At 70.2% G+C, this 57,381-nt stretch carries 52 protein-coding genes and 1 pseudogene (1 of these 53 only partly in view); 22 read left to right on the top strand and 31 right to left on the bottom strand.

The genetic code is table 11. The features are described 5' to 3' along the window. Positions 1 to 925: 925 nt before the first annotated feature. The 4 genes and pseudogenes from IPN03_20165 to IPN03_20180 form a co-directional block, all read right to left on the bottom strand. On the bottom strand, positions 926 to 2,182 hold the full coding sequence (locus IPN03_20165; GenBank protein ID MBK9375964.1) for a hypothetical protein: 1,257 nt from the start codon (positions 2,180 to 2,182) through the stop codon (positions 926 to 928). Between the two features lie 225 nt (positions 2,183 to 2,407). Beyond that, a pseudogene (locus IPN03_20170) lies at positions 2,408 to 3,476 on the bottom strand (class I fructose-bisphosphate aldolase). 88 nt (positions 3,477 to 3,564) lie between these two features. Beyond that, entirely contained in the window at positions 3,565 to 4,329 is a 765-nt protein-coding gene (locus tag IPN03_20175; GenBank protein MBK9375965.1) for a hypothetical protein, read from the bottom strand. Next, the gene (locus IPN03_20180) at positions 4,326 to 5,006 is read right to left on the bottom strand and encodes a hypothetical protein (GenBank protein ID MBK9375966.1); all 681 of its coding nucleotides are present in this window, start codon (positions 5,004 to 5,006) and stop codon (positions 4,326 to 4,328) included. The genes IPN03_20175 and IPN03_20180 overlap by 4 nt, the downstream gene beginning before the upstream one ends. Positions 5,007 to 5,223: 217 nt before the next feature. Between IPN03_20180 and IPN03_20185 the strand changes: the two genes are divergently transcribed. From IPN03_20185 to IPN03_20220, 8 genes are all read left to right on the top strand, one after another. Then, on the top strand, positions 5,224 to 6,819 hold the full coding sequence (locus tag IPN03_20185; protein ID MBK9375967.1) for a protein kinase: 1,596 nt from the start codon (positions 5,224 to 5,226) through the stop codon (positions 6,817 to 6,819). A gap of 58 nt (positions 6,820 to 6,877) precedes the next feature. Next, positions 6,878 to 7,858: a hypothetical protein gene (locus IPN03_20190; protein ID MBK9375968.1), complete on the top strand. Its 981-nt coding sequence runs from the start codon at positions 6,878 to 6,880 to the stop codon at positions 7,856 to 7,858. Positions 7,859 to 8,133: 275 nt separating this feature from the next. Then, positions 8,134 to 9,498 (top strand): HAMP domain-containing histidine kinase, encoded by a 1,365-nt coding sequence (locus IPN03_20195; protein MBK9375969.1) that lies wholly within the window; start codon positions 8,134 to 8,136, stop codon positions 9,496 to 9,498. A gap of 49 nt (positions 9,499 to 9,547) precedes the next feature. After that, the gene (locus tag IPN03_20200) at positions 9,548 to 11,536 is read left to right on the top strand and encodes a DUF4178 domain-containing protein (protein ID MBK9375970.1); all 1,989 of its coding nucleotides are present in this window, start codon (positions 9,548 to 9,550) and stop codon (positions 11,534 to 11,536) included. Positions 11,537 to 11,543: 7 nt separating this feature from the next. Next, positions 11,544 to 11,714 carry a hypothetical protein gene (locus IPN03_20205; protein ID MBK9375971.1) on the top strand — a complete coding sequence of 57 codons (171 nt, stop codon included), beginning with the start codon at positions 11,544 to 11,546 and terminating at the stop codon, positions 11,712 to 11,714. Then, entirely contained in the window at positions 11,714 to 11,935 is a 222-nt protein-coding gene (locus IPN03_20210; GenBank protein MBK9375972.1) for a DUF350 domain-containing protein, read from the top strand. Before IPN03_20205 ends, IPN03_20210 begins: the two co-directional genes overlap by 1 nt. A gap of 4 nt (positions 11,936 to 11,939) precedes the next feature. Continuing rightward, positions 11,940 to 13,451 (top strand): polyamine aminopropyltransferase, encoded by a 1,512-nt coding sequence (locus IPN03_20215; GenBank protein MBK9375973.1) that lies wholly within the window; start codon positions 11,940 to 11,942, stop codon positions 13,449 to 13,451. A gap of 1 nt (position 13,452) precedes the next feature. After that, the gene (locus IPN03_20220) at positions 13,453 to 15,108 is read left to right on the top strand and encodes an FAD-dependent oxidoreductase (protein MBK9375974.1); all 1,656 of its coding nucleotides are present in this window, start codon (positions 13,453 to 13,455) and stop codon (positions 15,106 to 15,108) included. 7 nt (positions 15,109 to 15,115) lie between these two features. Here IPN03_20220 and IPN03_20225 read toward each other — a convergent pair whose 3' ends face one another. Together IPN03_20225 and IPN03_20230 are read right to left on the bottom strand one after the other, a co-directional pair. Then, positions 15,116 to 16,402, bottom strand: a complete 1,287-nt coding sequence (locus tag IPN03_20225; protein ID MBK9375975.1) for a cation:proton antiporter — start codon at positions 16,400 to 16,402, stop codon at positions 15,116 to 15,118. A 77-nt stretch (positions 16,403 to 16,479) separates the two neighbouring features. After that, positions 16,480 to 18,972, bottom strand: a complete 2,493-nt coding sequence (locus tag IPN03_20230) for a PQQ-dependent sugar dehydrogenase (GenBank protein ID MBK9375976.1) — start codon at positions 18,970 to 18,972, stop codon at positions 16,480 to 16,482. 134 nt (positions 18,973 to 19,106) lie between these two features. Here IPN03_20230 and IPN03_20235 point away from each other — a divergent pair, with 134 nt between their 5' ends. Then, the gene (locus tag IPN03_20235; GenBank protein ID MBK9375977.1) at positions 19,107 to 20,240 is read left to right on the top strand and encodes a hypothetical protein; all 1,134 of its coding nucleotides are present in this window, start codon (positions 19,107 to 19,109) and stop codon (positions 20,238 to 20,240) included. Positions 20,241 to 20,244: 4 nt separating this feature from the next. Continuing rightward, entirely contained in the window at positions 20,245 to 20,595 is a 351-nt protein-coding gene (gene speD / locus IPN03_20240) for an adenosylmethionine decarboxylase (protein MBK9375978.1), read from the top strand. 18 nt (positions 20,596 to 20,613) lie between these two features. On the opposite strand, the gene IPN03_20245 is transcribed toward speD, so the two are convergent. The 3 genes from IPN03_20245 to IPN03_20255 form a co-directional block, all read right to left on the bottom strand. Beyond that, positions 20,614 to 20,787: a hypothetical protein gene (locus IPN03_20245; GenBank protein ID MBK9375979.1), complete on the bottom strand. Its 174-nt coding sequence runs from the start codon at positions 20,785 to 20,787 to the stop codon at positions 20,614 to 20,616. Positions 20,788 to 21,266: 479 nt separating this feature from the next. Continuing rightward, complete coding sequence (locus IPN03_20250) at positions 21,267 to 21,971, bottom strand: TrkA family potassium uptake protein (protein ID MBK9375980.1); 705 nt, start codon at positions 21,969 to 21,971, stop codon at positions 21,267 to 21,269. Between the two features lie 4 nt (positions 21,972 to 21,975). Beyond that, entirely contained in the window at positions 21,976 to 23,751 is a 1,776-nt protein-coding gene (locus IPN03_20255; protein ID MBK9375981.1) for an ATPase, read from the bottom strand. A 75-nt stretch (positions 23,752 to 23,826) separates the two neighbouring features. On the opposite strand from IPN03_20255, the gene IPN03_20260 reads away from it, so the two are divergent. The 8 genes from IPN03_20260 to IPN03_20295 all read left to right on the top strand — a co-directional run bounded on the left by IPN03_20260 (position 23,827) and on the right by IPN03_20295 (position 33,217). Further along, a complete protein-coding gene (locus IPN03_20260; protein ID MBK9375982.1) occupies positions 23,827 to 24,900 on the top strand; it encodes a hypothetical protein in 1,074 nt (357 codons plus the stop codon). 64 nt (positions 24,901 to 24,964) lie between these two features. Beyond that, on the top strand, positions 24,965 to 26,122 hold the full coding sequence (locus IPN03_20265) for a hypothetical protein (protein MBK9375983.1): 1,158 nt from the start codon (positions 24,965 to 24,967) through the stop codon (positions 26,120 to 26,122). Positions 26,123 to 26,155: 33 nt separating this feature from the next. After that, positions 26,156 to 27,595: an amino acid decarboxylase gene (locus tag IPN03_20270; GenBank protein ID MBK9375984.1), complete on the top strand. Its 1,440-nt coding sequence runs from the start codon at positions 26,156 to 26,158 to the stop codon at positions 27,593 to 27,595. Between the two features lie 100 nt (positions 27,596 to 27,695). After that, positions 27,696 to 28,919, top strand: coding sequence for an efflux RND transporter periplasmic adaptor subunit (locus tag IPN03_20275; GenBank protein MBK9375985.1), 1,224 nt, complete (start codon positions 27,696 to 27,698; stop codon positions 28,917 to 28,919). 10 nt (positions 28,920 to 28,929) lie between these two features. After that, complete coding sequence (locus IPN03_20280; protein ID MBK9375986.1) at positions 28,930 to 29,676, top strand: ABC transporter ATP-binding protein; 747 nt, start codon at positions 28,930 to 28,932, stop codon at positions 29,674 to 29,676. Between the two features lie 3 nt (positions 29,677 to 29,679). Next, complete coding sequence (locus IPN03_20285) at positions 29,680 to 30,840, top strand: FtsX-like permease family protein (GenBank protein MBK9375987.1); 1,161 nt, start codon at positions 29,680 to 29,682, stop codon at positions 30,838 to 30,840. 25 nt (positions 30,841 to 30,865) lie between these two features. Beyond that, positions 30,866 to 32,023, top strand: coding sequence for an ABC transporter permease (locus IPN03_20290; GenBank protein MBK9375988.1), 1,158 nt, complete (start codon positions 30,866 to 30,868; stop codon positions 32,021 to 32,023). A gap of 15 nt (positions 32,024 to 32,038) precedes the next feature. Further along, on the top strand, positions 32,039 to 33,217 hold the full coding sequence (locus tag IPN03_20295; protein ID MBK9375989.1) for an ABC transporter permease: 1,179 nt from the start codon (positions 32,039 to 32,041) through the stop codon (positions 33,215 to 33,217). A 72-nt stretch (positions 33,218 to 33,289) separates the two neighbouring features. On the opposite strand, the gene IPN03_20300 is transcribed toward IPN03_20295, so the two are convergent. From IPN03_20300 to IPN03_20345, 10 genes are all read right to left on the bottom strand, one after another. Then, positions 33,290 to 33,748: a hypothetical protein gene (locus IPN03_20300; GenBank protein MBK9375990.1), complete on the bottom strand. Its 459-nt coding sequence runs from the start codon at positions 33,746 to 33,748 to the stop codon at positions 33,290 to 33,292. 4 nt (positions 33,749 to 33,752) lie between these two features. After that, complete coding sequence (locus IPN03_20305) at positions 33,753 to 34,271, bottom strand: hypothetical protein (protein MBK9375991.1); 519 nt, start codon at positions 34,269 to 34,271, stop codon at positions 33,753 to 33,755. A 93-nt stretch (positions 34,272 to 34,364) separates the two neighbouring features. Next, positions 34,365 to 34,754, bottom strand: a complete 390-nt coding sequence (locus tag IPN03_20310) for a hypothetical protein (protein MBK9375992.1) — start codon at positions 34,752 to 34,754, stop codon at positions 34,365 to 34,367. 29 nt (positions 34,755 to 34,783) lie between these two features. After that, entirely contained in the window at positions 34,784 to 35,266 is a 483-nt protein-coding gene (locus IPN03_20315; protein ID MBK9375993.1) for a CoA-binding protein, read from the bottom strand. 59 nt (positions 35,267 to 35,325) lie between these two features. Then, on the bottom strand, positions 35,326 to 35,673 hold the full coding sequence (locus tag IPN03_20320) for a hypothetical protein (GenBank protein MBK9375994.1): 348 nt from the start codon (positions 35,671 to 35,673) through the stop codon (positions 35,326 to 35,328). A 46-nt stretch (positions 35,674 to 35,719) separates the two neighbouring features. Next, the gene (locus IPN03_20325; protein ID MBK9375995.1) at positions 35,720 to 36,040 is read right to left on the bottom strand and encodes an antibiotic biosynthesis monooxygenase; all 321 of its coding nucleotides are present in this window, start codon (positions 36,038 to 36,040) and stop codon (positions 35,720 to 35,722) included. Positions 36,041 to 36,106: 66 nt separating this feature from the next. Then, positions 36,107 to 36,427 (bottom strand): hypothetical protein, encoded by a 321-nt coding sequence (locus tag IPN03_20330; GenBank protein ID MBK9375996.1) that lies wholly within the window; start codon positions 36,425 to 36,427, stop codon positions 36,107 to 36,109. Between the two features lie 174 nt (positions 36,428 to 36,601). After that, positions 36,602 to 37,147 carry a hypothetical protein gene (locus IPN03_20335; protein MBK9375997.1) on the bottom strand — a complete coding sequence of 182 codons (546 nt, stop codon included), beginning with the start codon at positions 37,145 to 37,147 and terminating at the stop codon, positions 36,602 to 36,604. A 335-nt stretch (positions 37,148 to 37,482) separates the two neighbouring features. Next, positions 37,483 to 37,740 carry a GlsB/YeaQ/YmgE family stress response membrane protein gene (locus IPN03_20340; protein ID MBK9375998.1) on the bottom strand — a complete coding sequence of 86 codons (258 nt, stop codon included), beginning with the start codon at positions 37,738 to 37,740 and terminating at the stop codon, positions 37,483 to 37,485. 48 nt (positions 37,741 to 37,788) lie between these two features. Then, positions 37,789 to 38,445 carry a hemolysin III family protein gene (locus IPN03_20345; protein ID MBK9375999.1) on the bottom strand — a complete coding sequence of 219 codons (657 nt, stop codon included), beginning with the start codon at positions 38,443 to 38,445 and terminating at the stop codon, positions 37,789 to 37,791. Between the two features lie 134 nt (positions 38,446 to 38,579). Between IPN03_20345 and IPN03_20350 the strand changes: the two genes are divergently transcribed. Further along, positions 38,580 to 40,985 (top strand): sodium-translocating pyrophosphatase, encoded by a 2,406-nt coding sequence (locus tag IPN03_20350; GenBank protein MBK9376000.1) that lies wholly within the window; start codon positions 38,580 to 38,582, stop codon positions 40,983 to 40,985. 119 nt (positions 40,986 to 41,104) lie between these two features. Here IPN03_20350 and IPN03_20355 read toward each other — a convergent pair whose 3' ends face one another. The 3 genes from IPN03_20355 to IPN03_20365 are packed head-to-tail and all read right to left on the bottom strand — an operon-like array spanning position 41,105 to position 46,278. Further along, on the bottom strand, positions 41,105 to 42,763 hold the full coding sequence (locus IPN03_20355) for a nucleoside kinase (protein MBK9376001.1): 1,659 nt from the start codon (positions 42,761 to 42,763) through the stop codon (positions 41,105 to 41,107). 16 nt (positions 42,764 to 42,779) lie between these two features. Further along, positions 42,780 to 44,552, bottom strand: a complete 1,773-nt coding sequence (locus IPN03_20360; protein ID MBK9376002.1) for a hypothetical protein — start codon at positions 44,550 to 44,552, stop codon at positions 42,780 to 42,782. Between the two features lie 31 nt (positions 44,553 to 44,583). Then, the gene (locus IPN03_20365) at positions 44,584 to 46,278 is read right to left on the bottom strand and encodes an HAD-IIB family hydrolase (protein ID MBK9376003.1); all 1,695 of its coding nucleotides are present in this window, start codon (positions 46,276 to 46,278) and stop codon (positions 44,584 to 44,586) included. Between the two features lie 110 nt (positions 46,279 to 46,388). Between IPN03_20365 and IPN03_20370 the strand changes: the two genes are divergently transcribed. Beyond that, on the top strand, positions 46,389 to 47,567 hold the full coding sequence (locus tag IPN03_20370) for a S8 family serine peptidase (protein ID MBK9376004.1): 1,179 nt from the start codon (positions 46,389 to 46,391) through the stop codon (positions 47,565 to 47,567). On the opposite strand, the gene IPN03_20375 is transcribed toward IPN03_20370, so the two are convergent. The 7 genes from IPN03_20375 to IPN03_20405 form a co-directional block, all read right to left on the bottom strand. Then, entirely contained in the window at positions 47,489 to 48,178 is a 690-nt protein-coding gene (locus tag IPN03_20375) for a PepSY-associated TM helix domain-containing protein (GenBank protein MBK9376005.1), read from the bottom strand. The genes IPN03_20370 and IPN03_20375 overlap by 79 nt on opposite strands. Before the next feature lie 13 nt (positions 48,179 to 48,191). Continuing rightward, the gene (locus IPN03_20380; GenBank protein MBK9376006.1) at positions 48,192 to 48,662 is read right to left on the bottom strand and encodes a DUF4920 domain-containing protein; all 471 of its coding nucleotides are present in this window, start codon (positions 48,660 to 48,662) and stop codon (positions 48,192 to 48,194) included. Positions 48,663 to 48,730: 68 nt separating this feature from the next. Continuing rightward, positions 48,731 to 49,234 carry a methylated-DNA--[protein]-cysteine S-methyltransferase gene (locus tag IPN03_20385; protein ID MBK9376007.1) on the bottom strand — a complete coding sequence of 168 codons (504 nt, stop codon included), beginning with the start codon at positions 49,232 to 49,234 and terminating at the stop codon, positions 48,731 to 48,733. Between the two features lie 54 nt (positions 49,235 to 49,288). Next, the gene (locus IPN03_20390; GenBank protein ID MBK9376008.1) at positions 49,289 to 51,889 is read right to left on the bottom strand and encodes a serine/threonine-protein kinase; all 2,601 of its coding nucleotides are present in this window, start codon (positions 51,887 to 51,889) and stop codon (positions 49,289 to 49,291) included. A gap of 85 nt (positions 51,890 to 51,974) precedes the next feature. Then, entirely contained in the window at positions 51,975 to 52,343 is a 369-nt protein-coding gene (locus IPN03_20395; GenBank protein ID MBK9376009.1) for a hypothetical protein, read from the bottom strand. Between the two features lie 8 nt (positions 52,344 to 52,351). Beyond that, the gene (locus tag IPN03_20400) at positions 52,352 to 53,392 is read right to left on the bottom strand and encodes an MFS transporter (GenBank protein MBK9376010.1); all 1,041 of its coding nucleotides are present in this window, start codon (positions 53,390 to 53,392) and stop codon (positions 52,352 to 52,354) included. A 131-nt stretch (positions 53,393 to 53,523) separates the two neighbouring features. Continuing rightward, positions 53,524 to 53,919 (bottom strand): DUF2721 domain-containing protein, encoded by a 396-nt coding sequence (locus IPN03_20405; protein MBK9376011.1) that lies wholly within the window; start codon positions 53,917 to 53,919, stop codon positions 53,524 to 53,526. Between the two features lie 82 nt (positions 53,920 to 54,001). On the opposite strand from IPN03_20405, the gene IPN03_20410 reads away from it, so the two are divergent. Then, complete coding sequence (locus IPN03_20410) at positions 54,002 to 54,751, top strand: energy transducer TonB (GenBank protein ID MBK9376012.1); 750 nt, start codon at positions 54,002 to 54,004, stop codon at positions 54,749 to 54,751. A gap of 114 nt (positions 54,752 to 54,865) precedes the next feature. Here the strand turns inward: IPN03_20410 and IPN03_20415 are convergent, their stop codons facing one another. Further along, entirely contained in the window at positions 54,866 to 56,167 is a 1,302-nt protein-coding gene (locus tag IPN03_20415) for an ABC transporter permease (protein MBK9376013.1), read from the bottom strand. Beyond that, a complete protein-coding gene (locus tag IPN03_20420; GenBank protein MBK9376014.1) occupies positions 56,164 to 56,982 on the bottom strand; it encodes an ABC transporter ATP-binding protein in 819 nt (272 codons plus the stop codon). The genes IPN03_20415 and IPN03_20420 overlap by 4 nt, the downstream gene beginning before the upstream one ends. A gap of 194 nt (positions 56,983 to 57,176) precedes the next feature. On the opposite strand from IPN03_20420, the gene IPN03_20425 reads away from it, so the two are divergent. Then, a protein-coding gene (locus IPN03_20425; protein MBK9376015.1) for a BlaI/MecI/CopY family transcriptional regulator crosses the window boundary here: on the top strand, positions 57,177 to 57,381 show its 5' portion. It continues 167 nt past the right edge of the window; only the first 205 of its 372 coding nucleotides appear in the window; its start codon is at positions 57,177 to 57,179; the stop codon falls past the right edge of the window.

The following is a 57,381-nucleotide window of genomic DNA, read 5'->3' on the forward strand; positions in this document are numbered from 1 at the left end:
GAGATTGCCGGCAGGCCCTCGGCGGTCGAACGCCAGGAAGGACTCCGTCACGTAGTCGAAGACGCCCGATTCGACGACCCGACGTTCACGTGGGCCGTCCTTCAGGCGGCTTGGGAGTGTCGACTCTGGCGGAGCCGGGAACGACTGCCGTACGCGACGGCAGGGTTCCGACCGCGTCGAACGCGAGGGAGCTGACGAAGTCCGACGTCGCTGCCGGGTCGACGCTGTCGATGGACCGAGACGAGCCCTTCTTCGACGCGAACCCTGGTCCCGGGAACCTCCCTGGGCCGCATGTGGCTGATGGATGGGCTTCCGTCCGGTCCATAGGCGAAGAAGGGCTGTGGGCCCGAAAGCTCCGACCTCTCGTCGATGGCCTCGTCGACCCACGACGTACCGTTCCAATGAGCGAACGTGATCGTGTCAAACCCGCCAGACGACGGACGGACTCCGTCGCCCGGATCCGTCGCCACGGCGGGCGCATGCCGGGCGTTATCTCCGGCCTCCGGCTGGAGGAGAGGCGATACATCCCACGAGGACGTCGCGCGATCCCAGCGGGCGACCTTCGTCTGGCTGCCGAGCTTCTCGGCGATTCTCACATAAGCGATCGTCGGACTACCCTCGGGGTCGAACGTCAGCGCCGGGCTGTACGCCGCGCCCGCCGGCTCTCTAGGACGGTAACTCCCCGAGCCGACGGCGGAGAGCTTACCACCATCGGCACGTAGGCGCCGTCACCCGTCCGCTCGCCGGGGCTCCCGCCGTCGTTCACGACGCCGTACGCGATCAAGGCGCCGTCCCCGAAGGCGGTCACCCGGACCCAGCCGTTCATCACCCCCTGGTGCCGAGGAAACCCGTTTCCTGCGTCCACGCGCCCGGCTCGAGGACGACGACGCGCGGATCGCCCTTCGCCACTCCTCCGGCATCGCCGTCATGAGCGCGCAGTTCGAGAGTGACGGCACCCGACCCGTCCGCCGGCGTTCACGACGGCGACGTTCGTCCTGTTGTTCGCGTCGGGCGCAAACCGTAGAGGAAGGCTTCGGTGGTTGCTTCCTGCCCCTCGTAGATCCCGGGGGTGAAGAGACCGAACTGTCCCCCGGCCGGACTGAGCGACGCGGTACGGGCCCCCTGCGTAAACGTCGGACAGCTCAGCGCCCGTCACCCGGACCCGCAGGGCTCCCGCATAGCTGGCGGCCCCCTTCGCCCCGATGCGCAGGCCCTTGCCGCGAAGGACCTCGAGCGCGTCAGGAAGGCGAGCTGCTCGCCGGCACGCAGCTTCAACGTGACGTTTCCGCCAGTCCCCAGCGAAGGAGCCAGGCTCTCGCGGTAGCTGAGGCTCGAAGGTCGCCTCCGAGCGGCCCCGGTTGGCGAAGATCATCTCGCTCAGGAACCCCGACGTCGTCTCGACGAGAACCGGGACCGTGATGCGATCCCCGGCGATGTCTCCGCCGTGAACGGGAGGAACGAGCCGTCGTTCGTGCCATTGCTGTTCACGACACCGTAGGTCCAGACGCACCCTGGCCACCCGTTCTCTCGACGGTGACCCAGCCGCTCGTGAAGCCGGTCCGTCGAGAATCCCGTTGAACTGCGTCCACCCGAGGGCAGGAATCGTCAGGCCTTCCGCCTTCGTCAGCGAGGCCCCCGAACCGTCACCCGCGAACGCCGTCACGCGAATCGTGACGTCGCTGGCCGTCGGGTTGTAGACCGCGACGTTCGAGCGATCCCCGCTCGTTGCGCGAATGCCGAAGAGCGTGGCACTCGTCTTCACGACGCTTCCCTCGGCCGTGCCCGGGTAGGCCAGCCCTGCGGCGCCCACGGGATGCGGTGCCCGCGTGGGCGTCGTCGTCCTCGCCGTGACCGCCGCAGCGTCCGCCGACGACATGCCGTAGAAGCCGACCTGGAGCGTCCCCCCCCGATCTCCCGATGCCGGAATCGGGATCCCCCTCCCGATCAGGTAGGCGATCGCGTCCGGAATGACCTTCTGCTCGCCGGGCGCGAGCGCCTCGACGCCCGTGCCGCTTCCTCCGCCGAAGGCCGCCGTGTACGTCAGCGCGACCGTCGCCGTGGTGGTCCCCCGGTTCGTCAGGATCAGCTCGGTCGAGAAGCTGATCCGCCCCCGCTCCGCTGCTCGAAAAAGGACGATCGGAACGACGAAACTCGACTGCGAGACCGCGCCGAGAGCGGGCATCGCCGCCCCGGCAGACGCAGCAGAGAGAACCAAAGCAGCCGCAGCGACCAGCGAACTCGGAAGCCGGCGGGGGGACGAGCTGTTCATCGCGATCACCTTCCTGGCCGCACCCCGATCCAATGACGTAGAGATGTCGCCAGTCTGGGGGCCGTGGGGCGGCGCGGTCAAGCCGATTCCGGCGCTTCCGCCGTCACCCGGCTTCGAGCCGCGGTTCGGAACGCGGGCCTACGCGATCGTGACGTCCTTGCAGAGGTAGACGTCCTGGATCGTGTTCAGGAGCTTCGCGCCCTCTGCCATCGGGCGCTGGAAGGCCTTGCGGCCCGAGATGAGGCCCATCCCTCCGGGCGCTTGTTGATGACGGCGGTCTTGATCGCCTCGGCGAAGTCGTTCTCGCCCGAGGCGCCGCCCGAGTTGATGAGGCCCGCGCGCCCCATGTAGCAATTGGCCACCTGGTAGCGGGTCAGGTCGATCGGGTGGTCCGTCGTGAGCACCTCGTAGACCCTCTTGTCGGTCTTGCCGTAGGGGTTCTCCTTCGAGGCGAGGACGTTGTAGCCACCGTTGCTCTCTGGGAGCTTCTGCTTGATGATGTCCGCCTCGATCGTCACGCCGAGGTGGTTCGCCTGGCCGGTCAGGTCGGCCGAGACGTGGTAGTCCTTGTCCTTCTTGAAGGCGTTGTTGCGCAGGTAGCACCAGAGGACGGTCGCCATCCCCATCTCGTGCGCCGCGTGGAACGCCTGGCTGACCTCGATGATCTGCCGGCCCGAGGCGTCGGAACCGAAGTAGATCGTCGCGCCGACCGCGACGCAGCCCATGTCGCGCGCCTGCTTCACCTGCGCGAACATGATCTGGTCGAACTTGTTCGGGTAGGTCAGGAACTCGTTGTGGTTGATCTTGACGACGAAGGGGATCTTGTGGGCGTACTTGCGCGCGACGGAACCGAGGACGCCGAGCGTCGAGGCGACGGCGTTGCACCCCCCTCGACGGCGAGCTTCACGATGCCCTCGGGGTCGAAGCAGATCGGGTTCTTCGCGAAGCTGGCGCCCGCCGAGTGCTCGATCCCCTGGTCGACGGGAAGGATCGAGAGGTAACCGGTTCCGGCGAGACGGCCATGGTCGACGAGCTGCTGCAGGCTCCTGAGGACGGGGATCGGCCGGTCCGACTGAGCCCAGATCCGGTCGATCATGTCGGGGCCCGGAAGGTGCAGCGATTCCTTCGGAATCCCGGTGCAGGTGTGCTCGAGAAGGGACTTCGCGTCGGCGCCGAGCGCCGCGGTGATGGTTTCGATCGTGCTCATGTGCAGGTCTCCTCGCTTGGTGTCGCGATGCTCCGCGCATCGTATCTCTGCGGCGCCTCGGCCGCGACCGCCCGGACGGCAGAGAACCTCAGCCCTCCCGCCGCCCCTGGAAGAGAAGGGACGCTCCGAGGACGGCCCACGAGGCGAGGAGACCCCAGGTGGCCAGGACGGCCGGGTTGTTGGAGAGCGTCCCGAGCTTCAGGGTCCCGGCGACGACGTAGACGGCCACGGCGACCGCCGCGGAAAGGATCACCGCGCCGCGGCGCGCCCGGGGAAGGAACATCCCGGCGACCAGCGGGACCGACGAGGCGGTGAAGAGGAGGTAGATACCGTACTGGGCGAAGATGGCGACCGAGCCGCCGGTCGGGTGGGCCAGCTGCCACCTCGCCAGGAAGAGGCAGACGAGAGCGACCCCCACGAGGCCGAAACGGCCGAAACGCAGGGCCTTCTCCGGCTTCGCCCCGGGGAGGAGCGGGTGAACGTCGACGGAGAGGATGCTCGCCAGGGCGAGGAAGATCCCCTCGAGCGTCGAGAGCCCCGCGCAGACGAGCCCGATGGCCACGACGACGCTCAGGCCCGGCCCGAACGTCACGGCGAGCCAGGCCGGCACGACCAGGTCGATGCGCGGGAGCTCGGGAAGCGTCAGGCGCGCCGCGATCCCCACCCAGAGGACCGCCATGAACACCAGCCCCGCGCCGATGGCGACGCCCAGGTACCGGCGCACCTGCCGACCGTCGGCGAGATAGAGCGCCTTCGAGAGGATGTGCGGCTGGCCGACGATGGCGAGGCCGACGAGGAGGTTGCAGAAGAAGACCTCGAAGACGTTTCGGAAGAATGGAGAGCCGGGGTTCACGGCGGTGGCGAGGACGGGTTCACGGCCGCCAGGCGCGCCAGGACGCCGCCGAAGGGCGCGGCCTGGCCGACGGCCGTCCCGACGAGCAGGACCGCCACGACGAGCATCACGATGGCCTGGACCGCGTTGATCCAGGCGTGCGCGGTGGCGCCGCCCATGGCCATGGCGAGGAGGACGTAGAGGAGGATTCCCGCTGCGACCATCTCCGCGGGAACCCCGAGGGAGGCGCGAGAGGACGAGGGCGAGCGCGACGACGATGAGCGTGGCGAACGCGAGGAGGCCGAGCGAGAGGCCCGAGAAGGCGACGCGGAGGCCCTTCGACTCCACCGCGTGCCGATCCACTGGGGAATCGTCAGGGCCATGACCCGCGCGCCCGTCTCCCGGAACGGCCCGGAGAGAACCATGAGGCCGACCGTGATTCCGAAGCCCGCGGCCACGCCGTAGCCGAGGAGAGCGGCGAGCCCGTAGTGCGCGACGAGGCCGGGGTTGACGACGAAGGTCGCGACGCTCGTCAGCTGGGCCGAGAGGGAAAGGCCGACGACCCAGGGCGGCAGGTCGCGCCCCCCGACGGCGTAGGAAGCGACGGTGGCGGTCCTTTTCGCGCCCCGGATCGCGAGCGCCGCGGCCACCACCGCGTAGAGCCCAAGGCCGATCCAGGTGAGGGTTGCCGTCGTCATGTCGCTCTCCTCCGCGCCGTCCGGCCCGAAGGCCGCGCTGCGCCGGATCATCGCAGAGGCCGACGGCACCGGGTGGACCACGGATGCACGGACGAGGTCCGGACCAGATGGCCTTCCGATAGGGAGGGGGGGCCTCCGGCGACACGCCGGCCGGCACCGGGCGATAATCGGCGACCGGCATGGAGCGACGCGCTCGCTCGAGGGCCGGTGACCAGACATGAATCTCGACACCTTCCGGATCCAGTTCTTCGCCGGCGCCCCGCGCTACGAGTGGCTCGAGCTCCTCGGCCGCGGGGGGATGGGCGTCGTCTTCAAGGCGAGGGACCTGGTCCTGGACGAGGTCGTCGCCATCAAGATCCTCTACGGCCACGTCGCGGACGACGACGGGGCGATCGTCGCCCGCTTCAAGCGCGAGATCAACCTGAACCGGAAGGTGAAGCACCCGAACGTCGCCCGCATGTACGACTTCGGCACCAGCGGCGGGCACCCGTTCATCACGATGGAGTTCGTCCCGGGAAAGGACCTCCAGACGCTCGTCCTCGAGGCCGGCCGGATCGCTCCGGCCCGGGCGCTTCCCATCCTCCGGCAGATCTGCCTGGGAACGCAGGCGGCCCACGAGCAGGGCATCGTCCACCGGGACCTCAAGAGCCAGAACATCATCGTGGGCGAGGGCGACACGGTGTCGATCCTCGACTTCGGCCTCGCGCGCGGCCTCGTCGACGAGAAGCTCACGCTCGACGCCGTCGTCCTCGGGACGCCGCACTACATCTCTCCCGAGCAGGCGATGGGAGAGCCGGCCGACGCCCGGAGCGACATCTACTCGCTCGGGATCATCGCCTTCGAGATGCTCGCGGGAGAGCTCCCCTTCACGGCCGACTCGGCGCTCGGCATCGCCATGAAGCAGATCTCGGAGCCGGTCCCGGCGACCCTCTCCCTCTTCCCCGACGTCTCTCCCGGGCTCCGCAGCGCCGTCCACCGCGCGCTCGAGAAGCGGCGCGAAGACCGCTTCCAGAGCGCCTCCGAGCTCGAGGCCGCCTTCGCGCGCGCCGGGGACGAGCCGGCCGCGGCGACGAGAGGCTCCGGCGGCGATGCGATGAGCCGCGCGATCGACGACGTTCTCGCGGGCCTCGACGAGGCCGCACGGTTGCGCCGGGCGGCGACCGGCAACGTCGACACGAGGACCCCGCTCGTCCAGCATCGCCCGCAGGTCGGATCTCCCTTCACGCCTCCGCCGTCCGTTCCGGCGCAGGCGCCGCAGCCTGCCGTTCCCGCGACACACCCCTCGCCTGTCGCGCCCCCGACGGTCCCGACCGCCCGCGTCACACGTCCGCAGCCGTCAGCCCTCCCGCCCCCCCTCGCGCCCGCCCCGCCTCGCCCGACCGGCCGCCCCACGGTGTTCATCGTGCTGGCCGACGGTGCGGACCGCATCTCGATGGGAAAGGCGCTGGGCGATTCCGGCTGCAACGCCGTCGAGGCCCGCAGCGGCGAGGAGGTCCTCGACCTCCTGATGTCCCGCCTGCCCGACGCCGTCGTCATGGACGTCGCGCTGCCGAAAGCCGACGGATTCGAGGTGGCGCGGATCCTGAAGGCGACCCCCATCTTCGCGCGGGTGCCGGTTCTCCTCCTCGGGACGCGCGTCGATCGGGCGCAGGAGCACTTCGCCCGGCAGGTCGGGGCCAGCGACATCCTCGCGCGCCCGATCTCCGAGCGGGAGATCGTCGAACGGACGTGGCGGCTCCTCGGCCCGCTCGGCTTCTACCGGGACGAGGCCCAGTCTTCCCGGATCGCCAGGCCGGGCCCCCGGCGCACCTGAACGCCGTTCTCTCCTCCACGCCGTCTTAACGCCGGAAGGCTAGGATCGCCGGATCGCCATGACGACGTACGCGCCCGCTCCCGGCCGTTCCCGCCTCGACGTCCTCCTCCGGCGCGGAACGGTGCCGCTCCTTCTCTCGCTCGCCGGCGGCCTGCTCGCAGGCTTCGCCCTCAACCAGGTCCTGAACCGGGCGATCGCCGGAAGGACCGAGGCGAGCGCCTTCGCGCTGCTCGCACGGGTCGGTCCCGAGCTCGAGACCGTCCTCGGATCGGGCCAGAGCGCGAAAGAGGCGATCAACCGGCTCGGACGCCAGCTCTCGCTCCGCGCGACGCTGGTCGGCACGGACGGGAGAGTCCTCGGCGACAGCAGCGTCGATCCCGAGCGCGTCGACGCGCTCGAAAACCACGCGAGCCGGCCGGAGGTCCTCGACGCCCGCCGGACCGGCTCCGGAGTGAGGACCCGGTATTCCTCGACCGTCGGAGAGCGGCTCGTCTACGCCGCCGTGCGGCTGCGGGGCGGCGAGGTCCTTCGCCTCGCGTTCCCCGAGAAGGACCTCGCCCGCTGGGAAGCCCCCTTCCGCGCGCAGACGCTCGGCCTGTCCGTCCTCGCATCCCTCCTCGTGGCGGCTCTTCTCATCCTCGCGCGCTCCCGCCACGCGGCCGAGCTGGACCTCGTCCGCCAGGCCCTGGGAAGCGTCGAGCGGCTCGAGAGACCCGCCGACCCGGGCCGCGTTTCCGAGGAGGCGGCGATCCTCTTCTCCGCTCTCGGCGACCTCGCAGACGACGCCTCGGAGCGGGACGCGAGCGTTCGGCGAGCCGCAGCCTCTCCCGGGTCATCTTCGACGAGGTTCCGGCCGGCCTCCTCGTCGTCGATCCCGCGCTCTCCCTCCTCGGCGCCAACCCCGAGGCGATCCGCCTTCTCGGCGCCAGCCCCGCCGCGATCCGCTCCGGAGAGCACATCCTCGAGCTCGTCCGGGAGAAGGTGGTGGCCGGTCTGCTCGAGGAGGCTCTGGAGAAGGGCCGGGCTACGGCGGTGCTGAGGCTTTCCGCGGAAAGAGGCGGTCGCACACTCGAAGCTGTCGCCATCCGGGTGACGCCGAACGCCCGAACGGCCCAGGCCGCGGCCGTCGCGATCCTCCGCGAGACGCCGACCCGTTAGTTCGCGCGCTCGATTCCGGGGTGCGGGAGAGGCGGCCGGATGAACTCCGGTGCAGAATCCACCTGAATGGGCAGCGGATCGGTGCTCGGAAACCGGCATTCCTCGTCGGGTTGGCGCATTCCACGCCCGCCACGGCGCGAGTCCCCGGTGATTCCGGTGAGCGAGCGGGACCTGGAAGACGTCTGGCGCCTGCGGTTCCGCGATCCGCTGGTGGAGGCCGCCTTCCGCGAGGAGCAGCGGAACGCGAGCGCCCGGATCCTGCGCCCGGCCGTCGCCGTCGCCTTCGTGACGATCCTCGCCTTCGGCCTCCTCGACCCGATCGCCTTCCCCGAGACGTGGCCTCTCGTCCTCGCGATTCGGGTCTGCGGTCTCGCGCTCCCGATCGCCCTGCTCCTCCTCCTCACGTACGTTCCCCGGTTCGCCGCCTGGACCCGGCCGGTCCTCGAGGTCGGGGGTGTGGCGGCCGGCTGGGCCATCGCCGCGATGATCGCCATCGGCCAGCTCCACGAGCCGGGGACGAGCCTCTACTTCGTCGGCCTCAGCTTCCCGATGGCCTCCTCGGCCATCGGCCTTCTCCCGTCCGGTTTCGCGGCGAGCGTCGTGCGCGCCGGCCTCATCGTCCTTTCCTTTCCCTTCGTCGCCCTCGTGAGGAAGCTCCCCGGGTTCGGCCCGCCGCTCCCGGCCGACGTCGTCGTCATCTCGGTCGGGACGCTCATCCTGCTCTGGTTCTTCTTTACCGTCGCCGGCTACTTCCGCGAGGCCTACCAGAGGCGGACGTTCGTCACGATGCGCCTCCTCGAGGCGGCCAGCGAGAAGGTCCGTTCCGTCGCTTCCGAGCTGAAGCGGCTGAACGAGGAGAAGAGCACCTTCCTCGGCATCGCCGCCCACGACCTGAGGAACCCCCTCGGTGTCGTTCTCGGCTACGCGGAGATGCTGCGCGACGAGGAGTTCTCGAGAAAGGAGACCGCCGAGATGGCGGGCAAGGTCGTCATCGCCGCCGAGAGGGTCCGCGACCTCGTCGCGGGACTCATCGAGGCGAGCGCGGCCGAGGCCGGGCGGGTCTCCCTCGAGAAGCGCCCCTGCGACCTCCTCGGCATCGCACGCAGGGTCGTCGAGACGCAGACCGCCTCGGCCGAACGGAAGGAGATCGGGATCCGGGTCGACGGCACGGCCGTCGTCGTGACGGGAGACCCGGGCGCGATCCAGCAGGTCGTCGAGAACGTCGTGTCGAACGCCATCAAGTTCTCGCCCTGGAGATCGACGGTCGTGGTGACGATCCGCTCCGAGGGCGGGGCGGGCGTGGTCGAGGTCGAGGACGAGGGCCCGGGCGTGAACGAGGCGGACCGGGCGCGGCTCTTCGCGAAGTTCGCCCGGCTCTCCGCGAAGCCGACCGGGGGCGAGTCGTCGACCGGCCTCGGCCTTTCCATCGTCAAGACCCTGACCGAGGCCATGGGCGGCGACGTCTCGCTCGAGAGCCCTCCGGGCCGCGGCGCCCGCTTCCGGGTTCGCCTCCCCGTCTAGGTCCCTTCCGGTTCCCGTCCCGCCCGCGGCTGTTCTATCCTTCCGGCACGTGAGCTCCCGCGCCGCAAACTGCCCCTCGTGCGGAGGAGAGGTCCTCTTCCGCGCCGGCTCTTCCGTCGTCACCGTCTGTCCGCAGTGCCGGTCAGCGGTGTCGAGGAAAGGGGCGGGGCTCGAGTCGCTCGGAACCGTCGCCGAGCTCGTCCCGACATCCTCCCCGTTCCGGATCGGGACGACCGCAAAGCCGAAGGTTCAGGGCCTCAAGCCGTTCCGCATCGTCGGCCGGTTGCAGCTCTCGACCGGCGAGGGGACCTGGGACGAGTGGCACGTCTCGTTCGAGGACGGCCGCTACGCCTGGCTCGCCGAGGCCCAGGGGACGTTCTGGGTGATGCGGCCTCTTCCGGCCCCTTCGAATCCTCCCGCTCCCGAGTTCACCCAGATCGCGCCGGGGCAGAGGCTCAACTTCGGCGCGTATGGCCAGTTCACCGTGACCGACCGGCGACAGGCGCTCTACGCCTCTGCCGAGGGCGACCTGCCCTTCGCCGCCGCCCCCGGCGCCGTCTTCATGTATGCCGACCTCTCGGGCGCAGACGGGAGCCTCGCCACGCTCGACTACGGCGACGACCCCGGCGTCGACGCGTTCTTCGTCGGAAAGCAGGTCCAGCTCGCCGAGCTGGGTGTCGAGGGGCTGGAAGGGTGGTCCGGGAGAAAGGTCGCAGCAAAGGCCTCGTCGCTCAACTGCCCCGCCTGCGGCGCGGGGCTCCAGCTGAAGGACCCGGCGAACACCGTCCGCGTCGCCTGCACCTACTGCGGCTCCGTCCTCGCGACGCCCGAGGGCGGCGCCTCGGCGGAGAAGTTCGAGGTTCTCACCCGGCTCCAGAAGGTCCCGTTCAAGCCGCTCCTTCCTCTCGGTGGAGAGGGGACATTGCGGGGCCTGAACTTCGCCATCCTCGGGGCGATCCTCAAGGCGTGCACGGTCGACGGCGTCCACTACTACTGGCGCGAGTACCTCCTCAAGGAGACGAAGTCGGAGGCCTACCACTGGCTCGTCGAGTCAAACGGGCACTGGACGCTCGTGACCGGGATCGCCGCCGGCGAGGTCTCGACGGCGCCGAAGCTCGCCGTCTGGCGCGGCACGCGGTATCGCCACTTCCAGTCGACGACGGCCCGGGTGGAGGCGGTCCTCGGGGAGTTCTACTGGGAGGTGAAGAGAGGCGAGTCGACAGGCGTCTCCGACTACGTCGCGCCCCCCCGGATCCTCTCGGAGGAGAAGTACGAGAACGAGGTCACCTGGTCGGAGGGAAGCTACGTCCCGAAGGAGGAGGTCGAGCAGGCCTTCGCCCTGAAGTCTCCCCTTCCGGCGCCCGAAGGGGTCGCCTCGAACCAGCCGTGGCCGCACGCGGAGTCGTCCCGCGGGTTCATGAGAACGATGGGGCTCTTCGCCGCGATCGCCGTCTTCCTCTTCGTCTTCTTCAACATCAAGGCCGACCGCAAGGTCGTCTACCAGATGCGCCACGACGTCTCGCTGGCGGCCAACGACCCGACGATCTCCTCCGACGCGCTCTCCGAGGGGCTCACGGTCGTCACCGAGCCGTTCGAGATTCCGCATTCCGGAAACGTCGAGGCCAGCATCGACGCCCCGACCGACAACAGCTGGGTCTTCGTGAACGCCGTCCTCCTCGAGGAGGCGACGGGCCAGGCTTTCGGGTTCGGCCTGCAGTCCGACTACTACCACGGCGTCGACGGTGGCGAGCGCTGGAGCGAAGGGTCCCGGTCCCGTACCAACTACATCGGCCGCATCCCCGCCGGTCGCTACGTCCTTCGCCTCGAGCCCGAGCTCGAGCGGGGCAAGGCGCCGCCGTACTACGACATCCGCCTCCGGAGCGGCGTGCCCCGGATGACACACCTCGTACTCGTCCTCCTCCTCCTCCTCCTCGGCCCGATCGCCCTCGGGATCTCGAAGGCCCGCTTCGAGAGCCGGCGGTGGGCCGAGAGCGACTACGCAGGCGGGGGCGAGGGCGGGTCGGACGACGACGAATGAGGTTCCCATGCTGAAACGCGGATTCCAGGTCTTCGGCGCTCTCGTCCTGACGGCCTACGCCTGGGCCGGCTTCGCCGGGTGGGAGCTTCCGAGCAACGCGAAGAAGGGCGTCGTCGCCGCCGGGGCGCGCAGCGCGACCGGATTCAGGGCCTACAGCTTCTGGACGGGAGGGAAGTGATGAACTGGTGGCAGCTCCACGGGCAGCAGGTCTGGTCGGCCCTCGTCTTCTCCGCCATCGGGATCGGCGTTTTCGGCCTCTTCTTCCTGATCCTCCCGAGGATCCTCCCCTTCTCGCTGAAGAAGGAGATCGAGGAGGACCAGAACGTCGCGCTCGGCATCGTGATCGCCGCGGTGGTCCTCGGGATGGCCTTCATCATCGGGCAGGCCATCGGCTCGTGACCCGGTGACGCCGAGCCCGGTCCGTCCGGGACCGGTCTACCTGACGGTCCTCGTCATCGCCACCTGCGGGCTCGTCTACGAGCTCGTCGCGGGGGCGCTCGCGAGCTACCTCCTCGGGGACACGGTCACGCAGTTCTCCCTCGTCATCGGGATCTACCTGACGGCGATGGGGGCGGGAGCGTGGCTCTCGAAGTTCATCGAGAGGGGCGTCGCCCGCCGCTTCGTCGAGATCGAGATCGCGGTCGCGTTCCTCGGCGGTTTCTCGGCCCCCATCCTCTCCTTCGCCTTCCTCTCGCCCCGCTGGTTCCATCCCGTCTTCTACGGCCTCGTCTTCGGCATCGGGACGCTCGTCGGCGTCGAGATCCCGCTGATGCTCCGGCTCCTGCGACGGTCGGTGGCCTTCAAGGACCTCGTCGCGCAGGTCCTCACCTTCGACTATCTCGGGGCCCTGGCCGCCTCGCTTCTCTTCCCCCTCGTCTTCGTCCCGAACCTCGGCCTCTTCCGCACCTCCCTCCTCTTCGGTCTCCTGAACGTCGTCGTGGCGTTCACGTCGATCCGGCTCTTCCGCGACGAGATCGGCGCCGCCGGAGGGCTGGTCGCCAAGGCGGCCGTCGTCGCTGCGCTCCTCCTCGGCGGCTTCGCCGCGGCCGACCGCCTCTCGGAGATGGCCGAGGAGCAGCAGTACGCCGACGAGGTCCTCTTCGCGAAGTCGTCGCCCTACCAGCGCGTCGTCCTGACGAAGAACAAGGCGGGTTTCCAGCTCTTCCTGAACGGGCACCTGCAGTTCTCCTCCGTCGACGAGTACCGCTACCACGAGGCGCTCGTCCACCCCGCGTTCGCCGTCGTCCCCGGTGCGCGGCGCGTCGCCGTGTTCGGCGGCGGCGACGGCCTGGCGGTGCGCGAGGTCCTGCGCCATTCCTCCGTCGAGTCGGTGACGCTCGTCGACCTCGACCCGATGGTCACCCGCCTCGCCCGCGAGAACCCTCTCTTCGTCGGGCTCAACGGCGGCTCGCTCCTCTCGCCGAAGGTCACGGTCGTCAACGACGACGCGATGCCCTGGCTCGAGAAGGGGACGGACCTCTTCGACCTCGTCTTCGTCGACTTCCCCGACCCGAACAGCTTCGCGGTCGGCAAGCTCTACACGAAACGCTTCTACAGCCTCCTGAAGAAGCGCCTGGCGCCCGACGGCGCCTTCGCCGTCCAGTCGACGTCGCCGCTCTTCGCACGCAAGTCGTACTGGATCATCGAACGGACGATCGAGGCCTCGGGCTTCGCAACGCGCCCCTACCACGCCACCGTTCCGTCCTTCGGCGAGTGGGGATTCGTCCTCGCGTCGCCCCGGCCCTTCAACGTCCCTGCACGGCTGATACCCGGCCTCCGCTACCTCTCCGACGAGACGCTCCCCGCCCTCTTCTCCTTCGGTCCCGACATGGCCCGGCTGGAGGTGCCCGTGAACCGCCTCCACGACCAGGTCCTCGTGAGGACCTACGAGAGCGAGTGGCGGAAGTTCGAGTGACGTGAAGGCGTCCCGGCGCGAGGCGATCGCCGCGCTCGTCGGCCTCCCCGCCCTCTCGGCCTTCCTCGGGGCCTGCCGGCGGACCGAGGACGGCGCCCCGTTCGGAGGCGTCATTGCCGGGGCCGACGTCCTGCGCGGGCACCGGATCCGGACGGGCGAGCTCCTCACGCGCCCTGTCGCCCGCCGCGAGAGCGTCGGCGTCGCGATCCTCGGAGCCGGCATCTCGGGCCTCTCCGCAGCCTGGACTTTCGCCCGCGCCGGCTTCGCCGATTTCCGCATCTACGAGCTGGAGGACACCCCGGGCGGTAACGCGCGCTCGGGCGGGAACGCCGTCTCCCCGTTTCCCTGGGGCGCGCACTACGTCCCGGTACCGCTCTACGGGAACCCCGCGCTCGAGCTCCTCCTCTCCGAGGTCGGCGCCCTGACGGGCCGCACGCCCGACGGCGAGCCCGAGTGGGCCGAGGAGATGCTCTGCGCCGAGCCCGAAGAGCGGCTCTGGTTCCGCGGGCTCTGGTACGAGGGCCTCTATCCCCGCGCCGGCGCGTCCCGGCAGGATCGCGAGGAGCTCTCGCGCTTCGAGCGGGAGATGCTCCGCTTCGCCGCCCAGAGAGACGGGAAGGGGCGCCGCGCATTCGCCATCCCCCGCCGCCGCTCCTCCGACGACGCCGAATGGACGGTGCTCGACAGGATCTCGATGCGCGAGTGGCTCACCCGGAACGGCTTCTCGGGCGCGCGCCTCTTCTGGTTCGCCGAGTACGCCACGCGCGACGACTTCGGCTCCTCGCTCGACGACACGTCGGCGTGGGCCGGCATCCACTACTTCGCCTCGCGCCTGCGCGGCACCTCGCCCGACGGCCCCTTCGAGGAGCCTGCCTCGTTCCTGACCTGGCCCGAAGGGAACGGGCGCCTCGTGAAACGCCTCGTGCAGGCCGCGGGCGGGAAGATCGTGACCGGGGCCGTCGTCTTCGACGTCGTCCCGAAGGCCGGCGGCGCCACCCTCCGCTGGCTCGACGTGCCGCGCAACGAGATCGTCGAGGTGACGGCCCGCCACGTCGTCTACGCCCTCCCCCGCTACACCGCCGCGAAGGTCCTCGCGCCGTGGCGCGAGAGCCCGCCCGCGTTCCTGCGTTCCTTCGAGTACGCGCCCTGGCTCGTCGCGAACCTGACGCTCTCCGGACGACCGGCCGACCGCGGCTTCCCGCTCTGCTGGGACAACGTCCTCTACGACTCGCGCGGCCTCGGCTACGTCGTCGCGACCCACCAGACGGGCCGCACGCACGGCCCCACGGTCCTCACCTACTACCTCGTCTTCGCGGGCGAGGAGCCGCGCAAGGCGCGGGAGAAGCTCCTCTCGGCCACCTGGAGGGAGCTGGCCGACGCCGTCCTCGCCGATCTGTCGAGGGCGCACCCGGACCTCCCCTCCCTCGTCACGAACGTCGACGTCTTCCTCTGGGGGCACGCGATGGCGCGACCGCACCCCGGCTTCGTCTGGCACCCCGACCGCGCCGCGCTCGAGCAGCCCGTCGGCCGCGTCCGTTTCGCCCACGCCGACGCCTCGGGACTCCCCCTCTTCGAGGAGGCGCAGGACTCCGGCATCCGCGCCGCCGAGGCGATCCTGGCCGAGGACGGAGAACGGTTCACGACGTTGCTGGGGTAGGGGGCCGTCAGTCGTCCAGGAGCGGCCCCGGGGCCGTCGCGGGCCGCGCGACGGCCGATTCCCCTACGACCTGCCTGCCGAAGGCGAGGTTGAAGACGGGGAGCGCCGTCAGCGTCGTCACGATCGCCATGACGACCATGATGGAGAAGAGCGTCGGCGTGATGACGCCGCGCTCGAGGCCGATGTTGAGGATGATCAGCTCCATCAGGCCACGGGCGTTCATGAGCGCGCCGATGCCCACCGCCTCGCGGTGGGGCTCGCCGCTGAATCTCGCCGCCGCGTAGCAGGCGCCCCCCTTGCCGAGCGTCGCGGCGAGGAGGACCAGGAGGGCCAGCCCCCAGAGCGCGAACGAGTTCACGAGTCCGATCCGGGTGTTCAGGCCCGAGTAGACGAAGAAGAGGGGGAGCAGGAGGTTCACCGTGAGCGGCTGGATCTGCTTCTCGATGCGCCGGGCGATCTCCCCCCGCGGCATCGCCGCGCCGAGGACGAAGGCGCCGAAGACGGCGTAGATCCCGACCATGTCGGTGTACCAGGCCGCGGCCGCGAGGAGCATGAGCGCCCCGGGGAGGGCGACGCTGTCGTAGGCCTCGCGCTTCTCGATCCACGCTCCCGCGCGGGCCAGGAGGGGCCTGAGGACGAAGAACGCGAAGACGCCGAAGGCGACGCCTCCGCCGATCGCCCAGACGGCGATCGAGGCCTGCCCCGAGAAGCTCGCGAGGACGACCGCGAGGATGCACCAGGCCGCCGCGTCGTCGGCCGAGCCGGCCGCCAGCGCCAGGGTGCCCATCGAGGTCCCCGAGAGCCCGCGCTCGTAGATGATCCGCGCGAGCATTGGGAAGGCGGTGATCGACATCGCCGCGCCCATGAAGAGCGCCGCCTCGCCAATCGAGACCTTCTCGGCGAAGAGCGCCGTGTCGCCGTGGAACGCCCAGGCGATCGCCGCTCCGAGCGTGAATGGGACCAGAATTCCCGCCCACGACACGGTCACGGCGCTCTTCGCCCGCGTCCGCAGGAGCTCCACGTCGAAGTCGAGGCCGACGAGGAACATGTAGAGGACGAGGCCGATCTGCGCGACGACGTAGATGACCGGCATCACCGCCTTCGGGAAGAGCGCCGCCTGGGCCTGGGGAGCGATCAGCCCGAGGAGCGAGGGGCCTATCAGGACGCCGGCGATCATCTCCCCCACGACCTGCGGCTGGCCGACGAAACGCGCCAGGTAGCCGACGAGGCGGCACGCCAGGAGGATCGCCGCCAGCGCCAGGAAGAAGACGATCGACAGCTCGTGATTCGACATCTGGCGCGCACTTTACCCGGAGTCGCAGACAGCCGCGCGCCCGTCCGAAGGCCTGCGACGACGAGGCCTTGCGGCGGCTATTCGAAGTAGCCCGACACGTCGAGAACGACGTCGACCTGCCCGGTCGAGGCGTTCGTCGCCTTGAGCGTCCCGCTCCCGTCCGCCGCCAGGAGCATCACGGCTCCGACCGCCCGCGTCCGCCCCACCGCGAAGGCCACCGTGGAAGTCGCCGGGGACGCCAGAAGGTGTCCGGGGAAGAGGCTCAGTGTGCCCGGCGCCGCGGGCGAGACGGCCGTGACGTTCACGACGAGCGCGTACGCCGATGCCGGGACACCGCACTCTCCGGCGACAGTGAAGGCGCGTGTCTCCGCGGGCGCCAGCGGCCCCCCCGACGTCCGGGTATCGACCGCGCGGCACGGCGCGAGCACGTGGAGCTCCGAGCCCACGACGCCGAACGTGGCCGACCGCGAGAGGTCGGCCGCTGGCGTGGTGACTGTATGCGTCTGAGCCTCTCCGTCCGACCACGACGAGAAGACGAGCCTCCGACCGTCGGGGAGGACCTGGTCGGGCGCGCCGAGCGTGAGACCCCACCCTTCCCACGACACGAACGTGGCCGGCGCCGTCACCCCCTCGCCGTTCACCGTCAGCCGCGCGCCCCCGGGGACGCTCCCGAGCGTGACATTCCACTTCCGTGGCTGGAGATCGAGCCGCACGTCCGGTGAGAAGAGGCCGCTGGCGTCTTCGGCCTGCAGGTGGACCTCGAGGAAGCTGTTCGCCGCCGCCGCCAGGTCTTCCGGGCCCGGTGCGGCGAACGAGATTCCCGCCCCCGTCCCCGACAGGAAAGGGTGCGTGTGGACGTCGTGATGGAGAAGGACCGTCCAGTGGAGGCGCTCCGGCGGAACCGCCCCTTCATCGGGGTCCGTCCCCGACCCGGTGATGGTCACGGCCTGTCCCACTCCGAAGCTGGCGCCTCCCGGCGGCGCGTCGATCGACGCCGTTGGGGGCCTGTTCCCGACGCTGATCGTCACGGAGGCCGGCGCAGAGAACGCGAGAGCCTGGTCGCGCACCCGGAGCGAAGCGAGGAACGCGCCGCTTGCGGGGTAGGTCTTCGACGTCGAAGGGGCAGCAGTCTGCACGACGGGGCTCCCGTCTCCGAAGTCCCAGAAGTACGCCAGCGTGTCGCCCGCGTTCGGGTCGGAGCTGCCGGCGCCCGAGAAGGTCACCTCGAGCGGGGGGTCTCCCGCGGTCGGATTGGCACCGATGACGGCCGACGGCGGCTGGTTTGATCCGGCGTGGGCGTATCTCAGCCGGCGGACCTGGCCGCCGGAGGCGTACGTCGTGTAGTAGAGCGCCTGCGTCTCTCCGTGCGGCCCGAAGAGGAGCGTCGTCGCGCTCGAGCCTCCGAGGCCCGAGACGAACGTCGTCGCGCTGGCAGGCGGCGCCCCGGAGGCCGGGATCCGGAAGATCGCGCCGCAGACGTAGTCGGCCAGGAGGTACGACCCGTCGTACTCCGCCGGCCAGACGCCGTTCGGGACGAATGCGCCCCCCGTGATCGAGTTGCATCCCGAGATCGACGTTCCCGGCACGACGGACGGGCCGTGGGAGTATTCGAAGAACGGGTCCGAGATTCCGGCGGGCGTCGGGCTGCACTTGCCCGTGGTGCTGTTGACGCGCGTTCCCTCTCGGCAGTTCCAGCCGTAGTCGGCGCCTGCGGTCAGCGCGTCCACCTCCTCCCTCACCCCCTGTCCGATGTCGTTGACGAAGATGCGCGTGCCCGCGGTGTTCGGGTCGGTCGCGAAGCGGAAGGGGTTCCGGAAGCCCCAGGCGAAGGTCTCCTGGCAGCGGTTGCCCGGGGTGGTCTCCCCGGTTGCGTTGCAACGTGCGGTGCCGGCGCCCTGGAACGGGTTCGAGGCGGGGATGCCTCCATCGCGCGTGATCCGGAGGATCTTCCCGAGGAGGTGAAACTGGTCGCGCGCAGCGTCGTTGGCGCCGGCACTTCCGCTGTCTCCGGCATAGTCGGTTCCGCCGTCTCCCGTCGAGACGTAGAGAAACCCGTCGCGGCCGAATCGGAGGTCTCCCCCGTTGTGATTGCCACCGAACGACCGGATGCCGTCGACGAGGACGGTCTCCGTCCCGGGATCGATCACGTTCGAGTCGGGAAGCACGAAGCGAGAGACGCGATTGCGCGCTCCGGCCACTCCGGTCGCGCAGGAGCCTGTTACGTTCCGCGTGTAGAACAGGTAGACGTAGCGGTTCGCGCCGAACGCCGGATCGACCGCCACGCCGAGGAGGCCCCGCTCGAAGTTCGTGCAGATCTGCGACGAGGGAAGCGTCAACGCAGGGGTCGGGAGCAGCGCTCCGGCCGCGGAGACGACGCGGAGGCTCCCGCTCTGGCGTGTGACGAGGAGGCGCCCGTCGGGTGTGAAGGCCATCGCCGTCGGTCCTCCGACCGTGGCGACGAGCTCGTCGACGAAACCGGCGGGAACGACGGGCTGGGCATCGGCTGCGCTCACGGCGGCGAAGAGAAGCAGTGCGCTGAAGCGGGTGCGGAGCGCGCGGCGAAGGTCCATCAGATCGTCCTCTCGGGCGGTTCCGTGGGCCGACGGTCCCCGCGTCTCGATGATACCGATTCGCATCGCGGCGGTCCTCGCCTGCGGGGCGGCGCGCGGGCAGGCGGTCGCCGGCCGCTAGACTCGCGTCACTCGTGTCCGCGAACGACCGGTCTCCCTGGCTCTTCTCCCGCCGCGCCGACGTCGTGCTCTTCGGCGGGCCGGCGCTGATCTCGGTCCTCCTCATCGCCATCGGCGCGCGGACGGGAAACCTCGACGGCGACCTGCCGGTCGCTCTCTGGCTTGCCGTCGTCGTCGGCATCGACGTCGCGCACGTCTGGTCGACGGGGTGGAGGGTCTACGCCGACCCGGAGGAGTTCCGGCGCCGCCCGGCGCTCTACCTCGCGATTCCGGCCGCCTCCTACGCTGCCGGAGTCCTCCTCTACACGGCGGGGCCGCTCGCCTTCTGGCGCGTTCTCGCCTACCTCGCAACGTTCCACTTCGTGCGGCAGCAGTACGGCTGGGTCGCCCTCTACAGGCGGAAGAGCGGCGAGAACGACGAGCCCGGGGCCGCGTGGGAGAGGCGGCTCGACGCGCTGACGATCTATGGCGCAACCCTCGCGCCGCTGGCGTGGTGGCACGCGACGCTGCCGAAGCGTTTTCACTGGCTCCTCGCGGGGGACTACGTTGCCGGCCTGCCGGCGTGGTCCGGCCCCGCGGCGGTCGCGGCGTTCGCCGTCGTTCTCGTCTCGTGGCTCGCGAAGGAGAGCCGGCGTCTCGCCACGGGTCGGCCCGTGTCGTGGGGGAAGGTCCTCGTCGTCGTGACGACGGCGGTCGTCTGGCACCTCGGGATCGTGGTCTGGGACAGCGATTACGCCTTCGCGGTGACGAACGTTCTCGTCCACGGCGTCCCGTACCTCGGCCTCGTCTTCCTCGCACAGCGCCGGGCCGCGGAATCGCGAGCGTCTGCCGGGAGGCCCCCGGTCCTCGCCGACCTCGGGTCCCGCCACGCGGCTCTCTTCCTCGCGCCTCTGGTCTTCCTGGCCTTCCTCGAGGAGTGGGGCTGGGACCGTCTCGTCTGGCACGAGAACGGCGCGGTCTTCCCCGGTGCCGCGTTCGACCCCGGTCCGGTCCTCCTCGCGCTCCTGGTGCCGCTCCTTGCCCTCCCCCAGGCAACGCACTATCTTCTGGACGCATGGATATGGAAGGTGAGGCCCGGGAACGCGACGGCTGCAGAGGCGATCGGCCTCGGGCTCGGCGAGCCGCCGCGCGACGCGGGCGCGGGATGACGCCATGAGCCCGCTCGGGACCCACCTCCTCCTCGACCTCGCGGGGGCCCCTTTCGAAACGCTCGACGACCCCGCCGTCGTCGAGGCCGCGCTCGTCGAGACCGTGGCCGCGATGGGGGCTCACGTACTCGGTGTCCACCTCCACCGCCTCGAGCCCCAGGGCATCTCGGGCGTCGTCGTCATCTCCGAGTCGCACCTGACGATCCATACCTGGCCCGAGCGGGGGGAGGCCGCCGTGGACCTCTTCACGTGCGGCGACGCCGCTTCCGCGCGCGCGGCCGTCGAGGCGCTCATCGCCCGACTCGGCGCGACGGTCTCCAGCCTGCGGGAAATCTCGAGGGGTACCGCCGGCTGACCACGCCCCGGCTCGAGGTCAGAACGACGCGGCGACGAAGATCCGCGGCCCCGCGAACGTGTAGCTGGCCGAGAAGATCCTTCCGTCCCTTTCGTACTCCTTGACCTTGATCGTATTGATGTCGGCGCCGAGGCCCGTACCGATGTTCTTCGCGACGTACCACTCACACTGAGGCCGCTCGAGAGCTGTCACCGGACGGCGCACCTGTCTGAACTGGCCGGCGAACGACCCGATTCGGCCTCCCATCGCTCGCGGAGGCGGGCGTGCTCCTCGATCGATCGGGACCTGTGAACTCCGGGCGGGAAGCGGTGCCCCGAGAGTGCGCGACCGAGGTTCACCGCCGCGATCACGCGGTCGTCGAGGGAACCGGCTGGCCCAGGAGGAGAGAACCTGTTCATCTCCTCGATGGTTCGGAACCGGTAGACGGGCATCCGTCCCTCTCTCCGAATCCGAACCTGCGGCGCAGCTCCTCCGCGTCTCCGCGATCCTTGGGGCGGACCGTGTCCCGCTTCATCCGATGGAGCATGCGCGGCGTGACGACCGGTACCGGGGCCCCCTTGAAATCGGTCTCCATCGTCTCGAGGTCCTCGAACCGGAACGCCTCGCCAAGGCGCGTGAGGATGTCGATGTGAAACGGACTGTCCGGAGGGACCTACGCCACCGCCACCGGGTCAGCCTTCCCGGTTTCGCCCGGCGAGCTTCTCGAGCGCCTTCTTCGACCCGAAGACGACGAGCGTGTCGCCCCGCTCGAGCGGCGTCGCGGGCGAGGGAATCCCGAGGATCCTCTCGACCATCCGGGTACCGAGGCCGAGGATCCGGGTCTCCGGGACGATCCGACGGATCGTCACGATCGTCACGCCGAAGTCGACCGGGAAGTCGATCTCCCCGACCTTCCTCCCGAGCAGCTCCTCCGGTACGCCCACCTCGCCGACGGCGAAGTCGGCCGAGAGGGCGAAGGAGTCGTAGAGCCCTTCGACCATGAGGCTCCCCGAGAGCCTCGCGACGGTCTCGGTGACCGGGAGGACGACCTCGTCGACGCCGAGCGCCTCGAGGATCTTCTCGTGACGGGCGGTCATCGCCCGGACGATGAGCCTCTTCGCGCCGATCTGCTTCAGGACGGAGACGGTCAGGAGGGCGGTCTCGAAGTGGGAGCCGAAGCTGACGACGACGGCGTCCATCTCGGTGATCCGCTGCTCCGCCAGCGCCTTCGGGTCGGTGGCGTCGAGGCGGACCGTGTGGGTGACGAGGTCGCGGAGGTCGTCGACCGCCTCCTCTCTCTCGTCGATCGCGAGGACTTCCGCACCCCGACGCGTCAGCTCGACGGCGAGCTGGGACCCGAAGTTGCCGAGGCCGATGACGGCGAACTGTCGCGACATGACCCTACGTTACCAGCACGTCCTCGCGGGCGTACTCGTGCCGCCCGTTCCGCCGGCGGGGGGTGACGGCCAGGACGCACCCGAGGAGCCCGACGCGCCCGGCGAGCATGAGGCCCGACAGGAGGAGCTTGGACGAGGTTCCGAGAGTGGGCGTGATGCCGGTCGACAGCCCGACCGTCGAAAGCGCCGAGACGGCCTCGAAGGCGAGGTCGAGAGGCGGCTTCTTCTCGAACGCGAGAAGGGCCAGGACGGCAATGGACAGGAGGAAGACCGAGACGATGACGGTGGAAAAGGCCCGCTGGATCGACGCGTCGCCGAGGCGGCGCCGGTAGAGCTCGACCCTCCCCTGTCCTCCCGCGATCGACATCACGGTCAGGAGCGCGATGGCCACGGTGGTCGTCTTCACGCCCCCCGCCGTCGAGGCGGGGGACCCGCCGATCCACATGAGGAGGAGGAGGACGAAGAGGGCCGCCGGAGCCAGGCCGGCGATGTCGACGGTGTTGAAGCCGGCCGTTCTCGCCGAAACCGAGTGGAAGAGCGCGGACAGGAGCCGCTCGCCCCACGTCTCGCCGAGTGGCCCGCCGGCCGGGTCCAGGAGGAAGAGACCTGCCGTCCCGAGGACGAGGAGGAGACCCGTGACGGTGAGGACCATCTCGACGTGCAGGCCTGCCCGCCGGCGCCGCCGCGAGGCCAGCCCTCCGATCGCCGCCAGGACCGGGAAGCCGAGCCCTCCCGCCACGATGAGCACCATGATCGTCGACTGGACGACGACGTTCTCGGCGATCCCGGGCGCCGCGAGGTTCATGCCGTGGAGCGCGAAGCCGGCGTTGCAGAAGGCCGAAACGCTGTGGAAGACGGCCGAGAAGAGACGCCCCCCGTCGGGGGCCACGCTCTCCGGCAGGTGCCTGTAGAGGATGACGGCCCCCGCCGCCTCGAAGGCGAACGTCACGAGCGCGATCTGGGCGAGCGTCGCGCGGCCGCGGCCGAGGCTCTGCTCGCCCACCAGGGACTGGAGGCTGGCGTACTGCCGGAGCGTGCCTCCCGTGAAGGCGAACGCGAAGAACGTCGTGAGCGTCATGATCCCGAGACCGCCGGCCTGGATGAGGGCGAGGAGGATCGCGTGCCCGAACGGCGTGAACGCGGTCCCCGTGTCGACCACCGTCAGCCCGGTCACCGAGGCGGCGCTCGCCGACGTGAAGAGGGCGTCCACCACGGTGAGCCCGCCGTCACGGGTCGCTCGAGGGAGGAGGAGCAGGCCCGTTCCGGCGACGATCAGGAAGAGGAAGCTCGCGAGGATGACGAGATGGGGCTGAACGACCTGCCCGACGAGCCTCCGGCTGTCGCGCAGCGTGCCGAGGAGAAGCGAGACCACGACGAAGGCCTGAGTGGCGGCGAGCCAGGCGCCGGCGAAGTCGTCCGGGTTCAGGCCGAAGAGGACGATCGGTGACGCGACTCCGCCCCGGCGGCCCAGGAAGCCCAGGAGAACGACGACCCAGACGAGGACGTCGAGCCGGTGCGAACGGAGGAAGGCCTTGCGGTCGTCTCTCGTCAGCAGCCTCACGACGCCCAGCACGACGAACGTCCCCAGGACGAGCTCGAGGAGGAGCCGGACGAAGCCGACCAGCTCGGGCTCCAGAACGAATCCGTGCTCGAGGACGAGCGCGCCGACGGCGAAGAGGGCGAGGATCCGGAGCGCGATCGCGACGGCCCCGTCGAACGCCTTGCGCAGGCCCCGGTCGGCTTTCGGCCGCGCCAGGTCTCGAAGGTGCAGTTTCGTCAACGATCGAAAGAACCGCCCTTCGGCCATCGCGCCGAGTGTACGGTCGCTCGACTCTCGAACGTATAGTCCGAGCGCATGCCGCACCCTCTCGGCACGGACAAGGTCGAGGTGCTGCCGGGCGGAGTCGTCCGGCTCCTCTGCCGGCGGCCGAAGTCGTGGACTCCGCGCAGGCCTGCCGAACGCGGGATGGCCTCCCACCCCGGGACCGCCGTGAGGTGGGAAGACGAGCTGTGGGAGGTCGTCGCGGCTGGGCAGCTCCCGGAGGGTGGAGCGCTTTACGACCTGGCGCCCTGGGACGAGCGGAACGCGATTCGGCTCCTCCTCCCCTACGACGAGACGAGCGAGACCGAGAGAGAGGCCGACGCGCGCGACCTCGCCCGTCGCCGCGCCGCGGGCTGGCTCGCGCTCCTCCTCGCGCCCGTCGCCGGCCTCCTCCCGGGACGGGTCCAGGAGCGGCTCGGGACCGAGCTCGGAATCCGAGCAACGGCGCTCACCCTCGCCTCGACCGTCCTTCCGATGGCCGTCGGAACCTACGCTCTCCTGATGACGCTGGCAGCCGGCTTCGGCGCCGGGATGCGGCTCGGCGGGCCGGCCTTCGCGCCCCTGTTTCCGCTCCTCGCCTACTTCCTGCCCGAATCGCTCCTGCGCCTCGGCGTCGCGCTGGCCCAGGACCGCCCCGTAGGCTCCCTCCTCGGCCTCCCGCTCTACCTCCTCGCCCGGTGGACGGGGCTCGTCGGTCCGCCGTCCACGACACCCGCCGCGCAGCAGCCGGCCAGGGAGCGCCGCACCTCCGACCGGTACCTGATGCTCGAGCCCCTCCTCTCGTTGCTGCCGGAGGCGGACCAGCGGTGCCTTGCCCGGGAGCGTGGATTCGACGGCGTCACCTGGGGAAAGCGGACGGCCTGGCTCCTCCTCTTCTATCCGGGCCTGACGGCCCCGGCGCAGGCGGCCCGGATGGCGCTGACCGGCGGAGGGCTCGCCCGCGGGCTCCTCCTCCTCGCGACCCTGCTGCTGGCCGTCGAACAGGTACGGCGCCTCCTCGTCCTGCGCCGGGGAATCCCCGCGCCGAGCGTTCTGGGGCTCCTCGTCCGCCCCCTCGCCGCTCCGCTTCTGGCGGAACCGGCCCCGGGACGGCGGGCCCGGGCCTGATTTCAACGGGTCGCTGAGGCCCCTCGCTTCCGAAATCCCCGGGTTTGTGGCAAAACCGCGCCGCATGACGACGGAAGCGCTCGCCTCGCAGCTCGGGTCCCGACTCTCCGTACGCTGGATCGTGAACCCGAGGGTCGACCTCCTCTGGTTCATCGGGGGCGCGCTCGCCGCCTACGCGCTCCTCGCGGCCCATGCCGCCTTCCACGTCGACATGATCGCCGTCTGGTTCGCCTGGGTCGTCGTCCTCGACAGCCCGCATTTCTTTGCGACCATCACCCGGACGTACCTGGACCGCGAAGAGATGAAGGGAAGGAAGAGGCTCCTCCTGTCGAGCCTCCTCTGGTTCGCGGTCGGTCCCGCGGTCATCGGCGTCTCCTGGCTCCTCATGCAGGCGGGCGTCGCGTCGTACCGGTCCGCGTGGACGTCGTTTCTCCTCCTCTTCAACATCTGGGCCTACTGGCACGTCGTGAGGCAGCACTTCGGCTTCCTGAGGCTCTACGAGAGGAAGGGCGGAGAGACCGATCCGGTCGACCTGCGCATCGACGCGCTCCTCCTCTACGGCGGCCTCCTCCTCCCGTTCGGCGCCTTCGCGCTGCGCCACCCCGAGGCCCGCCCGCAGTTCGGCCTCGGGCCGCTCCCGGGGCGCGAGATGATGATCGTGACCTTCCTCGAGGTCGCGTTCGCGGCGGTCGTCGCGACCTGGGTCGTCCGGCAGGTCGCGAACTGGAGGCGCGGAGGGACGGTGAACGTCCCGAAGGTCCTCTTCCTCCTCGCCGTCATTCCGCTCTACGCGATCATCTGCCTCTGGGACGCCACCCTCTCGGCTCCCCTCCTCGGGTTCGCCGCGTTCGTGACGATCTTCCACGACCTGCAGTACCACGCGATCGTCTGGTTCCACAACAAGAACCGGTACCAGGCCCCGGGTGTCGCCCCGGAGCGGTTCGGGCTCGCCGCGAAGGTCTCGTCGAGCTTCGCCGTCTACGCGGTCGCGGCCATCGGATCGGCCGCCTTCTTCCGGTTTCTCGGCTGCGGCCTCGAGCTCTTTCCCGGCTGCTCGCCCTTCGTGTCGACCGGGAGCATGACGCTCTTCGGAACGATCAGCTGGAGCGACCTCCTCGGCGCGGTCTTCATCGGGTTCGCCATGCACCACTACTGGGTCGACCAGTTCATCTGGCGGCCCGGGAAGAGCGAGCAGCTCCGGCGGGAGCTGAAGCTCACGTAGGGCTCATCGCCCGATCGAAATAGACTCCGTTTCATGAACGGAGACTTCCCTCCCGACACCCTCCGGGCCTGGGGAGGCGCCGCCATCGAGCGCCTCGCCCGGTACTTCGAGACGATCGAGAGCCGGCCGGTCCTCGCCCGCACGAAGCCGGGCGAGCTGATGGCCCGGTTCCCCCCCGAAGCCCCCGAAGAGCCCGAGTCCTGGGACGCGATCGAGCGCGACCTCGACCGCCTCGTCGAGCCGAACCTGACGCACTGGCAGCACCCCGGCTTCATGGCCTACTTCGCCACGAACGGCTCGGTACCGGGGATCGTCGGCGAGACGCTCGCCGCCGGCTACAACCAGGTCGGCATCCTCTGGCGCTCCTCTCCCGCCTCGAACGAGATGGAGCAGGCGATGGTCCGCTGGCTCGCGAACCTCGTCGGGCTTCCGGTCGCGTTCGACGGGCAGCTCGCCGACACGGCGTCCACGGCCTCCCTCATCGCCCTCGCGGCCGCGCGCGAGCAGGCGTTTCCCGACGTGCGCAGGACGGGGCTCGCGGGCCTGCCATCCGCGGTCGTCTACTGCTCCGAGCTGGCGCACTCGTCCATCGACAAGGCCTGCGTCGTCCTCGGTCTCGGGACCTCGGGCCTCCGGAAGATCCCGACCGACGCGGAACATCGAATGGACCTGGCCGCCCTCGAAGCGGCCATCGCGGCGGACCGCGCGGCGGGACGCCGGCCGATCGCCGTCGTCGGCACCGCCGGGACCACCGCCGTCACGTCGGTCGACCCGCTTCCCGGCATCGCCGCCCTCTGCCGCCGCGAGGGGCTCTGGATGCACGTCGACGCCGCCTACGCCGGCGCCGCGGCGAGCCTTCCAGAGAAGCGGCCCCTCTTCGCCGGGTGGGAAGAGGCCGACTCGGTCGTCTGGAACCCGCACAAGTGGCTCTTCCTCCCGCTCGAGTGCACCGGCCTCTTCTTCCGGAGGATGGAGCGCGTGAGGAAGGCGTTCTCGGTCGTCCCGCAGTACCTCGAGACGCCTGAAGGGACCGCAGGCGTCCGCGAGTACATGGACTACGGCGTCCAGCTGGGACGGCGGTTCCGCGCCCTGAAGACCTGGATCACGCTTCGGACCTTCGGCGCCACGGGAATCCGCGAACGCCTCCGGGCACACATCGCCCTGGCAGAGAGGCTCGAAGCCGACCTCCGCCGCGAGCCCGACGTCGAGATCCTGGCGCCGGTCCCCTTCTCGGTCGTCGTCTTCCGCTATGCACCCTCGGACCTGTCGGAACCGGAGAGGGACGCCCTGAACCAGCGCGTGCTGGAGGCGGTGAACCGGGAGGGGCGCTTCTTCATCTCCCACGCGGTCGTCAAGGGCCGCTACGTCCTCCGGGCCGCCATCGGGAGCCTCCGAACAGAAGAGCGACACCTCGACGCCTTCCTCGAATCGGTCCGGGCCGCGCGGGCGGCCGTCGAAACATTGAAACCGTGAAGAGAGCGGCCCCGTAAATTCATCGAAGAGCCGGGGGGAGAACTGTGCCGGAAGCCGCCTGCGAGGGGCACGGGCTCGCAAGTCCCTCCGGGAGAGAAAGATGAGCCTCATAGAACCGAGCAACCGCACCGCGGACCTCTCCGCCCTGAAGATCCGGCGCGACTCCCGCCCCGATCGCGGGCGCTGGGTCCTCCCCACTATCGCGACGGTGATCGTCGTCCTGGTCGGCGCCGCTCTTGCCTGGAGCCGCGCGACCGGCACCACCTTCCGCGCGCCGGAGGTCTCCGTGACCCGCGTCGCCCTGGTGACGCCGACCCAGGCCTCGACCGTCCTCACCGCCTCGGGCTACATCGTCGCCAGGAGCAAGGCCGAGATCTCCCCGAAGTCGGTCGGGCGCGTCGCCTGGCTGAACCTCGAAGAGGGCCAGAAGGTGAGGAAGGGCGAGCTCGTCGCCCGCCTCGAGTCGCAGGAGCTGGAAGCCCAGCGCAGGCAGTACGCCGCTTCGCGCGAGCAGGCGCTGGCCGAGCTGGTCAACGCCCGCCTCGAGCGGCAGCGCGCCGCGACCCTTCTCAAGGACCTCGTCGGAAGCCAGCAGGCCTTCGACGCCGCCGACTCCCGCGTGAAGGCGCTCGAGGCCGGGGTCGCTTCGATCGAGGCGCAGGTGCGCTACGTCGAGGAGCTGATCAAGAACTCCGAGATCTACGCTCCGATCGACGGCGTCGTGACCGTGAAGAAGGCGTTCGTCGGCGAGACGGTTGCCCCGCAGGGCTTCGGCGGCGCCGGCTCCGCGGGGGCCACGTTCGCCGTCATCGTCGACCTCGGCTCCCTGGAGATGGAGGCCGACATCAACGAGCAGAACCTCGGGCGCCTCGCCATCGGCCAGCCCGCCGAAGTCGCCCTCGACGCGTACCCCGACAAGCCCTACAAGGCGCGCCTCCGGCAGATCGTGCCGACCGCGGACCGGCAGAAGGGCTCCGTGAAAGTGAAGATCGAGATTCTCGACCGGGACGCGCGGATCCTCCCCGAGATGTCGTGCCGGGTCGTCTTCCTGAACCCCGAGACGAAGGTCGACACGGAAGCGAAGCCGAAGGTGATGGTCCCCGCGGCGTCGGTCGTCGAGGTGGAAGGCAAGAAGGGGGTCCTCCTCGTGAAGGAGGGGACTGCCGTTTTCCGTCCGCTCCAGCTGGGAACGGAAACCGGGAGCCAGGTCGAGGTCGCCTCCGGCGTCGTGGGCGGCGAGGAGATCGTCGCCGAGGCGGCCGGTTCGAATGGAAAGACGGTGAAATGGCGGGCGGAGCAGAAGGTCCGCGTCAAGAAGGACTAGCGAGGAACGCATGGCCGAACCCCTGATCCGGATCGAGAACGTCGTCAAGCAGTACACCCGCGACACACAGGTCCTCACCGTCCTCGACGGCCTCTCGCTCGAGGTCGAGAAGGGGGACTTCGTCGCCCTCATGGGACCCTCGGGCTCCGGGAAGACGACGCTCCTCAACCTCATCGCCGGGATCGACCGGCCGACGAGCGGCCGCATCCTCGTTGGTCCGGACGAGGTCTCCTCGATGAGCGAGGGGGCCCTGGCGAAGTGGCGGAGCGAGCACGTCGGCTTCATCTTCCAGCTCTACAACCTCGTCCCGGTCCTGACGGCGTTCGAGAACGTCGAGCTGCCGCTCCTCCTCACGCGCCTCTCGAGGGCCGAGCGACGCAAGCAGGCGGAGACCGCCCTCGCGGTCGTTGCGCTCTCCGACCGGCTGGACCACTACCCCCGGCAGCTCTCGGGTGGCCAGGAGCAGCGCGTCGCCATCGCGCGGGCCATCGCGACCGACCCGACCCTCCTCGTCGCCGACGAGCCGACGGGCGACCTCGACGCGAAGTCGGGCGAGGAGATCCTCATCCTCCTCGAGAGGCTCCACAGCGAGTTCGGCAAGACGATCGTCATGGTCACGCACGATCCGAAGGCCGCCGCCCGGGCCCACCGGCTCGTCCACCTCGACAAGGGGGTCCTCAAGGAGGACGTGCGCGCGAAAGGCGAGAAGGGAGAGATCGGCATCGCGGCCGCCGCGGCGATCGCCGCCGGCAAGTAGCGCGTGAAGATCCTCCCGCTCGTCCTGAAGAACCTCCTGAGAAAGAAGACCCGGTCGCTCCTGACGATCGGCTCGATCGTCCTGCCGCTCTTCGTCATCTGCATCCTCGGGACGCTCCTCAGCGCGCTCGAGGCCGATCCCTCCGGCGGAAAGGGGATGTACCGGCTCATCGTCCGGCACAAGGTCTCCATCACGAACTGGCTGCCGGGCGCCTACGACCCGAAGATCCGGAACCTCCCCGGCGTCGTCGAGGCGATCCGGATGCAGTGGTTCGGCGGGTCGTACATCGACCAGTCGGCGAAGAACCAGTTCGCGCGCTTCTCCGTCACCGACGCCGACCGCCTCCTCAGGGTCTTCGACGAGGCGAAGGTCGTCGAGGGGAGCGAGGCGGAATGGGTGAGCGACCGCTCCGGCCTCCTCGTCGGCCGGCAGCTGATGAAGCGCTACGGCTGGAGACTCGGTCAGAAGGTCGCCTTCAAGGGGGACATCTACCCGATCACCCTCGAGCTGACGGTCCGTGCCGTCTTCTCGGCCGCCGACGAGAGCGGCGTCTACTTCCACCACCAGGCCGTCGAGGAGGCGCTCCCGCGCGTGAAGGGCTTCGTCGGCTGGTACTGGCTGAAGACCGATTCCATCGCCGCGACCGAGCGCGTCCCGAAGCAGATCGACGCGATGTTCGAGAACTCCTCGTACCCGACGCGGTCCGAGACGGAGAAGGAGTTCCAGAGCATGTGGGTCTCGATGCTCGGGAACGTCAAGCTCCTCGTCGGGTCGATCACGACGATCATCGCCGTCGTCATCCTCCTCATCGCCGCGAACACGATGGCGATGGCGGCCCGCGAGCGGGTCACCGAGATCGCCGTCCTGCGCGTCCTCGGTTTCACGAAGGAGAAGATCCTCGGCCTCGTCCTCGGCGAGAGCCTGGCGCTCTCCCTGTTCGGAGGGGTCCTGGGCGTCGGCCTCTTCGTGCTCCTGCTCCCCGGCTTCCGGGAGGGGCTCATGAACTCGCCGATGGCGGCCTTCGCCGCCGGCGTCCGCCTCTTCCCCGGGGTCCTCGCGATGGGCTTCGGCGTGACGGTCGCCGTGGGTCTCTTCGCAGGTCTCGTCCCGGCCATCCGCTCCGCAGAGAGGCCGATCACGGAAGGGCTGAGGCAGGTCGCGTAGCGATGGTAGCCATGGCGGTGAGCACGTGAAATTCATCCCCTACGTCTTCCGGAGCCTCTTCCGCAAGAAGACCCGCTCGATCCTGACGATCGGCTCGATCGTCCTCCCCTTCTTCGTCATCTGCGTCCTCGGAACGCTGCTGATGGCGCTCGACGCCGACCCCTCGGGCGGAAGAGGGATGTACCGCCTCGTCGTGAGGCACAAGGTCTCCCTCGCGAACTTCATCCCCGAGGCCTATCGCGAGCGGATCGCGCAGGCGCCGGGCGTGAAGGACGTGACGATCCTGAACTGGTTCGGCGGGCAGTACAAAGACAACCGCCCGGAGAACATGTTCGCCCGCTTCGGCTGCGAGCCGGAGAGCCTCCTCAGGATCTTCGACGAGGTGACGATCGTCGAGGGGACCCCCGCCGACTGGACCTCCGACCGCAGCGGCGCCCTCGTCGGCGAGCGCCTCATGAAGCGCTACGGCTGGAAGATCGGCGACAAGTTCGTGCTGAAGGGGGACATCTTCCCGGTCAACCTCGAGCTGACCGTGAGGGCCGTCTTCCGCGGCTCCGACGAGACCGGCGTTTACTTCGACCGCAGGGCGGTCGAGGAAGGGCTCCCCTGGGCGAAGGGGCAGGTCGGGACGTTCTGGATCAAGGCCGAGTCGGCCGAGGCGGCCCAGAGCCTTCCCCGCCTCGTCGACGCGATGTTCGAGAACTCCGCGGCCCCGACGAAGACGGAGACCGAGAAGGAGTTCCAGAACGGCTTCGTCTCGATGCTCGGGAACGTCCGAGCCGTCGTGACCGGCATTTCGACCGCGATCGCCCTCGTCATCCTCCTCATCTCGGCGAACACGATGGCGATGGCCGCCCGCGAGAGGGTCACCGAGATCGCCGTCCTGCGCACCCTCGGCTTCGGCAAGCCGCTCGTCCTCACCCTCATCCTCGCCGAGAGCCTCCTTCTCTCCGCCACGGGGGCCGTCGTCGGCCTCGGCCTCTTCCGCCTCGCCTTCCCGGTGCTCAAGGAGGGCCTCCTGAACTCGCCGATGGCCGGCTTCGCCGCCGGGATGCAGCTCTTCCCCGAGGTCCTCCTGACGGGCATCGGCGTCACCCTCTTCGTCGGCCTCGTCGCCGGGATCGTCCCGGCCATCCGCTCCGCCCAGCGCTCCATCCCCGACGGCCTCCGCCAGGTCGGGTAGAGAGAGGTATCGAACGTGCTCGGAATCCCGCTGAAGTACAACGTGAGAAACCTCTTCGTCCGGAAGGTCACGACGACGCTCACCGTCCTCGGCATCGCGCTCGTCGTGGCGGTCTTCCTCTGCGTCATGGCGCTCGGCGAGGGGCTGACGCGGGTCTTCACCGCGTCGGGCTCGGAGAAGAACGTCCTCGTCCTGCGCCAGAACTCGCAGTCGGAGCTGCAGTCGGGGATCGGGCGCGACCAGGCGCAGCTCGTGAGGGCACTGGCGGGCATCGAGAAGGACGCGGACGGCAAGCCGATCGTCTCCGCCGAGCTCGTCGTCGTCCTCAACCTCGACAAGCGCGACGGCGGCTCGTCGAACGTCACGATCCGCGGCGTCGAGGAGAAGGGAATGGCGCTCCGCCCGCAGATGAAACAGACCGAGGGGCGGATGTTCGTCCCGGGGACGTCGGAGGTCATCGTCGCCGAGAGCGTCGCGCGCCGGTTCAAGGGGGCGGAAGTCGGCGACGAGATCCGCTTCGGCGCCTACCGCTGGAAAGTCGTCGGACACTTCGACGCCGGCGGCACCGCGCCCGACAGCGAGATCTGGACCGACTCGGAAGGGATGCTCAACACGTTCCAGCGCGGCGGCTTCTCCTCGATCCTCGCACGGACGACCGACCGGGCCGCGCGCGACCAGTTCGTCGCCGGCGTCGCGGGGGACGCGCGCCTCGCCCTCGAGGGGAAGATCGAGCGGGCCTACTACGACGAGCAGACGGCGACGGCCGCTCCGATCAAGTTCCTCGGCTTCTTCGTCGGCATCGTCATGGCCATAGGCGCCTGCTTCGGCGCGATGAACACGATGTACGCGGCGGTCTCCTCCCGGACGCGCGAGATCGCGACGCTGAGGGCCCTCGGCTTCTCGCGGCTCTCGATCCTCGTGTCGTTCGTCCTCGAGTCGATCGCCCTCGCGTTCATCGGGGGCGTGGTCGGCTGCGCGCTGGCGTTTCTCCTCGTGAAGGTCGCCCTCTCGGGCGTCACCGGCACGACGAACTTCGCGACGTTCGCCGAGGTCGTCTTCGCCTTCCGCCTGACGCCCCAGCTCCTCGTGACGGGAATCGTCTTCTCGCTCGTGATGGGATTCTTCGGCGGCCTCTTCCCGGCGGGCCGGGCGGCCTTCACGAAGATCACGGCGGCACTGCGTCAGGTGGGCTGACTCAGCCCCGTCCCCCCGGCCGCGGCGGGTCTCGAGCGTCCGGGGTCCGAGGGCCGGGGGAAGCGGCGGGACCTACCGACCCGTCGACCAGGCGTAGGCCGCGTCGGAGGCGCGATCGAACGCGACGAACGTGCGCAGGGGTACCGCCCGGCCTGCTCCGGAGTAGACGTCGGCCGCGAGGACCGTCGTCTCCCGCGCGGGGACGACCTGGACGAGCCCCCGGAACCACCAGTCGGCTCCCTGCGGGGCTCGAAACGTCAGCGTCGCCACCTGTCCGTCCGGGATGCGCAGCAGCTCGGCTTCGAGGAGCCGACGGTCCGTCTCGGGGAGACGGAACCGGAGCCAGAAGGCGCCGCTCCCGTCGTCGGACTGGACCTTGAGCTCCGTCGCCGACGGGGGTACCCAGGCCGGCACCGCGCCTCCCGCCTCCACACGGTTTCCGAAGGCGGAGGTCGCCGGGTCACCCCCTCCGCACGCGGACACCGCCCCGAGCAGGACGAGGGCCAGAGAGACGGCGAGGCGGCGCGTCACCGCGCTACTGGCACTTGCCGACGTTGTCGCGGACGTACTCCGCGATCGTCCCCTTCTTCACCCTGGAGCGAAGATCGTCCAGGAGGGGCCAGCGCCAGCGGGGCTTCTGCTTCAGCAGGCTCTCGTAGAGGCGAATCGTGCTCTCCAGCCCGCCGACGAAGATCGCCTCGCGATCCGCGGCCTTGTCGGGGTTCTGGATCGCCCACGCGGCGTTCCCGAAGTAGAGCTGCCCGATGATCTCGGGCGCCCCGTTCCGGCCCTGGCCGTTCAGCGGCTCCAGGAGCTCCGGGCACGTCGAGATGAAGAGGTCGGGCGCGTTGACGATGAAGTTCGTCAGCCATTGCCGGGCGTTCTCGGCACCCGAGGCGAGCGGGTCGTCCTCGAGCTGCTTGACGAGAGCCAGTGCCTGCGCCTTGTCCTCCGCGGAGGAGGCGGTGGCGTCCTGCGCGAAGCACGGGGCGGCGGCGACGAGGGCGATCAACAGGGCCGGCAGCGTGTGACGCATGATGGAGAACCTCTTCATGGGATCGTTACTATGCCTGAAAAGCGGCTTCACTTCACGCGGGGACCGCCGGGGGCGCCTCGTGCCGGGTGACGGCGCCCCTTCGGACCCGTCTCAGCTCGGCGACCGGACGAGGAGAGCGGCGAGAAGCCCGGCGAGGACGAGGGAACCGAGGAGGCAGAGCCCGAGAAGCCAGAGGTCGATCCGGCCGTAGCCGGGCAGGGCGGGCATCCGGCGTGCGAGGAAGAGGCCGAGGACCGAGAGGCCGAGAATCAGGACGGCCGGTACCCCCACCAGCACCCATGGAACGCCCCCGGACGAGGCGACGATCACGAGAAAGCCGGACAGCAGGCTGACCGCGACGAGACCCGCGGAGGGACCGAAAAGCCGGCTCTCCTCGAAGCGCCCCTGGACGAAGACGGCGGCCAGGGCCACCGAAGCCACGCCGAACGAGACGACACCTGCCGAGAACGCCAGGACGAACGAGGTGAACGAGGAATCCACGGGACCTCCGGAGAGATCCTAACGCCCCTTCAGGCTCTCGCCGCCTCCGCCGGGAGCCTGCCCAGGAGGCTCCAGAGCCCTCGATGGAACCTGTGCAATCCGCTGACGCCGGTCAGGAACATCACGAGACAGTGCCCGTGGACGAGCGACAGGCCGTGCTGCCGCGCGATCCGGACGGCCTCGTCGGACCCGGCACCCTGCTGGAGCCAGACCCTCCGGATTCCCGCCGCCGCCGCCTCGGCGACGAGCCGGACCGCCTCGACCGGGGGCGTCACGACGACGAGGCCGTCGACGCCTCCCTCGATCGCCGCGAGGCTCCGCGCGCAGGCGAGCCCCTCCAGCTCCGCGGCGACCGGGTGGACCGGAACGACCTCGTACCCGCGCTCCTCAAGCTCGCGGAGGATCACGTTCCCGAACTTCTTCCCCGAGCGCGAGGCACCGGCCAGCGCGAGGCGTTTCTGCGCGACGAAATCCCGGACGAGGTCGGACGTCACCGAGGGATCACGGCTCATGTCTCACCTTTCGGGCCACCTGTCGCGGCCGACTCTCCATTTTTCCGCCGATGGGGCGGCTACTCGACCAAAAGCAGCTGCGCCGTTCCGCCGAGGCGGGCGAGCGCGCCGCTGCCCGGCTTGCCCTCGGTCTTCCTCTCGACGTAGAGAAGCACCCCGAAGTCGGGGAAGTCGGGCTCGACGAACGCGTCGTCCGGGTCGTCGGTGTCCTCGTCGAAGCCCGCGTCGCGGTTCGGGCGGAGGATCAGGTCGGACTCGGGCTCGTCCAGCGGGGCGAAGTAGTAGGGGCCGATCGACGCGCTCTCGTGGAGCCGGAACGTGACTTCGAGGAGCCGTTCCACCTCCTCGCGCACCCTCTCGACGTCGTCGGAGAGAAATCCCCAGAGCTCGACGGCAGCTTCGCTCATACGCCGATTCTGCACGAGGAGCGGCGCTCCCGAAACGGCGGCCCCTTCAGCCTCGGCGCTCCTCGACGCGCGGCTCCCAGAAGGAGATCTCGGGCGGCCCCGCGAAGAGCTCCGGCGCCGTCTGGATGAAAGCGCGGATGTGAGGGGTCTGCATGTGGGGCCCGACGTACGAGGCCTGGTCGGTCCACTCTTCGTCCAGGAGGATCCGGGTCGGGTCGGCGACGTCCTGGTGAATCGTGATGCCGAGGCACGCCGGCTCCTCGGCGACGACCGTCGCGACGAGGGTGGAAAGTGCGCTCAGGCCGTCGCTCGCCCGGCCGGGCTGAGCCTGGTAGACGATGAGGACCTTGATCGAATTTCGCGGCATGCCGCCCTCCTGTGCCTGACGGGAGAATAGAACGCGACCGCGGTCGGGCGCGCCGGCCCCGGCCGGTCAGAACAGCTTCTCGGCCTTCATCCTCGCGAGGCCCGCTTTCGTCAGGCTCGCGAGCTCCCGGAAGAGCGTCTCGTCCGGTGCCCGGAAGTTGAAGCACGACTTCCCCTGCATCCTCGCCTTCAAGCCCTCCGATATTCCGTCGAGGAGATCGGGGAACATGTAGACGGGAAAGAGGTGAAAGGAGACGTAGTTCTTCATCACCTGGACCCCGCCGAAGAAGAGCTCCTTCTTCCACTTCTCCGAATAGGGCGTGTTCAGGGAGTAGCCCTTCGGGCCGTCGGCGGTCACCTTCAGTCCCTTCGCGTGGGCGGAGAGGATCTTCCGGAGCGCGGCGAAGGCGTCGGCCGACTCGGCCGCAGTGGCGCGGGCGGGGGGCGATTTCGCCGGAGTCGAGGGCATGGCGGCCTCCTTCGGGTGACGGGTCGTCTCGGGAAGGCTACCAGCCGTCAGGGCCCTGGACACCATCCTCCGCCTGCAGACCCACCCCGAAATCTAGGGCTCGAGAGGTGGCTCGAGGGCCGCCCGGACCTGCCAGTGGCCGGGTCTCTTCCGGAGCCACGAGCGAAGCAGGACGCACTCCTCGCACGAGGCCGACGGGAAGCCGTACGACACGCCGTCGAGGACTCGGCCAGTCAGGCCCTGGTCGACTCCGAGATAAGCGTCGACGAGCCCGGGCTCGCTTCCGTCTCCCGAGAGGCCCGACAGGCCGGCTTCGAGGGCCGCCCAGCGAAGAGGCCGCAGGCCGACCCCGGCGCAGACCTCCGCCACCTCGCCGCCGAGGAAGACGTCGCAGGACGGGGCGAGGAACGCCTCGAACGCCGCCTGCACGTAGGCGATCCGGCTCTCCTTCGGCAGGCGCGCATCGACGAACGCGCGTCTGCGTTCGCCGACGTCGCGTGCGGGGAGGTCTGCGACCGCCCAGGGGAGCGGGACCCCGGCCCCGGAACGTGGCCGGACCCACCCCTCACGCCCCGGCCTCGTGCCCGGTGCAGCCGCGAGCCGGCGCTTCAGCTCGTCCGCCGCGTCGACCAGCGCCACCGCAGCCGCCTCGCTCCGGAGGCCGGCTGTCGCCCGCCCGAACGCGTCGAAGACGACGGGAAGCCTCGTTCCGTCCTCCCGGATCCAGTCCTCCAGGACGTCGAGCAGCCGGGGAAAGAGGCGGTAGGTCCAGCGCTTCGAGGCCGCCTCGAGGACGGGCCAGGCGAGCGACTCGCCGTTGGCTGAGCCGTCGGCGATCAGACCGAGGGCACGCCCGGCCGGCGAAGGGCCGAAGGGCCCGGAGCGCTGGGCGGCCAGCGGGGCGGCCGCGGCGATGGCGAAGGCGGCCGCGACCAGGGCCGCGACGAGGCGTGAACGGACCGCCTTCGGGCTGCTCAGGCGGTCTTCGCCTTCCCCTTCACCAGGCTGAAGATGACGAGCAGGACGATCGCCCCGATCAGCGCCATGATGAACCCGGCCGCTTCGCCCTCCTTGTAGAAGCCGACGAGCCTGCCGAGGAACGTCGCGATGAGCGAGCCGGCGATGCCCAGGACGGTCGTGAGGATGATCCCCATGTTCTCCTTCCCCGGGTGGAGGAGCTTGGCGATGACACCGACGACGAACCCGATGAGGATGGACCACAGGATGCTCAGCATGGGGTCATTCTCGGCGCATTGGAGCGTCGCCGCAATGTTCGGGCTTCAGCCCCTGCCGGACCAGCCGAGGATCGCCACGAAGTGGCAGACGCTCCCTCCCAGGACGAAGAGGTGCCAGACCGCGTGCGCGTAACGGACCCTCCCCGCCGCGTAAAACGCCACGCCTCCCGTATAGAGAAGCCCCCCCGCCACGAGCCAGGCCAGGCCAGGCCACGGGACCGAGGCCAGGAGCGGCTTCGCCGCCACCACGACGAGCCACCCCATCGCGACGTAGAGGCCGACCGCGATCTTGTGGACCTTCTTGCCGAACGCGAACTCGAGGGCGATGCCGGTCCCGGCGATGGCCCAGACGAGAGCGAGGAGCGTCCATCCCCAGGGCCCCCGCAGAACGCCGAGCGTGAACGGCGTGTACGACCCGGCGATCAGGAGGTAGATCGCCGTGTGGTCGAGCTTCTGGAGGACCTGCTTGGCGCGCGAGGGCCGCACCGCGTGGTAGAGCGTCGAGACGAGGTAGAGCGCGACGAGGGAGCTCGCGAAGACCGCAGACCCGACGACCTCCGGCGCTCCCCAGCGCTGCGACGCAGCGACGAGGAGGAAGGGGAAAGCGACGAGGCTGGCGACGAGGCCGGCGCCGTGGGTCACGGCGTTGGCGATCTCCTCTCCCTTCGTCAGGGGCCGGGCGGTGGAGCTGCAATCCTGCATCCGGGCAGATGCTAACCCGGCCTGCCCCGCGGGAAAGGATTTGAAATACGCCTTGGACCGGCAGAGAATCACGCGTTTCTTTTCCCACTCCACATTCCCCGGTGAACGTGAAAGCAGAGCAAGGGGGACCCGTAATGAGCCAGCTGCCCAGGCAGGTCACTATTCTCGGTTTCGCTGCCCTCACCGCCCTGGCGACCGGGGCGCCGGCTGCGGCGGCCGGCACGCCGTCGAACATCGACGTGATCTGGTGGATCGCGCCCATCTCCTCGGTCGTGGCGCTCGCCATGGCCTGGGTGCTGTTCCGGATGATGCGCGCGGCGCCGGCCGGCAACGACCGGATGCAGGAGATCGCCCAGTACGTGCGCGAAGGCGCGTTCGCGTACCTGCGCCGGCAGTACAGGGTCGTCGGGATCGTCTTCGCCGTCCTGGCCATCCTGCTGACCGTCCTGGCGTTCATGGGGATCCAGAACCCGTTCGTCCCCGTCGCCTTCCTGACCGGCGGCCTCTTCTCGGGCATCTGCGGGTTCATCGGCATGAACACCGCGACCCTCGCCTCCTCCCGGACGGCCGAGGGCTGCCGCCACTCGCTGAACCGCGGCCTGCAGGTCGCGTTCCGCAGCGGCGCGGTCATGGGCCTCGTCGTCGTCGGCTTCGGCCTCCTCGACATCTGCATCTGGTACCTGATCCTCGACAACCTCGTCTACACCCCGGCGAACATGCTGAACGGCCTGAAGGCCCTCGGGCTGACCTTCGTCCACGCCGGGACGAACGAGCACGACAAGCTCGTCGAGATCACCGTCACGATGCTGACCTTCGGCATGGGCGCCTCCACGCAGGCCCTCTTCGCCCGCGTCGGCGGCGGCATCTACACCAAGGCCGCCGACGTCGGCGCCGACCTCGTCGGCAAGGTCGAGGCCGGCATCCCCGAGGACGACCCCCGCAACCCGGCGACCATCGCGGACAACGTCGGCGACAACGTGGGCGACGTGGCCGGCATGGGCGCCGACCTCTACGAGTCCTACTGCGGCTCCATCCTCTCCACCGCCGCGCTCGGCGCCGCGATCCCCGCGCTCGGCAAGGTCGGCGTCCTGGCCCCGATGATCGTGGCCGGCGTCGGCACGGTCCTCTCGATCATCGGCATCTTCATGGTCCGCACGGGTGAAGAGGCCACCCAGAAGAACCTGCTCCGCTCGCTCCTCATCGGGACGCTCGGCGCCAGCGCCCTCATCGTCCCGGCGGTCGCGCTCCTCGCCTACTTCGGCTACGTGCCGCCGGGCGTCTGGATCTCGGTCATCGCCGGCCTCTTCGCGGGCGTCATCATCGGCCAGGTCACCGAGTACTACACGTCGGACGAGTATGGCCCGACGAAGGGGATCGCGAAGCAGGCGACCATGGGTCCCGCCACCGCGGTCATCGACGGCATGGCGGTCGGCATGTACTCCACGGGCATCCCGGTCGTCACGATCGTCGCCGCCATCCTGGTCTCGTTCTGGGCCCCCGGCGGCTTCACCGACGTGTCCCTCGGCCTCTACGGCATCGGATTCGCGGCGGTCGGCATGCTGGCGACCCTCGGCATCACCCTCGCGACCGACGCCTTCGGCCCGATCGCCGACAACGCGGGCGGCAACGCCGAGATGGCGCACCTCCCCGCAGAGGTCCGCCACCGCACCGACGCCCTCGACTCGCTCGGCAACACCACCGCGGCGACCGGCAAGGGCTTCGCCATCGGCTCCGCGGCGTTGACCGCGATGGCGCTGCTGGCCGGCTACCTGGAGGAGATCCGCGTGTGGCTGGGCCGGATGGCGGCGGAGGCCCCGAACCTCCTGGCCATCCAGGGTCCCATCGCCTTCTTCAAGGGGAAGACGGCCGAGGCTCCCGCCGAGGTCGTCGCGGCCGCCGCCGCCGCCGGGAAGACACTGGTCGGCACCGGCAGCGCGACGATGGCCACGTTCATGGCCGCCTACGACGCCACCCTGATGAACCCGTCCGTCCTCTGCGGCATCTTCATCGGCGCCATGATGGTCCTCGTCTTCTCGGCCATGACGCTGAAGGCGGTCGGCCGTGCCGCCGGCTCGATGGTCGAAGAGGTCCGCCGCCAGTTCAAGGAGATGCCGGGCATCATGCAGGGCACCACCAAGCCCGACTACGCCAGGTGCGTCGCCATCTCCACGGCCGGCGCCCAGCGCGAGATGCTGGTCCCCTCGCTGCTCTCGATCGTGGTCCCCATCGTCGTCGGCATCGTCTTCGGCGTCGCCGGCGTCATGGGCCTCCTCGTCGGCAGCCTCTCCTGCGGCTTCGTCCTCGCGATCATGCTCAACAACGCCGGCGGGGCGTGGGACAACGCCAAGAAGCACATCGAACGCGGCAACTACGGCGGCAAGGGTTCCGACGCCCACAAGGCCGCCGTCGCCTGCGACACGATCGGCGACCCCTTCAAGGACACGACCGGGCCCTCGCTCAACATCCTCATCAAGCTGATGACGATGGTCTCCGTCGTCTTCTCCGGCGTGGTCGTCGCCTTCGGCGGAAAGCTCTTCTAGGCAACGACGCCGCCCGGGCGCGGCGATCGGGAATCACAAAGGGGCGCGTGAAGACGCGCCCCTTTGCTTTCCGGGCCTCGTCGTTGGCCCGCCCGATCGTCAGCCCGGCCTGGCGGGCCCTACTTGTACGAGAAGCCGCTCCCCCCGATGAACTCCCTGAGGATGCTCGTGGCGGGGACGCTGTCGGGCCAGACGGGGACGAAGAGCTCGAAGAAGCGGCGCAGCTGGTACCCCTTGGCCTGGGCCGGCGAGTCGGGCGGGATCTCGAGGAGGTAGCGGTAGGCGAAGCTCTTCAGGACGGCCGTCTCGTAGGCGAGGGCCGAGTTGAACATCGCGTTGCAGTGCTCCTGGAACGGGAAGATGTGCTTCTCCTCCCCCGCGCGCACCTTCGGCCAGCGCAGGATCGTCGTCGCGGCGGAGTAGTTGCGGTACTTCCGGTCTCGGACGATGCGGCGCAGGAGCCGTGCGTCGCTCGTCCTGATCCGGTTGTGGTCGTCGATGCAGAGCTGCGTCAGGGCGTTGATGAAGATCCGGAACTTCTGGTTCTCCGCGACCGTCTCGGTCAGGCGAGGGTTGAGCGCGTGGATCCCCTCGATGAGGAGGACCTCGTTCCGGCCCAGCTGCCTCAGCCGCCAGTCGGCCTCGGCCTTCCTCTGCCCGACGCGGAAGTCGTAGACGGGCGTCAGGACCTCGCGCCCGTCCACGAGGTCCTTCAGGTGCGGCAGGAAGAGCGGCAGGTCGATCGCCTCGAGGGCCTCGAAGTCGAGGTCTCCCTCCTCGTCGAGCGGCGTCTTCTCGCGGTCGACGTAATAGTCGTCGAGCGAGAGGGTCCGCGGCGTGATGCCGTTCACCTCGAGCTGGATGGAGAGGCGCTTGACGAAGGTCGTCTTGCCGGAAGACGAGGGGCCCGCGATGCAGACGACACGGAGCTCGTCGCGCCGGGCCGCGATCCGGTCGGCCAGCTCGGCGATCTTCTTCTCGTGCTGCCCCTCGGCGATCTGGATGACGTGCTTGATCCGGTCGCCGAGGCAGAGGTCGTTCAGGTCGGGGACCGTCCCGACGCCGATCAGCTCGTTCCAGCGCTTCGTCTCGGTGTAGGCGTTGAAGAGGACCTGCCCCTCTTCCCTCACCCCGGCCGGCTCTGCGGGCTGGCCGTCGAAGACGAGGAGGAGGCCCTGGGCGTAGGCCTCGACGTGGAAGCTCCGGCAGCAGCGGACCGAGAGGGCGTAGGGGCCGTGCCGGATGTCGGTGAACCCGAGGCACGAGACGAGCGGAACGCGGTGCGACGGCCAGACGCGCAGCAGGCGCACCTTGAGCGTCTCCCCCTCCTGCTCGAAGAGGTGGAGGGCGGCGTCGATCGAGACTTCCTGCCGGACGACCTGCCGGCCGGCGTCCGCCTCGCGGTGGAACGCCGCGTCGAGCGCGGCGGCGAGCTCGGGCAGGGGCGGGTGCGCCCCCGAAACGCCGTAGTGGTAGCCCCCCCTGAGGCTCTGCCCGACGTGGAGGCGCGCCTGGGGAAAGAGCTTCCGGGCGATGCCGTGGAGGAGGAGGGTGGCGGTGCGCCGAACGACCTCCTCGCCCTCGCGGGAGGTGGCGCCGACGGGCTCGACGCGGCTCGGGCACTCGACCGGGAAGTCGAGGGCGACGACGCGGTTGTTGAGACAGGCGGCGACGACGTCGAGGTCTTGCGTCGGGCCGGCGTCGAGCAGCTCGCCGACGGTCGTCCCCTCGAGGACCTCGGTCTTCGTCCAGGGGAGCTCGACCGGTATCAGCGCCATGTGGGCTCCGGTCCCCTCACACCATCTCCAGCCAGCCGAACCAGGTCGGGTGGTGCTCTCGGTACCAGGTCAGCACTTCCCGTATGAGCGCCTTCTTGTCGGGCGCCAGGACGGCGTCGTCGATCCGGTCGAAGTGGACCCGGATGCCGTTCTCGCCGAAGTACTCGAGCGCCTCGGAGGCGAGGGTCTGGAGCTCGTTGCGGATGCGGCCGGAGTCGGAGACCTTCACCGGGCGCGTCTTCCAGTCCTGGCCGCGGTAGAAGCGGTCGAGCAGCGGGGAGAAGACGAGGCGCGTCTGGTCGAACGACTCCATCAGGCGGAGCGTCAGCGTCACGTCGAGGATGCCGTGGTCCGAGGAGGCGCGGGTCGTGACGCGATAGACCCCCTGCTGCACCTGCTCCACGCCCGGCAGCCCCGTGTACGGCTCGGGGAGCATGCTCCCCATCAGCGAGAGGACGTGCCACTCCTTCTTCTGGAAGAAGTCGTCCGCGGTGACCGTCTTCTTCCCGACGGGCATCGCCGCCTCGCGCGCGTTGCTGAGGATGGACGCGTAGCCGAGGCAGTCCTTCGCGGTGACGTCGCGGCCGAGCGTCTCGGCGAGCCGCTCTGGGAAGTCCGGAGCGGCGGGGTCGAGGTGGAGGAGGAGACGCTCCTTCTCGTAGGAGATCTCGAACTTCGACGTGAACAGGCACATCGAGGTCTGGTTCCCCAGGACCGGGTCGAGGCTCGCGGCCTGGAGGGCCTCGGCAGAGGCGGCGTAGCCGTCGGTGATGAAGAGCTGCAGCCTCCCGTCGGCGCCGGTGAACGGCCCGACGAGAAAGGTCGGCGCGTAGGTCCCCGAGTCGGTGAAGGCGCCGAGCCCGGTCGGGAGGGGCCAGCCGTCCTCGACGAGGTGCGCGCCGATCGCCTTCCACTCGTCCCAGAGCCTGCCGATCCGCGGGACGCGCGTGGGCCCCGCGAGCGTCCAGACGTGGACGTCCTTCGGCTCGATGCCGGGGTAGGCCTTCCGGATCGCCTGCATGACGAGCTGGCGGGGCGCGAGGAAGTCGAGGAGGACGGAGGCGTCGGCCGCCGCCTCGAAGACCTGCTTCGGGAGCGTCATCGCCCCCGTGTACCCCTCGTAGGGACGGGCGATGCGAAGCGGCTGGTCGAAGAGGTGGAGGACGGTCGTCGGTCCCGTCAGCGCTCCCTTGGCGAAGCGGGAGGTGTTCTCGAGCGTGTCGATGGCCGCTCCCCACACTGTGATGCGCGAGGCGACGAGCTCGGTCCAGAACTTCTTCCAGTCGTACGTGGGGTCGTTGATGAAGCGGTGCACACGCGCGTCGAGCCACTTCGCGACCGACGGGCGGGCGTAGACGCGGCCGAAACCGAGGAGCGGGTTCGAGCCCATGTCGGGCGTCTCGCCCCCCTTCGGCATCAGGCCTTCCCCGAGGCAGACCATGATCGCGTGGTTCTCCGGCAGCGACCGCGTGAGGTACCAGAGCCCCTCGCTCATGGCGTAGGCCGACACGGCGTCGGCGTCCTTCTTCACGTGGTTCGTCTGCTGGGCGTCGAGCCCCTTCCCCTCGCCCCACCGGCCGAAGAGCCGCGTCCCGAGCGCCGTGACGGCGGCCGTCATCACCAGGCACCTCTCGAGGCCCGTACCGACGAACGACAGATCCTGCGCGGGCTCCCCCGCGACGCGCCGCTCCTCGACGTCCTCCAGCCAGAGGTGGAACCGGCCGAGGACGGGGCGGGAATCAAAGGCCCACTGCGAGATGAGGTCGCGGCGTGCGTGCGCGTCGATCATCCCGGGAGTTTAGCCTCGCGAGCGGCTATTCCTAGCCCTGGTAACGGTCCTGGATCGCGGCGAGGACTCCGGTCCTCAGCGATTCGATCTCATACGCCGAGGCCCTGTGGCGTAGCGCCCTCTCGCCCTTGCGAACGGCCTCGGCGAGGACCTCGTCCCTGAGGACGTCGGCGATCCACCGGGAGAAGTCGCCGTGGAGGGCGTGGTGCCTCACGACGCGTCCCTCCGCTCTCCGGATCTCGCGGTGGAACTCCTCCACGTTTGCCGCGGAACGCCCCGTCTCGTCCGCTCCCGACCGGAAATAGAAGTGCTGCGGAAGTGGAAGCGCCTTCGCGCTGTACTTGTGGAGATGGCGGGCATGGGGGCTGGCTCTGCGCGCCACGGTGAACGGCCGCGGCCCACGACCTCCGCGACGCGAGAGGAGGGCCTGGCCCGATGCGGGCCGGACCCCGCCGGACGCGGCCCAGGGCGGCAGGCTCGGGGTCTCCTCGGTGCCGAGGTCGAGGACGACGTCGAGCGTCTCGAGGACCTCGGCGGGGAGGTGCTCGGGCAGCCACGTCGTCAGGCACGTCCCGGGCCGGCGCGGGTCGAAGCCCTCCACCCGCTCGTGCGCGAGGTTCAGCGCCATCTGGGCCTCGTCGACGAAGAGCCAGTGCGGCAGGCCCGTGTCGTTCCAGAGGGCCGAGAGCTCCTCGAGCGCGGCCCGGGAATAGGCCATCTTCTCGTGGGCGTCGAGGAACGAGAGGTCCACGACGACGCTCCCGAACCGGTGCTCGATGAGGCGTGGGAGCTGCTCCGGCCCCGGGAGCGGTTCGTTCCCGCCCACCGCGAGGACTCCGCGCAGCCTGCCGAGGGAGACGTGGTCCCCCTCCGGGTCGAGGACGCAGAGCGAGTAGCCGAGGCCGAGGAGCCTCTCGGCGAAGAGCCCCGTCAGGTGCGACTTCCCCGACATCGTCCCGCCCGTCACGAGGACGTTGACCCCCGAGGCCGGGATCTTCGCGGCCGAGCCGTCCTCGCAGGTCCCGAGCACGGCCTGGAAGCGCCTCGGCTCCGGCGTCTCGTCGCTCAGAACCGCGGGGCCGAGGAGGAAACGCGCCACGCCCGCGCTTCCGGCCTGGGAAAGGACGACGTCGGCGGCCTCCTTGAGCGAAGGGACCGCGTCGGCCACCGCAATGCCCAGCTCGCAGGCCGCGAGGAGGGAGTGGTCGTTCTCGGCGTCGCCCACCGCCAGCGTCGAGTGCCGCGAGATGCCGAGGTCGCCGAGCGCGTCGAAGAGGCCGGTCCCTTTCGAGACCCCCGCGGGAACGAGCATCAGCTCCTGCCGGTTCCTCACGACCTGGACCTCGAGCCCGAGCCGGCCGATCTCCTCGAGCGCGGCGAAGGCGTCCCGCGCGTGCCCTGCCAGGATCGCCTGCCCGCGCCGCAGGGAGACCCCGCGGCGCGCCAGCGCCTCCTCCAGCTCGGCCGGGACCGGCGGGGCCAGGACCCGCGCACCCCGGACTCCCCAGACGACCGCGCCGTTCTCCCAGACGATCCGGTCGAAGAGCTCCTCGGCGTGAGGGCAGAGCTCGAGGAGCTCCCACGGAATCCTCCCCGTGACGAGGACGAGCTTGAGCCGCTCCTCGCGCAACGTCCGCAGGGCGTTCAGGATCGTGTCGTCGAGGCGTCCCGTCGAAGTGAGGGTCCCGTCGTAGTCGAGCGCAACGGCGCGGAAGTGCTGAGGCATCTTCCCTCCCGCATCCGGTGGCCGGCCGGAATGAAAACCGACGGACTCTCGCAGAAACTCTATCACCGGCGATTGACGGAGCGGCCGTGGACGGCTAGCGTCGCGGGCCCGTGCCCGAGAGAACCTTCCCCGGCCCGACCAGCGCCCCGCCGCCCGAAGGCGGGCCGATCCTCCCGACACCGCTCCGGCTCGGCGCGGACGACCGCTTCCGCGGGCAGGGCGTCACGATCGCCTTCCTCGATTCGGGTTTCTACGCCCACCCCGACCTCGTGGAGCCGCGCAACCGTGTCCTCCGGTACGTCGACGTCACCGACCCCCGCGCCGCCTACCCGCGCATCCTCCGGCCCGACGAGTCGAGCTGGCACGGGATGATGACCTCCGTCGTCGCGTGCGGGAACGGCACGCTCTCGGGCGGCCTCTACCGGGGACTCGCCTCCGAGGCGAACGTCGTCCTCGTGAAGGTGGGCACGGCGCGGCGGATCACGCACGAGAACATCCGTCGCGGACTCGAATGGGTCGTGCGTAACCGGGAGCGCTACGGCATCCGGATCTGCAACGTCTCCTGCGGAGGGGACTACGAAGCCTCGTACCTCTTCGACGGACTCTCGCAGGCCGCCGAGAAGGCGACCCGTGCCGGCGTCCTCGTCGTCGCGGCCGCGGGTAACCTCGGCCTCTCGGCGGGGCATCCGGTCCTTCCGCCGGCCTCGGCCCCTTCCGTCCTGACGGTGGGAGGACTGGACGACAAGAACCGGCTGCACCGGGCAGGCCACGACATCTACCACGGCAGCTACGGCCCGACGATCGACGGCCTCCAGAAGCCGGAGGTCATCGCACCCGCCATCTGGCTCGCCGCACCGATCCTCCCCGGGACGCCGACCGCGGCCGAGGCGAGCCTCTACACCCACCTCGCGACGGCGCGCGACGACGAGCTGGACGTCGTCCTCGAGGCCCACGCGGGGGTCGACGCCGCCCTCGACGCGGCGCGGCACCTCGCACCGCCGCTCATCCGGCAGCTCGTCCAGGCGAAGCTGAGCGACAACAACGTCATCAGCGGCGCCTACAAGCACGTCGACGGGACGAGCTTCGCCGCGCCGATCGTCTCCTCCCTCGCGGCGCAGATGCTCGAGGCGAGCCCGGCCCTGCGCCCGCACGAGATCAAGTCGATCCTCGTGGCGACGGCGCGGCGTCTCCCCCACGTCCCGGTCGACCGTCAGGGCTGGGGCGTGGTCGAGCCCGCGGCGGCGGTGGAGGAGGCGCTCGCGCGGTCCGGCGACGGGCCGGCGGCCTGACCACGGGCCCGCCCGCCACCCCGCCCCTCCCCCTCGCCCCGCGGCCCCGAGTCACCGGGCCGCCAGAGGAGGAAGAAGAGCGCGAGGATCGGAAGGACGACCCCGAGGCCGGCGAGCCACTTGCCCCGTCCCGAGAGACCGTTCTTCCCCTTGAGGACGAAGAGACCCGAGATGGCGAGGAACCCGAGGATCACGGCGTAGACGTCGGCCGCCCACGTCCAGAGCCCCTTCGGCTCGTTCAGGTGGAGGAAGTTCATCTCGCGCAGCGCGAAGCGGCCGCGGGGCTTCTCGATCGTCGCGGTCCCCGCCGTCGCGTCGGCCTTCACGCTCCACCCCTCGTAGAAGAGCTCGACGAGATGCGGGGCGGAGCGGAACGCCGACTTCGGCGGCCCGGGAAGCGCGAGACGCTCGACGAGGGCCGCCGTCATCGTGTCGCGGTCGGAGACGGGGACCGGCGCAAACGTCCGCGTCTCGACCTGGAGCTTCCAGCTGGGGTTCCAGTCCGCGCGGTGATTCAGCGCGACCCCGGAGATCGCGTAGACGAGCGTCAACCCGGCTGCGAGATACCCGAGGTCGCGGTGGAGGACGTTGTTGAGCCTGCGCCAGTTCAAGGCCGGACGCGGCCTACTCGACGACGGCGCCGACACCCATGATCTGGTAGACGGTCTGCGGGCCCGTGATCTTGGACTCGTCGCACTTGGTGCCCTTCTCCTCGGCCTCGTGCTTCGCCCTCGCGATCGCCTGCTCCTTCGTCAGCTCCATCTTCTTGAAGGTCCCCTCGGCGACGACCTTCTTCCCCTTGTCGGTGAGCGGGAAGACGATGACCCCGTCCTCGACCTTGATCTTGATGGTCTGGAACTCCTTGTCGCCGGCGACGTTGATCCAGCAGCCGCGCTTCGGGCAGACCTCGGTGATGAGCCCTTCCACCTTGACGACCTTGCCGACGTAGTCGTCCGGCTTCGCCATCAGCTCGGAGAGCTTGACGGGGGTCGCTTCGGAGACGCCCTTCCCGTACTTCGTCGCGGCGAAGGCGGGGGCGGCGGCGAACGCCGCGAGGGCCAGGACGGCGATCGTCGTGGAGAGGGGATTCTTCATGTTCTCGTTCTCCTGTCCGGGGTGCGGGCGCGTCGCGCCCGGGCGACGGATTCTACCGTCGCCCGGCCTCAGGTCAGGAGCGCCCCTTCGTGGACGAGGAGCCAGCGCTTCCGCTCGATCCCGCCGGAGAAGCCGTGGAGGCCGCCGTCGCGCGCGAGGACCCGGTGGCACGGGACCACGATCACCGCGGGGTTGAGCGCCGCGGCCATCCCGACGGCCCTGAGGGCCTTCGGCTCGCCGATCGCTGCGGCCACGTCGCCGTAGGCGCGCGTCGACCCGGGGCGGATCCGTCTGAGCTCGGCCCAGACCTTCTCCTGGAACGGCGTCCCGGCGAGGTCGATCTCGATCGCGTCGACCGCCTCGAGGTCGCCGCGGAAGTAGGCGCGCAGGCGCGAGAGGACGCCTCCCGGATCGCGCTGCTCGGGAAAGAGGTCGGTCCCGAACCGGGCGAGGAGGTGCTTGCGGGTGGACGGCGCGTCGGCGTCGAACGTGAGCGTGCAGAGGCGCCCGTCCCAGACGACGGCGAGGAGCCGCCCGACCGGAGTCTCGAGGGCCGCGCTCGCGAGCCTCACGCCATCAACGCTACACCGATTCGGGGCCCGAATGAGCGGACCGGCTCACGGCTCCTACCGGAGCCCCTCGACGAGGTAGAGGTCGGAGAGGATCTGAGGGCAGCCGTAGATGATGGCTTTGCCGTCGGGGCGGACGAGGATCGGGCCGACCGCGACGACCCCCGCCGGGTCCGCGGGCCAGATCTCGGCCGCAGGCTTGCGAGCGCCCGTCGCCGGGTCCAGGCGGAAGAGCCGGGCGAGCAGGGCCGAGGAGGAGACGACGAAGAGCGCGCCGCCCTCCGCCCAGCCCACGACCCGTTCGCCGGGAAGCAGCCCCGAGATTCCCGACGCCGGCTCGCCGTCGAGCGGCTGGACCCACGTGGTGCCGTCGACCCGAGACGTCAGGACGAATCGGCCGTCCGGCGATACGGGGAACGTCGCGCCCGCCGCGAAGACGATTCCCTCCGGGCTCACCGGTCGGGGAGAGCCGGCACCCAGGTCCTGGGTGTAGAGCCGGGCGGGCGCGCCGGGTTCGCCCCCGCCGAAGACGATGCCCCTGCCGTCGGGCAGCCAGCTCGCCACGCGGTGGTCGAGCGCGCCCGAGAGGAGGGCTTTCGGCGAGCCGGCGCCGGTGGGAAGGAGCACGAGCTTGGCCGGCGTGTCGAGGGTCGCCGAGAGAGCCCACTTCCCGTCCGGCGAGAGCGCGAGCGCATTGCCCCGGCCGAGTCGTGTCGCCGGGCCGCCGTCGGTCGACCGGATGTAGATCGCGTAGTCGCGCCCGCCCCCGTCTCCGAGCTCGTCGAAGAGGAGGCGCGACCAGTCGGCCGAGATCCCTCGCGGGTAGGTCCAGTCGAGCCACGAGAGCTCCACGTCACGGACGGCCCCGGCGGCGCGATAGAAGACCCGGCGCCGCCACTTGTCGTCCGAAACGAGGACGCGGCCCTCCTTCGAGACGTCGTGCAGCGTCAGGTTCCCCGAGACGCGAAGGAGGGCGCGGTCGCGGCCCGAGAGGTCGACGGCGCGCAGTTCCCGGCCCGCACCCGCCGGCGCCGCCGAGTACCAGATCTCCGTCCCCGAGGGAGACCACGCGAGGCCCCCGACGCTCTGCCAGGTTCCGCCCAGCGTGACGGGCGGCTCACCGCCGCGGAGGACCGTCACGGAGCCCCGGTCGTCCCAGCGGAGCGGGTGGTGGACGAACGCAACCCTGGTTCCGTCGCGCGACACGCGCGGGTGCGAGACCCACCCGTCCGTCACGAAGAGGACCTTGCCGATCGGCATCTCGAGCCGCGTCTTGCCGTCGACGTCCCTCACGACGGCGAGCGTCTCGCCGTCGGGGGCCCAGTCGGCCTCGCGGACCGCCTCGAGGATGTCGCGCGGGGCGCGGCCTCCGATGGGTGCCCTGGCGAGGGTTCCGGAGGCGTCGAAGAGCGATCGGAAGGCGCGGCCGACGGAGAGAGCCATCTCTCCCGACGGCGAGACCGAGAGGACGTCCGCGTCGGGCAGCTCGGCCCGCTGCGGCTCGGGGCTTCCCGGCTGCGCGACGAAGAGGCGGATCGGGGCGCCGTCCCAGGCGGCCCCGAAGACGACGGTCTTGCCGTCCGGCGCGAAACGGGCGGATCGGATGCTCCCGCGGGAAAACGTCAGCCGGGTCATCCCGGGCGGCCCGGTCGGAGCGTCCGCGCGGCCCGATCGCCAGCCTGCGCCGAAAAGGGCCGCGGCCAACGCGAGGCCGCCCGTTACGGCGCCCGCGACGACGGCGACCCGGCCCCTTTGACGGGCAGGAACGACCCGTCGTTCGGCCGCGGTCGTCCGGGGAACGCTCGCCGCCGCGACCGCCTCGAGGGCGAACGCGACGTCGCGCGCCGACTGGAACCTCAGCGCCGGCGTCTTCTCGAGGCACCGCCGCACGAGCCGCTCGAGGCCGGGAGCGACCGGCGGGACGTTCCCCGAGAGATCGGGCGGCTCGTCCGTCAGGACCGCGACCATCGTGTCGGCAGGCGTCGCACGGGAGAATGGGGGACTTCCCGAGAGGAGCTCGAAGAGGACGGTTCCGAGCGCGAAGATGTCGGACCGTCCGTCCACCGCTTCTCCCCGGACCTGCTCCGGCGACATGTAGTCGACGGTTCCGACGACGAGTCCCGCGGCGGTCTCCTTCATTCGGGTGGCGACCGTGTCCTCCGGCTTCGAGGCGCGGGGTGGAGAACGCCGCGCGAGGCCGAAATCGAGGACCTTCGCGCGCCCCTCGGGGGTGACGACGACGTTCGCGGGCTTGAGGTCGCGGTGGACGATGCCCCTCTCGTGGGCGGCCGCGAGCGCTTCGGCGATCTGGGCGCCCAGGGCCGCGGTCTCCCTCGACGAGAGCGGGCCGTGAACCAGGCGTTGCCTCAGGCTCTCGCCCGCGACGAGCTCCATGACGATGTAGGGCTGGCCGTCCTCTTCGCCGTAGTCGTGGATCGTGACGATCCCGGGATGGTTCAGCGCGGAGGCGGCCCGGGCCTCTTCCACGAAGCGGGCGAAACCGTCCGAGTCGCGCAGGACGTCCTTCGGGAGGACCTTGACCGCCACCTCCCGCGACAGCCTGCGGTCGCGAGCCCGGTAGACCTCCCCCATCCCGCCGGCGCCGACGAAGCCGACGATCTCGTACGGGCCGAGATGACTCGGGTGAGAAATGGACAAGGAGCGCCTCCCGGCCATTCTAGGGCCGGGACAGCGCCGCCGAGCCCGCCGGTGGAGCGAACGGGTACGGAAGCCTTGCCGACCCTCAGGCCGCCCGGGCCCGGCGCGCGGCGATGAACGACCGGACCGCCACGACGAGGAAACCGGCACAGAGGAGCGCCATCGCGCTTCGGAGGACAACGGCCGCCGGCCGGGCCGCCTCGCCTGCGAGAAGGGCCGGGATCCCGAGGAGCCCCGACACGGACGGAATGAAGCCGAGGAGCGCCACGGCCGCCGCCGCGTGCATGGCGTGCCGGCGCAGGTGCTCCTTCCGGGCCACGAGGCCGCAGATTCCGAGCAGGACGCCGAACCCGACCGGGATCAGGGCGGTGGGGGTCTGGTACGCGGCGTAGCCGCCGACGCCGGTGAGGACGAGGAGGCCGCCGAAGAGGAGGGCGAGAGAGGAGACGTTCATCAATCGACCTAACGTGCCGAGAGGGGTCCCGGATTCCCGGTTCCCGTAGCCGGATCCGAAGGACCTCGCGAGAAGGCACCGGCCAGGACCGCCGCCGCGACGATCCCAGCGGCCCCTGCGAGGTTCACGGCCGCGAAGCCGAATCGCTCGTAGACCGGCCCGAACGCGAAGGCGCCGAGGGCGATCGCCAGGTCGTAGGAACCGTAGAAGGCGGCCATCGCGGCGCCACGCGCCTCTCCCGAGCGGTCCACCGTCCAGGCCGTCAGGGCCGGGAACGACAGTCCCGAGATGCCGATACCGTAAAGGGCCGCCGCCACCCCGAGCGAGAGAGGCCCCCGTGCCAGGCCCGTCAGGGCGACGCCCGCGGCCCCGACGAGAAGTCCCGGAACGACGACGGCGCGGCGCCCGTGCCGGTCGGAAAGACGTCCGGCGAATGGCCGCACGACGAGAATGGAGACGGCGTAGACACCGAAATAGGCCCCCGTCCGGCCCGGCCCGGAGCCGAGCTCCACCGGGACGAACGCGATGATCGCGCCGTAAGAAAGCGAGGAGAGGAAGAGAACGCCGCAGGGAAGCAGGGCGCCACGCGGAAGGCTCATCTTCCTCGATGTGGTCTCTGGGTGAGGCGGCTCGGTGACAGGGAGCACCAGGCCCAGGGCGACGACGAAGAGCAGGGCCGTACCGAAGAAAGCAGCCGGCGCGCCGCCGATCCGCGACAGTCCCCCTCCCGCGGCCGGTCCGATCGCCATGGCCACCGTCGGCGCCATGCCCCAGATGCCGATCGCCTCACCGCGGCGCGCGGCCGGAGCGAGGTCGGCGACGAGCGAGGCGATCGCCGTCGTCGCGAGCCCCCAGCCAACCCCCTGCACCGCCCGCAGCGCCAGAAGCGAAGCGAGGGAGGCGGCGAGCGGGAGGAGCGCCGTGGCCGTCGCGAAGAGGGCGAGCCCGCCGAGGGCGAACGGCCGCCGGCCTTGCCGGTCGATCGCGCGCGCCGAGAAGAGCCTCGTCGCCACCGCGGCGATCGACGCGAGGCCGATGACGATTCCCACCTCGCTCTTCGACGCCCCACGCGCCGCCGCGTAGGGCGGCAGGACGGGGATCAGGAAGTAGAACCCGAAGAAGAGGACCGCCGTCGCGGCGACCAGGAGGACGAAGGGCCGGGTGAGGATCCGGTTCGAGATCAGGGCCGCTCCTCGAGGTCGAGAAGGTGCAGGTCGAGCGCCTTCACGGAGACCTGGATCTCCCTCACCGAGAGCGCCAGCGACACGATCATCAGGAAGAGACTCCCCGCGAAGAGCGCCTTCCCGAGAGCGACCTTGCCGAAAAAGAGGACGAACATGCAGAGGACGCAGACGAGCAGGCTCGAGACGCCCGCCGCCTGCATGTTCCGGATGAGGTGAATCCGGTACCTCAGGTTGTCGATCTGCTTCGGGATGAGCGGGTCGGGATGCTCGCGGTGGCGGGTGTGGAGGCTCCTCACGAGCGAGGCGAGCGCGAGGAAGCGGTTCGTGTAGGCGAGAAGGAGGAGCGATACCGCGGGAAAGAGGAGCGCGGGCGTGGTGAGGCTCAGCTCCATGACCGTCTCACGATAGCCGAAGCGCAGGGGAACTTCCGGCGACGTACGGGGTCTCAACCCCAAACGACGGAGGAGGACGACGATGCTCCAGCTCGCAACGCCCCCCGAACGCCACCAGCCCGCGCTCCTGGCTTCGATCGGCATCCACGCCCTGGCGGCCTCCGCCTTCGGATTCGTTCCGCTGCTCGCTTTCCCGATCGCTCCCGGCTGGCAGGGAGAGGTGTGGGTCGTCACCCAGCCCGTCCTCGCCATCCCTCACGACGTGAAGCCCGTCGACCTGCGAGAGCCCGAGCCCGAGACGCCGCGGCGCGCCTCCGCGGGAGGCGGCGGCCTTTCGCGTCCCGCCGCCGCGACGCACGCGGCGCGCGCAGCGGCCACGGTCCAGCCGCACGACATCATGGAGGACCTCCCGCCCGCGCCGGCCTTCGAGCCAGCGGACGACGTCAGCGTCGTGGGGATCCCGGGCGGCATCGACGAGGGACGGGGAACCAAGCCCGGAGAGGAATCTCCCGACGGTCCCGGGGTCGGGCCGATCGACGTCCGCGGCGGAGGGCACCGTCCCGACATCGTCCTGCCGGTTCCCCTCGACACGCCTTCGCCCCGCTATCCCGATCCCGCCCGCATCCTCCGCATGGAAGGAGCCGTCGTCCTCTCCGCGACGATCGACGCCAGCGGACGGGTCGTCGACGTGGCGATCGAGAAGGGGGTAGGCCCGTTCCTCGACCGGGCCGCCATCGAAACCGTCTCGCGCTGGCGCTACGTCCCCGCGCGCATCGGCGCAAGGCCGGTGGCGGTCATCCTCCGCGTGACGCTCACCTTCCGGCTCCTCTGACCACCCCGAGGCCGCGTGCCCGGGGCCCCGGAGACGAGGCCCGAGGCTCCGTGCCAGGCGTGCAATCGTGTATTGTTTTCAACAATACACGATTGCACGCCTGGCACGACGGACCTATCCGTCGGTCCAGCGGAACCGGAGCCGCGCCACGAAGAGGAACAGGGCGGTGTAGCCGAGGAGGACCGCAATGGCGGGGAGGGCGCCGTCCACCAGGCCGGCGCCGCGCCACGTCACCGCGTCGAGGCCGTCGATCGCCCAGCGCGTCGGAAGGACGAGGGTCACCGTGCGCAGCCACTCGGGGAAGACGAAGGCCGGGACCCAGCCTCCGCCGAGCATGACGAGGAGGAGGACGGCGAGGATCGCGAGGCCGCGCGTGGCGCCGGGAGTCTTCCCGAGGGCCGCGAGGAGGAGGCCGAACGAGGAGGCCATCAGCGCTGCCGCCACGAGGAGAAGGAGGAAGCCGGGAACGCTGCCCTGTATCCGTATCCCGAGGACGACGATGCCGAACGCGAACGTCGCTCCCACCGAGATGAGGCCGACGAGCGCGCCGGCGAGGGCCTTGCCGACGAGGAGGGACGAGCGCGAGAGCGGCGCGGCGCGCAGCCGCTTCCAGATTCCACCCTGCCGCTCGAGGAGAAAAGCGATACCGAAGTCGAGCGCGACGAAGAGGAGAAACTGGATTCCCATCCCGGCGAAGGAGTGGGCGTAGCTGTTGTACGTCACCCCCTGGCGCGCCGTGACGGGCTCCTCCTTCAGCGTGAACGGGACCGCGCTGCCCGGACCGCGCGCCGACGCCCTGGCGCCATCGGTTCCGCCCTTCGTCGACTCCTTCCACCGCGTCACGTCCCTGAGGAGCTGCTTCAGGGTTTCGCGCTCGGGCGTCTCCGGCGCGGGATCGGCCTCCAGGTTTCGCAGGCTTTCTTCGAGGACCGTGGTTCCAGAGCTCCCACCGAACGCCTCGCGGGACGCCTCGCGAAAGACCTTCTCGGAGAGGAGCCCCCTCACGAGGCCGGCCTCCGTCGCCCGCGACGGGTCGACGAGGAGGGTGATCTCTGGCGCCTTCGAGGTACCGAAGAAGGCGCGCACGGAGCCGTCGCCGAAGCCCTTCGGCAGGAGAACCGCCGCTGCGGCCTTTCCCTTCCTCACGGCCTCTCGCGCGGCGGATTCGGTCGCCGGCGCTACGGCGAGGAGCGGATCGGCCGCGAGCCCCGCCCCCACGGCGCGCGACACGGCACTGCCGTCGGCGTCGGCAACGAGGACCGGGATCTTCGCCGTGTCCTGCTTCCCCGCTCCCGAGAAGAGGAAGCCGAAGAACGTCGCCAGGAGGATCGGGGTGACGATGCCGACGATCACGGAGCGCCGGTCGGAGAGGAAGAGCTTCACCTCGTGGACGACGATCGCCTGGGCCTGTTTCATCGCTCGTCCCTCAGCGCGTGCCCGGTCAGGTGGAGGAAGACCTCCTCGAGGCGCGGTTTCCCTCCGTCCAGCCCCGGGACGGCGATGCCCTTCGCCGCCAGGAGGGTGATCGCCGCGCGCGCCTCGGCGTCCAGCTCGGGCGCTCCGGCTCGGGGAAGGAGGGCCCCCAGCTCATCCGCCGTCCCGTCGGCCACGACCCGGCCGTGGTCGACGATGACGATCCGGTCACAGAGCCGCTCGGCCTCTTCCATGTAGTGCGTCGTGTAGAGGATCGCCTTCCCCGCGTCGCGCAGCGCCTCGAGGCTCTCGAAGATGGCGTTTCGGCTCTGCGGGTCGACGCCCGTCGTCGGCTCGTCGAGCAGAAGCACGTCCGGGTCGTGGAGGAGCCCGGCCGCGAGGTTCAGGCGGCGCTTCATCCCGCCGCTGTAGGTCTTCACGCGGTCGCGCCGCCGATCCCAGAGGCCGGTCAGGCGCAGGACGTCGTCGATGCGGGACGCGAGGCGTGCCCCGTCGGGGAGCTGGAGCGCCCCGAAGAACCGGAGGTTGTCGTCCGCCGAGAGCTCCTCGTAGAGCGCCAGCTCCTGCGGCACGAGGCCGAGGCGTCCTTTCGCCGGATCGGTGTCGCCCGTCAGGACGGCCCCGGCGATCCTCACTTCTCCCGCCTCGGGAGGCAGGAGGCCGCAGATGATCGAGACCGTCGTCGTCTTCCCGGCCCCGTTCGGGCCCAGGAGGCCGACGATCGTCCCCTCCTCGACCCGGAACGAAACGCCGTCGACGGCGGGAACGCCGCCGTAGGACTTGCGCAGCCCGGACACTTCGAGAGCCGGGGTCACGAAGAGGCCCGCGTACGGAGGTGCATGGCCTCTGGATACGAGGTCGCGGTCGCGATGTTTCGATCCGGTCACGACCCGGGCCCGACCGGGAGCGGCGCCCGGAGATTCCCTGCACCGAATCCCCGCGTCCGGGCCGCACCCTTGACATCCGAAGAACGTAGTACTAAGTTTATAGTATGAAGAAGCCGGGGCCCCTCACCGAGGTCGAGCTGGAGATCATGCACGTCGTCTGGGAGCTCGGCGACGCGACGGTCAAACAGGTCCACGACGTCCTGTCGGCCCGCCGCCCCGTCGCCTACACGACGGTCATGACGATGCTCGGCCTCCTCGCGAAGAAAGGCCACCTCAAGCGGGAGGAGTCGGGGAAGGCCTTCGTCTACC

Source organism: Holophagales bacterium (genome assembly GCA_016719485.1).
Taxonomy (GTDB): domain Bacteria; phylum Acidobacteriota; class Thermoanaerobaculia; order UBA5066; family UBA5066; genus UBA5066.

What these genes read in the sequence shown, in the direction of transcription:
- IPN03_20165 (MBK9375964.1), bottom strand. Translation starts at nt 2,182, where the DNA reads ATGCCCGCTCTCGGCGCGGTCTCGCAGTCGAGTTTCGTCGTTCCGATC.
- IPN03_20180 (MBK9375966.1), bottom strand. Translation starts at nt 5,006, where the DNA reads ATGACGACGGCAACCCTCACCTGGATCGGCCTTGGGCTCTACGCGGTG.
- IPN03_20185 (MBK9375967.1), top strand. Translation starts at nt 5,224, where the DNA reads ATGAATCTCGACACCTTCCGGATCCAGTTCTTCGCCGGCGCCCCGCGC.
- IPN03_20190 (MBK9375968.1), top strand. Translation starts at nt 6,878, where the DNA reads ATGACGACGTACGCGCCCGCTCCCGGCCGTTCCCGCCTCGACGTCCTC.
- IPN03_20205 (MBK9375971.1), top strand. Translation starts at nt 11,544, where the DNA reads ATGCTGAAACGCGGATTCCAGGTCTTCGGCGCTCTCGTCCTGACGGCC.
- IPN03_20210 (MBK9375972.1), top strand. Translation starts at nt 11,714, where the DNA reads ATGAACTGGTGGCAGCTCCACGGGCAGCAGGTCTGGTCGGCCCTCGTC.
- IPN03_20225 (MBK9375975.1), bottom strand. Translation starts at nt 16,402, where the DNA reads ATGTCGAATCACGAGCTGTCGATCGTCTTCTTCCTGGCGCTGGCGGCG.
- IPN03_20230 (MBK9375976.1), bottom strand. Translation starts at nt 18,972, where the DNA reads ATGGACCTTCGCCGCGCGCTCCGCACCCGCTTCAGCGCACTGCTTCTC.
- speD (MBK9375978.1), top strand. Translation starts at nt 20,245, where the DNA reads ATGAGCCCGCTCGGGACCCACCTCCTCCTCGACCTCGCGGGGGCCCCT.
- IPN03_20250 (MBK9375980.1), bottom strand. Translation starts at nt 21,971, where the DNA reads ATGTCGCGACAGTTCGCCGTCATCGGCCTCGGCAACTTCGGGTCCCAG.
- IPN03_20260 (MBK9375982.1), top strand. Translation starts at nt 23,827, where the DNA reads ATGCCGCACCCTCTCGGCACGGACAAGGTCGAGGTGCTGCCGGGCGGA.
- IPN03_20265 (MBK9375983.1), top strand. Translation starts at nt 24,965, where the DNA reads ATGACGACGGAAGCGCTCGCCTCGCAGCTCGGGTCCCGACTCTCCGTA.
- IPN03_20270 (MBK9375984.1), top strand. Translation starts at nt 26,156, where the DNA reads ATGAACGGAGACTTCCCTCCCGACACCCTCCGGGCCTGGGGAGGCGCC.
- IPN03_20275 (MBK9375985.1), top strand. Translation starts at nt 27,696, where the DNA reads ATGAGCCTCATAGAACCGAGCAACCGCACCGCGGACCTCTCCGCCCTG.
- IPN03_20280 (MBK9375986.1), top strand. Translation starts at nt 28,930, where the DNA reads ATGGCCGAACCCCTGATCCGGATCGAGAACGTCGTCAAGCAGTACACC.
- IPN03_20305 (MBK9375991.1), bottom strand. Translation starts at nt 34,271, where the DNA reads ATGAAGAGGTTCTCCATCATGCGTCACACGCTGCCGGCCCTGTTGATC.
- IPN03_20315 (MBK9375993.1), bottom strand. Translation starts at nt 35,266, where the DNA reads ATGAGCCGTGATCCCTCGGTGACGTCCGACCTCGTCCGGGATTTCGTC.
- IPN03_20320 (MBK9375994.1), bottom strand. Translation starts at nt 35,673, where the DNA reads ATGAGCGAAGCTGCCGTCGAGCTCTGGGGATTTCTCTCCGACGACGTC.
- IPN03_20325 (MBK9375995.1), bottom strand. Translation starts at nt 36,040, where the DNA reads ATGCCGCGAAATTCGATCAAGGTCCTCATCGTCTACCAGGCTCAGCCC.
- IPN03_20345 (MBK9375999.1), bottom strand. Translation starts at nt 38,445, where the DNA reads ATGCAGGATTGCAGCTCCACCGCCCGGCCCCTGACGAAGGGAGAGGAG.
- IPN03_20350 (MBK9376000.1), top strand. Translation starts at nt 38,580, where the DNA reads ATGAGCCAGCTGCCCAGGCAGGTCACTATTCTCGGTTTCGCTGCCCTC.
- IPN03_20355 (MBK9376001.1), bottom strand. Translation starts at nt 42,763, where the DNA reads ATGGCGCTGATACCGGTCGAGCTCCCCTGGACGAAGACCGAGGTCCTC.
- IPN03_20360 (MBK9376002.1), bottom strand. Translation starts at nt 44,552, where the DNA reads ATGATCGACGCGCACGCACGCCGCGACCTCATCTCGCAGTGGGCCTTT.
- IPN03_20365 (MBK9376003.1), bottom strand. Translation starts at nt 46,278, where the DNA reads ATGCCTCAGCACTTCCGCGCCGTTGCGCTCGACTACGACGGGACCCTC.
- IPN03_20380 (MBK9376006.1), bottom strand. Translation starts at nt 48,662, where the DNA reads ATGAAGAATCCCCTCTCCACGACGATCGCCGTCCTGGCCCTCGCGGCG.
- IPN03_20395 (MBK9376009.1), bottom strand. Translation starts at nt 52,343, where the DNA reads ATGAACGTCTCCTCTCTCGCCCTCCTCTTCGGCGGCCTCCTCGTCCTC.
- IPN03_20405 (MBK9376011.1), bottom strand. Translation starts at nt 53,919, where the DNA reads ATGGAGCTGAGCCTCACCACGCCCGCGCTCCTCTTTCCCGCGGTATCG.
- IPN03_20410 (MBK9376012.1), top strand. Translation starts at nt 54,002, where the DNA reads ATGCTCCAGCTCGCAACGCCCCCCGAACGCCACCAGCCCGCGCTCCTG.
- IPN03_20415 (MBK9376013.1), bottom strand. Translation starts at nt 56,167, where the DNA reads ATGAAACAGGCCCAGGCGATCGTCGTCCACGAGGTGAAGCTCTTCCTC.